The sequence below is a fragment of the Aeromonas sp. DSM 116730 genome (genome assembly GCF_046581335.1).
In the GTDB taxonomy this organism is placed as follows: domain Bacteria; phylum Pseudomonadota; class Gammaproteobacteria; order Enterobacterales; family Aeromonadaceae; genus Aeromonas; species Aeromonas rivipollensis.
In genome coordinates this window covers 70,001-112,500 of sequence record NZ_CP144265.1, presented here as the reverse complement: position 1 = coordinate 112,500, position 42,500 = coordinate 70,001, and the positions used below count along the sequence as shown (strand labels likewise).

Below are 42,500 nucleotides of genomic sequence, written 5' to 3'. Positions count from 1 at the left end.
TGCTGGTCGGCATGGGGGCCATACTGCTGGATGGGGTAGTCGTCGAGGATGACGTGATGATAGGCGCCGGCTCTCTGGTGCCACCGGGCAAGCGGCTCGCATCCGGCTTCCTCTATATGGGGAACCCGGTCAAGCAGGCGCGGCCACTCAAACCGGCAGAGATTGCCTTTCTGAAGACCTCGGCCGACAACTACGTCCTGCTCAAGGATGAGTATCTGCAAGAGGCTTGAGGCAGACAGGAAACGGAAACAAGAAGCCCGGCATGCTGCCGGGCTTCTCTGCTTATATAGCTAGCCAATCACTGTGGTCAGGATCAGTGGGCCTGATCCCAGTTGTCGCCGGTTCCGGCTTCCACCACCAGCGGCACGTGCAGCTCGGCTGCCGCGGACATCTTCTCCTTGATGAGAGCTATGTACTCCTCCAGCTTCTCCTCGCGGATCTCGAACACCAGTTCATCGTGAACCTGCATCAGCATGTGGATGGAGCCATCGGTAATGCCCCGGATCCAGCCATCGACAGCGATCATGGCGCGCTTGATGATGTCGGCGGCCGTGCCCTGCATGGGGGCATTGATCGCCGCCCGCTCGGCGCCCTTGCGCAGACCGGCGTTGCGAGACTTGATGTCCGGCAGGTAGAGGCGACGACCGAACAGGGTCTCGACGTAGCCCTGGGCTTCCGCCTGCTGGCGGGTGCGCTCCATGTACTCCAACACGCCAGGGTAGCGTTCGAAGTAGAGATCCATGTATTTCTGCGCCTCGGCGCGGCCGATCCCCAGCTGCTTGGCCAGACCGAAGGCACTCATGCCATAGATGAGGCCGAAGTTGATCGCCTTGGCGCTGCGGCGCATGTCGGTGGTCACCGCATCGAGCGCCACGCCGAACACCTCGGCGGCGGTCGCCTTGTGGATGTCCTTGCCCTCGGCAAAGGCGGTCAGCAAGCCCTGGTCACCGGAGAGGTGCGCCATGATGCGCAGCTCAATCTGGGAATAGTCCGCCGCCACCAGCTTGTAGCCGGCGCTCGGGATGAAGGCCTGCCGGATCCGGCGCCCCTGCTCGTTGCGCACCGGAATGTTCTGCAGGTTGGGATCGGTCGAGGAGAGCCGGCCGGTCGCCGCCACCGCCTGATGATAGGAGGTGTGCACCCGCCCGGTCTGGGGCTTGATCATCAGCGGCAGCTTGTCGGTATAGGTCGACTTGAGCTTGGCCAGGCCGCGGTGCTCCATCAGCAGGCGCGGCAGATCGTAGGTCTCCGCCAATTCCGCCAGCACCTCTTCTGCGGTGGATGGGGCACCCTTGGGGGTCTTCTTGAGGATCGGCAGCCCCAGCTTGACGAACAGTATCTCGCCGAGCTGCTTGGGTGAGGAGAGGTTGAACTCCTGCCCGGCCAGCTCGTGCGCCTGCCGCTCCAGCTCCGCCAGACGCACTTCGATCTCCTGGCTCTGCTGGTGCAGCAATTTGGGATCTATGGTGGTCCCGAGCAGTTCCATCCGTGCCAGCACCGGCAGCAGGGGCAGTTCGATCTCAGTGAATACCTTGGCAAGCGTAGGCAGTTTGCTCAGTTCGCCCCACAGGGTCTGGTGCAGACGCAGGGTGATGTCGGCATCTTCCGCCGCATAGGGTGCGGCCTGCTCCAGTTCGATCTGGTTGAAGGTGAGCTGCTTGGCCCCCTTGCCGGCGATCTCTTCGAACGAGATGGTCTCAACGCCCAGATACTTCCTGGCCAGGGAGTCCATGTCGTGACGGCTGGCGGTGGAGTTGAGCACATAGGATTCGAGCATGGTGTCGAAGGCGATGCCCTGCAGATCGATGCCGTGGTTCTGCAGTACGTTGCGATCGTACTTGAGGTTCTGCCCGACCTTGAGACGGGCCGGATCTTCCAGCAGGGGTTTGAGCTTGCCCAGCACCTGCTGTTCGGTCAGCTGGGTTGGAGCCCCCAGATAGTCGTGGCCGAAGGGAACATAGGCCGCCTTGCCCGGCTCTATGGCGAACGACACGCCAACCACTCGCGCTTCCATATAGTCGAGACTGGTGGTCTCGGTGTCGAAGGCAAACAGGGGCGCAGCTTTCAACTGTGCCAGCCAGTCGTCGAACTCGGCCTCCTCCAGGATGCAGCTGTAGTCGGTCTCGATGGCAACAGCGGGAGCGGCGGCGTCATCAGCGGCCTCTTCCTGCCCGACGCCCTCTTCGCCACCGGATTCCAGCTCCTTGATCAGGTTGCGCAGCTCGTACTCGCGGTAGACCGCCAGCAGGGACTCCTTGTCGATCGGGCCCAGCAGCAGCTCTTCGAGACTCTGCTCCAGCTCCACGTCGGTCTTGATGGTTGCCAGCTGGTAGGAGAGGCGAACCTGTTCCTCCTGCTCACGGAACTTGTCGGCAAACGCCTTGGAGCCACGAAAGCCCAGGGCGGCGACCTTGTCCAGATTGGCGGCGATCTGATCGATGCTGCCTATCCCCTGCAACAGTGCCTGGGCCGTCTTCTCACCCACCCCTGCCATGCCGGGAATGTTGTCCACCTTGTCTCCCATCAGGGCCAGGTAGTCGATGATGAGCTCGGGGGGCACGCCGAACTTCTCGATCACCCCTTCCCGATCTGTCTTCACATCCTTCATGGTGTCGATCAGGGTGACATGGTCGGAGACCAGCTGCGCCATGTCCTTGTCACCTGTGCTGATGAGCACGGGCAGCTGTTTCTCGGTCGCCTGGCGGGCGAGCGTGCCGATCACGTCGTCGGCCTCGACACCTTCGACCATCAGGAAGGGGAAGCCCATCGCCTTGATCATCTGGTGAATGGGGGCAACCTGGCTGCGCAGATCGTCCGGCATGCTGGCGCGGGTCGCCTTGTACTCGGGATAGATGTCGTCACGGAAGGTCTTGCCCTTGGCGTCGAACACCACGGCCACATGGCTGTCGGGGTATTGCTTGCGCAGGCTGCGCATCATGTTGGCCATCACCCGGACGGCGCCGCTTGGCAAACCGGTCGATGTGCGCAGATCGGCCTGCTGGGAGGCGAAGAAGGCGCGGTAAAGATATGAAGAGCCGTCGACCAAGATAAGGGGATTGCTAGGGGCCATGAAATCGTCCTGCCAGGAATAAACAGTCGCTAGGATGCCACAGGGCCGGCGGCACACCAAGGGGCTGGCCCCCTCCCATTCGTACCATTAAGTGGCCCCTGACCTGTGGATAACTCTGTGCTCAAAAATGGACTCATGGCTGCGCCATGGTGGCAAAGCTGTGGATTAAAAACAAAAAGATCATATAAAACAGCACATTGAGATCGCAAAAACAAACCATGACGCCTTCATCATGATCTCGATCAATGTGGAAAAAAATTCAAGGGGGTCAACGAGGCAGGATCCAAAACGAAACAATCCTAGCACAGCAAGATGACTTGACCAGTGGAGGCCGAACGATAACCATACAAAAGTACAACAATCTACCCTGGCTCACATTTTCAACAACGAGGAGTCTGCCATGAAAAAAGTGGCCGTGATCTTGAGTGGCTGTGGCGTGTTTGATGGCGCCGAGATCCATGAAGCCGTCATCAGCCTGCTGGCACTGGCCCGTCAGGGCGCCACCACCCAGTGCTTCGCGCCCGACGTGCCTCAATTGCACGTCATCAACCACCTGACCGGCGAGGTGAGCGAGGGGGAAAGCCGCAACGTCCTGGTCGAGGCTGCCCGTATCTGCCGCGGGCAGATCAGGAATGTGGCCGAGCTGGATGCGGCCGACTTCGATGCCCTGCTGGTGCCCGGCGGCTTTGGCGCCGCCAAGAATCTGTGCGACTTCGCCGTCCAGGGCGCCAATTGCCAGATCCAGCCCGATGTGCTGAAGGCGTGCCAGGGCTTTGCCAAAGCCCGCAAACCGGCAGCCTATATCTGCATAGCACCGGCCATGATACCTCTCATCTATGGCGCTGGCACCCTGGCCACCATAGGCCATGACGAGGGCGCCGCCAATGCCATCGAGGCCATGGGGGGCAGCCACCTCAACTGCCCGGTCAGCGAGTTCGTGGTGGATCAGGAACGCAAGGTCATCTCGACCCCGGCCTACATGCTGGCACAGAACATCCTCGAGGCGGCCGACGGCATAGAGAAGACGGTCAAGCAGTTGCTGGCCCTGTGATCCCTACCCCTGCCAAAACAAGCGGGCCGCTCAAAGAGCGGCCCGCTTTCATTCCAGTCAGTCAAGACGGGATCAGATGGCATCGCCCATCTGATCCATCTTGCCCAGCAGGGCGCGCAGACGTTCTTGCCAGGCAACATGCTCGTTGCGCAGCTGATGGTTCTCGTCTTGCAGCTTGTTGTTCTGCTCTTTCAGCTCGTCCAGCTCCATTTTCAGCAGGGAGATGTTGTCGACGGCGGATTGTACTTTGGATTCGAGTTGCTCAAGGACTTCTAGTGACATATGCATACCTGTATGTTCAATTGCGATGCCCCACAGGGGGCGATCAAGCGCGTGAAGCCAGCATACCCTGATGCGCTCGGCACAAACAAGCCAGCGCGTTGCAAAATGCGCCCTCCGTGCCGGTATTGCTTAAATATGCGTCGGTTTTTCTCGCAGGGGGCAGGAACCGCGATCCGGGACGCTCGCCGCGGCGTCATGGCACCCTGCGAACCTGCCCCTCTCCCGCCGCCAATGTCAGCCGTGCAGGGCGATGAAGCCCCCCATCAACAGACAGGCCACCACGTACATCAGCAGCCCGTAGAGCAGGTTCCAGCGCAGCAGCAGTCCGGCGCTCAGGTTGTAGCGGGAGGCCAGCGCCAGGTTGGAGCCGGACAGCGGGCTGGTGCCGGTGGCCAGCCCCCACCCCAGCAGGAAACACATGCCGAGCAGGCTGGGATCCGGTGACAGCGGCCACAACAAGGGGGCCACCCCCGAGATGCTGATGAGAGGGTGCACGCCTATGATGGCGACCAGGAAGATAAGCAGCAGGGTGAGGGATGCCTCAAGCCAGCCGAAGTGGTTGAACAGCGGCAGACCGTGGCCGGCGCCGAAGTCGATGACGGAGAGGGCGCTGTTGATGCCGGCAGCCAGCAGACCTGCCCCCAGGAACAGCACCAGCTGGCCGCCGATGGCGGGGAAGCGTTCCACCACCTGTCGCTTGAGGGCCGCCCCGCGTCCCTGACCTGGCATGAAGAGCAGCGCCAGCAAGGGGGCCACCAGCGCGATCACCGCCAGAATGCTGAGCCCGGGCCAGAGCCTGTGGATCAGCAGCACCAGCAGCGCCAGGGTCACCGGCAGCCCCAGGGTCTGCAACCTCAGGGGATAGCCTTCGAAGTCCGCCACCCCGAGCCGCTCCACCTGCCAGGCCGTCAGTCCCATGGCCAGCAGGGCGGCGAGGATGCCAAACGGCAGTATGCTGGCCAGTTGCAGGCCGGGGGCATAAGTGAGCGCCACCGCCATGGCGACGAAGAAGGGTGACCAGAAGGCCGCGGCGCAGAAGATCCGGCTCAGCACCATGACCTGGCGCCGCTCAAGGGTACCATTGCGCTCCAGCCGATCACCGATGATGAAGAGCACAGAGAGGTTGATGACGGCACCGAGCAGATTGAGGCTGGCCATGGTGCTCCACAGCCCCTTGCGACCGGACCAGGAGGCGGCGCCTGTCAGCAGACCCGAGGTGGCGAGGTTGAGGGTACTGACGGCGGCAAACATGGTGAGCATGTTGATGTTGGGCAGCAGCCAGTCCCCGGGACTGAGGCTGGCACCGCGCCACCAGGAGAAGATCAGCAGCAGCAGTGCCGCCCCATAGAGCGCCAGTGCCTGACGACGGGCGGCGCCCACCAGCCAGGGCCAGGTGAGCAGGGAGGCGGCCCAGGCCGCGACGGCGGCCGGCCAGGGGGAGAATCCCAGATAGAGGTGCAGCAGGTTGAGCAGCCACATCCCCAGGATCAGATAGCCTGACCAACGCTTGACCATACAACGGCCTCGGTCAGGGGATCAGAGACACTGATCCATGTCCAGGGAGGGCTTGTCGCACTCGGGTCGGCCCACTATCTTGGCGGGCACGCCGGCGACCGTGGTGTGGGGCGGCACCGGGTTGATCACCACGCTGCCGGCCCCTATCTTGGCGCCGACCCCCACCTCTATGTTGCCGAGCACCTTGGCGCCCGCCCCTATCATCACCCCTTCGCGGATCTTGGGATGACGGTCGCCACTCTCCTTGCCGGTGCCCCCCAGAGTCACGCTCTGCAGGATGGAGACATCGTTCTCGATCACCGCGGTTTCACCGACCACTATGCCGGTGGCGTGGTCAAACATGATGCCCTTGCCGATCCGCGCGGCCGGGTGCACGTCGACCCCGAACACTACGGAGATCTGGTTTTGCAGGTAGAGCGCCAGCGAGCGACGCCCCTGGCGCCACAACCAGTTGGCGACCCGGTAGCCCTGGAGGGCATGGAATCCCTTGAGGTAAAGCAGCGGCGTCGAGAAGAGGTCGACGGCGGGGTCACGATCCTGTACCGCGCAGATGTCGGCGGCCACAGCTGCCAGTAACTCGGGTTCGCTGCGCAGGGCCAGCTCGATCACCTCGCGCAGGGCGATGGCCGGCATTGTGGTGCTGTCGAGCTTGTTGGCGAGCTGGAAGCTCAGCGCCGAGCGCAGATCACTGTGATTGAGAATGGTGGAGTGAAAGAAGCTGGCCAGCATGGGCTCCTGGGCCGCCATGCTCTGCGCTTCCTGCTGAATTTTTTGCCACGTTTGGGCAACCAGATCATCCATGTTGCAGCCTACTGTTGTTCAGGGTGAGTGCCTTGTTGTTCTTTTGTCAGCACCGAGATGGGGTCCATGTGAATGATCACCTCCATCCGCTCAAAGGACTGGCGGACCGCCAGTTCAGCCTCGTCGGCTATCTGATGGGCCTTGACCAGGGGCAGTTGATCATCAAGCTCCAGATGCAACTGCACGAAGCGGGTCGGCCCGGATTGACGGGTACGCAGATCATGTACGCCATGCACCCCCTCTACGGCACAGCAGAGCGCCATTATTCTCGCTTGTTCTTCCTCTGGCAACTGACGATCGAGCAGGGCCTGTACCGATTCGTAGCCGATCTGAACGGCTCCCCACACCAGGAACAGACCTATCAGGATGGCGAACAGGCCATCGGCCCAGTACCACCCCTGACCCGCCAGCACTAGTGCCACCAGCACACCGGCATTGAGCAGCAAGTCAGAGCGGTAGTGCAGCATGTCGGCCTTGATGGCCACGCTGTTGGTCTTGCGAATGACAAGGCTCTGGAAGCTGACCAGCAGCAGGGTCAGCAGGATGGAGCCGGCACTGACCCAGATCCCGGCCTCGAGCCGCACCACGGGAACCTGGTTCAGCATCGACGAGATGCCGTGCATCATCAGCAGCAGGGCAGAGCCAGAGATGAAGGCCGACTGGATCAGACCCGCCAGGGACTCCGCCTTGCCGTGGCCGAAACGGTGCTCCTCATCGGCCGGCGCCAGCGCGTAGCGAATGGCCAGCAGGTTGATGATGGAGGCGCTCACATCCATGAAGGAGTCGGTGAGGGACGCCAGCAGGCTGGAAGAGTCCGTCATCAACCAGGCGATCAGCTTGCCCAGGATCAGCAGGGTGGCGGTGACGACCGCCGCCGTGCTGGCGAGGGTGACCCAGCGGGAATAGTGTTGGTGGCTCAAAACCGGCTTTCCTCTGACGCGTAAAAACTTATTATACCCTGACCCGAACGTCAGTTTGGCGTGCAAAATCAACGGAGTGACCCGAATGAACAAAATACTCCTGGTCGACGACGATCTCGAACTGACCCAGCTGCTCACCGAAATCCTGACCCTGGAAGGGTTTGACGTCACCGTCGCCGAGGATGGGGAGGAGGGGCTGCTGCGGCTGGCAGAGCAGGCATTCGATCTGGTGTTGCTGGACGTCATGATGCCAAGACTCAACGGGTTCGCCATGCTGACCAGGCTACGCAAGACCCACGACACCCCTGTGCTGATGCTGACCGCCCGGGGCGACAGCCAGGACAGGGTCAACGGGCTCGAAGCGGGGGCCGATGACTATCTGGCCAAGCCCTTCGACGACAGAGAGCTGCTGGCGCGGGTGCGCGCCATCTTGCGCCGCACCCAGAATCCCTCCCCCCAGCGCGGCGCATCCGACGAGCTGCGCTTCATGGATCTGGTGCTGCAACCCGGTCTGCAGCAGGCCCGCTGCGACGATCAGCTGCTGGAGCTCACCGCCACCGAGTTCGGCCTGCTGGAGTGCCTGCTGCGCAGCCCGGGCCAGATCGTCAGCAAGAACCTGTTGTCCGAACAGGTGCTTGGCAAGAAGCTCGAACCCTTCGATCGGGCCATCGACATGCACCTGAGCAACCTGCGCAAGAAGCTGCCTGAGCGCAGCGATGGCCAGCCCCGCTTCAAGACGGTGCGTGGGCGAGGCTACCTCTGGCTGGAGCAGGCATGAAAACGGCCCGCACCTTCAATGGCCTCTCCACCCAGATCTTCCTCTGGTTCTGGTTCATGCTGCTGCTCGTGCTGGCCGCCGTGGTGATACTACCCACCCTGGATCCCCGCAACACCATACCCCTGCCCGAGCACGAGATGGCCAGGATGAACAACAACCTGCGGGCGCTGCAGGCCGGTGCCGACCCGAACCAGGATTTCGATCTGCAACAGGCCATCACGGCGGCCGGGCTGTTGCCGGTAGACAACGTCTACCTGCGCGACGCCAAGGGCCAGATGCAATCCACCACCCGGCTGAGCAAGTTCGTCATCCGCTTCATGCTGGATGCCGACAACCCGGCCAAGCCCATGCTGGGCAGCGAACACCAGCGGGCCATCGCCGGCCCCTTCCAGATGCAGCACCACGGCCAGAGCTATCACGTCTACTTCGGGCTCAACGTCGAAAACTCCTATCTGTTCCTGTTTATCCAGATCCTGGATCACCCCATCCAGATCCTGGGCATCGCCATGCTGGTCAGCACCCCCCTCTGTCTGCTGCTGGCCTGGCGGCTGACCCGCCCCATACTGCAGTTGCAGCAGTCGGTCTCCCAGCTGGCGCAGGGCAAGCTGGAGACGCGGATCCCCAACCTGGGGCGGCGGGACGAGATAGGTCAGCTGGCAGATCATGTCAGCCACATGGTGGACACCCTCAAGCGCATGATCCAGAAGCAGAAACAGTTGCTGTCCGACATCTCGCACGAGCTGCGCAGCCCCCTCACCCGCATTCAGCTGGCGCAGGCCTTGATCCGCCGCAAGCAGGGAGACAGCTCGGAGCTGGCGCGGATCGAGAGCGAAATCGCCCGGCTCGACAAGCTGATCGGGGATCTGCTGGATCTGTCCCGGGTCCAGCAGCACGTGGAAGCCCCGGTGGAGCTGCCGCTGGCGGATCTGCTGGAGCCCATACTGGACGACGCCATGTTCGAGGCCAATCAGAATGGCAAGCAGCTCAGGCTGCCGCCGCTGCCGACCGAGTCGCTGCGGATGTGGCCCGAGCTGCTGGCGAGGGCCCTGGAGAACCCGCTGCGCAATGCGCTCAAGTACGCCCGCGAATTCATCAAGGTGGATTGGTATCAGGAGGGACGGGAGTGGGTGATGACCATAAGGGATGACGGCCCAGGCGTGCCGGTGGAGCAGCAGCCCATGCTGTTCCTGCCCTTCTTCCGGGTCGATGATGCCCGCAACGCCAAGACAGGCGGCACCGGCCTCGGTCTCGCCATCGCCGCCGAGGCGATCCAGCGCCATGGCGGCACCATCAAGGCCAGCAGCAATCACCCGACCGGGCTCGTCATCACCATACGCCTGCCCATGGTGTGAGCCACCCCTTTTCATCGGCACGGGTGCTGGGTATGCTGGCGCCCGTTTCGCACCATCCCAGCCCCGCATCAGGATCCCGCCATGCTCGACATAGTGCTCTATCAACCGGAAATCCCGCCCAACACCGGCAACATCATCCGCCTCTGCGCCAACACCGGCTACCGGCTGCACCTGATAGAGCCCCTGGGTTTCGCCTGGGATGACAAGCGGGTGAAGCGGGCCGGGCTCGACTATCACGAGTTTGCCGAGGTGAAGCGCTGGCCGAGCTATGAGGCCTTCCTCGCGGCCGTGGCCCCCAAGCGGGTATTCGCCTGCACCACCAAGGGGCGCACCGCTCATTCGGCGGCGCAGTTTGCCCCCGGGGATACCCTGCTGTTCGGGCCTGAGAGCCGTGGATTGCCGGCGGAGATCATAGAGAGCCTGCCGTTCGAGCAGCGGCTGCGCATTCCCATGCTGCCCCAGAGTCGCAGCATGAATCTGGCCAACGCGGTCGCGGTCTTCGTCTACGAGAGCTGGCGCCAGTTTGGCTATGAGGGATCCCTCTAGCCTAGGTCGGCGCTGTGCCCCTCAGAGGCGGAGCCGACCATGAGACACGTCAGGCGGGCTCCCGACCTTGACCAAGCAGGCGGCCGTCGCGCTCCAGTTGCCAGCATAGCCAGCCCAGGGTCAGTCCCCGCCCTGTCATCAGCGCCGCCATGGCGGCCCACAAGGCCGCCACGCCCCACCCCTGGCACAGCCACCAGACGGGGAAGAAGCCGGCAAACACCGCCACCAGCATGCTGTTGCGCATCTCCCGGGCCCGGGTGGCCCCGATGAAGACCCCATCCAGCAGGAAGCACCAGACCGCCAGCAAGGGCATGACGATGAGCCAGGGCAGTTGGCGGTTTGCCTCGGCGATCACCGCAGGAAGGTCGGTGATATGGGCGATGAGTTGCCGCCCTCCCAGGGCAAACCCCAGGGCGAAGGCAATCGCGATCAGCAAGGCCCAGCCCAGGTTGAGGACTATGGCCTCCCGCAGCCCCTGCCTGTCCCGCCGTCCTATGGCGCGCCCCACCATGGCTTCCACCGCATAGGCGAAGCCATCCAGCCCGTAGGAGATCAGCATCAGGAAGTTGAGCAGCACCGCATTGGCGGCCACCGCCACGTCCCCCAGCCTGGCCCCCTGCAGGGTCATGAAGGCGAAACAGAGCTGCAGGCAGAGGGAGCGGATGAAGATGTCCCTGTTCAGCCCGAGCAGCCGCCGCACCGCGGGCCATTGCCACCAGCGCGACCAGGCACCCTGCCACACCTCGGCCGAGAGCTGGCGCAGGCGGCGGCTCACCAGCCAGAGCCCCACCCCGAGCGAGCTGTAGTCAGCCAGCAGGGAGGCGGCAGCCACCCCCCTGACCTGCCAGCCCAGCCCCAGCACGAACCAGGCATCCAGCACCATGTTGACCAGGTTGCTCAGGATCAGCAGCAGCATGGGGCTGCGCGCATCCTGCATGCCCAGCAGCCAGCCCATGATGACCAGGTTGCACAGGGCCGCCGGGGCGCTCCAGATCCGCACCGAGACATAGTCTCCGGCATAGCCCTGCACCTCGGGGGATCCCCCGCTGAGCCCTATGATGGCAGGCAAGAAAGGCAGCACCAGCAACAGCAGGGCCAGCCCCAGCCCGACGGCGAGGCCGAGCGCCCGCGCCAGGGTGTCCAGCTGCCCCTCGGCGCTGGCGGCGCCCTGAGCCTGGGCGGTCAGGCCAGTGGTGGACATGCGCAGGAAGCCGAGCAACCAGAACAGGAGGTTGATGAGGGTCGCCCCGACCGAGACCCCCCCGAGGAACCAGGCCTGACCGAGATGACCGATCACCCAGGTATCCACCAGGCCGAGCAAGGGGGTGGTGACGTTGGAGAACACCATGGGCAGGGCCAGGGCAAAAACGGCACTGTGGCGGCGAGGATCCCTCAGCCAGGACGGCATCAAGCTCAGCACGAACGACGCCGGCGGCTCACTCGTCGGCCAGCCGCACTATGCGTGCGAAGTCGGAGACCATGGTCTGCATATCCACATGAGCTACTTCACCCGGGGCCACCTTGGGGCGGAACATGGCCACCAGCTTGCCCTCGGGATTGATCAGCACGATCGAGGCCGAGTGGTCTATGAGGTAATCCTTGCGCTCGCTCTCCACGATGGAATAGACGAGGCCAAGATTGCGCACCAGGGGGAAGAGGGCGCGGTGGGGGCCGGTCGCCGCCTTGAACTCCGGATGGAAGAAGGCGGTATAGCTCTTGAGACGGGCGCTGTCATCCCGCTGGGGATCCGCCGAGACGAAGACCACCTGGCTGCTGGGTTCGATCTTCTTCAACTCCGGGTAGATGGAGCGCAGATCCGCCAAGGCGGTCGGGCAGACGTCGGGGCAATAGGTGTAGCCGATGAACAGGAAGGTCCAGTGCCCCGCCAGATTGGCGGCGGTGAAGGGCTTCCCATCCCCATCCGTGAGAGTGAAGGGGTTGATGTCACGCCCTACCGGATAATAATCCGCCTGCGCAGGCAGGGAGGGTTGGCTCCAGTAATAAGCCGCCATTATGCTGCCGACGAAGAGCAACAACAGCAGGGAAAAACGTGGTTTAACCATATAAAACAGAACCTTGCTAGTTCAACCAGCCAGATGGCGGGGCCAATGAAGGGCTATTGTAACCCGCCCGGCCCCGTTTCTGCCTAGTCCTGAGTCCGGATCCTGAGCAGGAAAGGGCCCCGTAGGGAGGAAACGGCCGCTATCTCCGGGCAATGGCGGGGAAAAGAAAAGCCCCACACCGGGTGGGGCTCACACACTGTTCGGGGGACTGGCTCAGGGTCGCAATCTGCGCTGCCCCTGGGGGCGCCGGATAGTGGCGCGCAGCGGAATGACCGGGGCCGTCCAGGGGGCATCTGGCAAGCCGATGTCATGGTGGCGGCGGAACAGACGAACCAGGCGGACAATCTTGTCCTTGGGGCACCCCAGCCAGATGGTCCAGCCGTCGCCCTTGTGATACACCCAGAGCGCATAAAACCAGGTCATCCGACTGCCCTTGATGAATCGGGTGATGGAGGATGCGGGGGTTGCGGTTGCGGCCGGACCCGGATCCCACGGCGAGCTTGAAGCCATACCTGTCCTCCTTGCTCAACAGGCCACGCCGACCAGTGTGACTGCCATCGGGATGGCAGACCAGGCACCGTCGCGTACTGACTGTATTGAGTCGTCCTGCTGCCTGACGACTCTCCCTGTCCCGCACCGCCTCAGTTGTGATGCATCCCTGCGATCCATGCTGACCTGGCGGCACACTCAAGGTCATGGCGGTTATCCGGCCATGACTCTGCGGGCCTTCTCAAAGGATATATCCGAAATGCATGATGCGTGGCGGTACTGTTTGCGGTGGATCTGGGCGGCGGCAATGGCGGGGATCGGGGAGGAAAGAAGAGCGGGGAAAACGGCACAAACGAAGGGGCCTCCCGCAGGAGGCCCCTCGGCATGTTCGATGCTTACATCCAGTCGGCGTTGCGAATAACCCCGACTGCCAGCCCTTCGATGGTCAGGTGCTGGCTGGAGAGATCCACCTCTATGGGGGAGAGATCCTCGTTCTCCGGCAGCAGCCACACCTGGCTGCCCTTGCGCTGGAAGCGCTTGACGGTGACGTCTTCATCGAGACGCGCCACCACCACCTGGCCGTTGCGCACCTCCTGGGTCTTGTGCACCGCCAGCAGATCCCCATCCATGATGCCGATGTTCTTCATGCTCATGCCCTGCACCCGCAACAGGAAGTCGGCCCGCGGGTGGAACAGGGCGGGATCCACCTGATAGTGACTCTCTATGTGCTCCTGGGCCAGGATGGGCTCACCGGCCGCGACCTTGCCGATGAGCGGCAGGCCGTTCTCTTCTGGCGCGGCCTCCTCCTCCTCGAGCAGCAGGCGGATGCCGCGGGAGGTGCCGGGCATGATCTCGATGACCCCTTTCTTGGCCAGGGCCTTCAGATGTTCCTCGGCCGCATTGGCCGACTTGAAGCCAAGCTTCTGGGCGATCTCGGCGCGAGTCGGCGGCATGCCGGTCTCGCTCATGTTCGCCTTGATAAGCTCCAGCACTTCAGCCTGGCGGGGGGTAAGGGGTTTCATAGCATTGGCACCTGTCTTTTTATACAGCACACTGGCAGTATATACAGTGCTGTGGCCAAGGCAAGGCGTTGCTGATATTTGTCCCTGCCTTGTCGCAAAAATCCCGCACCTTCTATCCTGAAAAGGCACTCATCCTACCTCTCGGCGACAAGCTGTCGGTGATTTGCTATGCTCACGCCGCATTTTTTTGGAGAGCAGACGCACATGTCCCTTGGACAGAACATTTCCAGAGCCATCCTGCAATGGCCGGTCAGTGGCTTGGTCAATCACAAGAGCCTGCCGGAAAATCCCATCACGGAGCTCAAGCTGGATCCGGCAAGACCCATAGTCTATGCCCTGAAAACCAGCTCGATCACCGATCTGATGACCCTGCAACAGTGCTGCGAGGATCTCGGCCTGCCCGGCCCGTTCACGCCGCTGGAGCTGGGTGGCCAGCTGCTGCCGCGCTACGTCTGTCTGGATCGTCCGCCTCCCCTGTTTGGCACGCGCAACAAGCCGCTGCCCTTCCTGCAGGAGTTCCACCAGCTGCTGGACTTGCACAAGCAGGATCCCGAGCTGGATATCCAAGTGGTGCCCGTCACCCTGTTCTGGGGCCGTGCCCCCGGCCGGGAAGGTGAGGAAGCCTCCGGCTGGAACATCATCAGCAGCCTAGCCCCGAACCGGCTCAAGAAGGCGCTGATCGTGATCCTCAAGGGGCGCGAAAACCTGGTGCGCTTCTCCCCGCCGCTCTCATTGCGCTACATGGCGGACAAGCACGGGACCGACGAGGCCATAGCCCACAAGCTGGCGCGGGTGGCCCGCACCCACTTCAGCCGCCAGCAGCTGGCGGCCACCGGTCCCAAGCTGCCGAACCGCAACCTGCTGTTCAAGCAGTTGCTGGATTCGAGCGTGATCCAGCAGGCCATCGAAGAAGAGGCCAGACGTGAGGGCATCAGCCTGGAGAAGGCGCAGAAGCGCGCCCATGGCTACATGGACGAGATCGCCTCCAACTTCTCCTTCCGGCTGATCCGCCTCGGGGAGACTTTCCTCGGCTGGCTCTGGAACAAGCTCTACCGCGGCCTCTCGGTCAACGGTGCCGAGCAGGTGCGCCAGCTCGCCCAGGAAGGGCACGAGATAGTCTACGTCCCCTGCCATCGCAGCCACATGGACTACCTGCTGCTCTCCTACGTCATCTATCACCAGGGCATGGTGCCGCCCCACATAGCGGCGGGCATCAACCTCAACTTCTGGCCGGCGGGCCCCATCTTCCGCCACGGTGGCGCCTTCTTCATCCGCCGCACCTTCAAGGGCAACCCGCTCTACAGCACGGTATTTCGTGAATACCTGAACCTGCTGTTTGCCAAGGGCTACTCGGTGGAGTTCTTCACCGAAGGGGGTCGCTCGCGCACCGGTCGCCTGCTGCCGCCCAAGACCGGCATGCTGGCGATGACGCTGCAGGCCATGATGCGCGGGCTGGACAGGCCGGTGACCCTGGTGCCCGTTTATCTCGGCTACGAGCACGTGATGGAGGTCAACACCTACCACAACGAGCTCAAGGGCAGCCGCAAGGAGAAAGAGAGCTTCCTGCAGGTGCTCGGCATACTGCGCAAGCTGCGCAACTATGGCCGTGGCTTCGTCAACTTCGGTGAGCCGCTGACCCTCAACAGCTACCTCGGCGAGCAGGTGCCGCACTGGAAGGAGAGCATAGGCAAGGAGGAGCGCCCGGAGTGGATGGCCTCCACCGTCAATCAGCTGGCCGAGCTGCTGATGACCCGGATCAACGATGCCGCCGCCGTCAACGGCCTGACCCTGAGCGCCCTGGCCTTGCTGGCCGCCGAGCGCCATGCCCTGACCCGGGACGAACTGCAGGCCCAGATCAATACCTATCTGGACCTGCTCAAGCAGGTGCCCTACAGCCCGCAGAGCACCATGCCGGACGAGGATGCCAAGACCCTGCTGGATCAGGCGATGGAGCTCAACAAATTCGAGGTGAGCGAGGACAAGCTGGGGCAGATCATCAGCCTGGACCGCTATCAGGCGATCCTGCTGACCTACTACCGCAACAACATATTGCACCTGTTCGCCCTGCCCTCCCTGGTGGCGGCCTTGATCGAGCGCTGCGAGGGGATCTCCCGCGGCGAGATAGTCGCCCGCTGCGTCGACATCTACCCGCTGCTCAAGACAGAGCTGTTCCTGCGCTACGAAGAGGAGGAGCTGCCGGAGCTGGTGGATGCCCTGCTGGCCGAGCTGCAACGCCAGCAGCTGATAGAGGCGCGCGATGGCGGCTACTGGGTCAATCCGGGCAACCAGATGCGCCTGCTGCTGCTGGCCGAGAGCATTCAGGAGACACTGCAACGCTACGCCATAGTGCTGACCCGCATGCTGGCCCAGCCCCACATAGAGGCGGAGCAGCTGGAGGCGGACGGCCTGATGATGGCGGAGCGCCTCGGCACCCTGCACGGCATCAACGCCCCCGAGTTCTTCGATCCCAAGCTGTTCAGCACCCTGATCCACACCCTGCGCAGCGAAGGCTATCTGGATCCGGGCTGCAAGCCGGATCTCGGCCGCTTCCAGGCCCTGGCCGACAACATAGTGCCGCTCTTGAGCAACAAGATCCGCCGTACCATACAGGCGGGCAACCGGCTCTGATCCTCGTCTTACAGCCAACAAAAAGGCCGCATCATGCGGCCTTTTTCATAGATATACGTTTCTCACAGGTAGTGAGCGATCACCCCGAGCAGCACCAGGGCCCCCACATAGTTGTTGTTGAGGAAGGCCTGGAAGCAGGCCTCCCGCTGGCGCTCCCGGATCAGCCGCTGCTGATAGACGAACAGGGCCGCCGCCCCCAGCAGACCCCAGTAATAGCCGGATCCCAGCGCCATCAGCTGACCCACCAGCAACAGGATGAGCAGGGTTGCCAGTTGCAACACGCCGATGATCCGCTTGTCGTGACGGCCAAACAGGATGGCGCTCGACTTGAGCCCGAGCTTGAGGTCATCGTCCCTGTCCACCATGGCGTACTGGGTGTCGTAGGCTATGGTCCACAGCAGGTTGGCGAGAAACAGCAACCAGGCGACGGGCGGCAGGGCATTGGCCTGAGCCGCATAGGCCATGGGAATGGACCAGGAGAACGCCATCCCGAGCACCAGCTGAGGGATGGGAATGAAGCGCTTCATGAAGGGGTAGCAGACTGCCAGCAGCAGGCCGGCGAACGACAGGCCTATGGTGAGCGGGTTCAGGGTCAGCACCAGGGCGAACGAAATGAGCGCCAGCACGGCGAACAGGATCAGCACCTCCCGCGCATCGACCCGGCCCATGGGCAGCGGTCGCCCGGCGGTGCGTTTCACGTGGCCGTCGAAGTTGCGATCCGCATAGTCATTGATGACACAGCCCGCCGAGCGCATCAGGAAGACCCCCACCACGAACACGGTCAGGATCCAGGGATCCGGCAGGCCGCCGGCCGCGAGACAGAGCGCCCACAGGGTCGGCCACAGCAGCAAGAGGGTGCCGATGGGCTTGTCGATGCGGGCCAACTGCACATAGGCCAGTCCCCGCTCCTTGGTTAACAGCTTCACTCCAGCTCCTTATGCGATGGCAGCGAATGAGACGATAGCGAGGGCAGGAAGAGTTCGTGGACCAGCAAGGGCCACTGCCCCAGATAGAGACGGGAGCGGCGCCCCCAGACGGTGGCCGCCTGGCACCAGGGATTGCTCGCGATCTCGAAGCAGGCCAGTTGCAGGTGATCGCGCCGTGCCGGTGCATCACCGAAGATGCGCTCCCCCAGTGGTTGCTCCCCCAGATCCTGCAGACCGCTCCCTTGCAGCGCCGCCTCGGCAAACAGGGTCCAGCCCAGAATGGCAGGTCCGGCGTCACCGTGCAGTATGACCTCGCGGCAGATCCCCACGGGATCCGCAACGGCCACCAGCGCCTGCTCGTCCACCCCCAGCGACACGCTGCGATTGCCGAGCAGTTGCACCGAGAGGTGACTATTGTGGCGCCGCAGGCGCCGGGTCATGGAGTCGGCCTCCAACAACCAGGGGCGCAGGGCCTCGGGGGGCTCACACTCTGCGGGTGCCCGCCAGGGGACGAGCTGGATGAGGGGAACAGTCAACTCGGACTTCACAGCTTCACCATCCGGAGATTTCCGTTGTCAGGTTAAAATCCCGTTTATTATCCGTAAATCAATGGCGAATTGTAAGAACATCCGTGCTTGACGGCCCCGATGGCAGCATCAAAAATGGGGCATCCGTCGCTGCCGAGCCATCTAGATGAAGATCTTCAGAATTCTGCTGGTGTTATCCCTGGGTTGTACCCTGTTGAATACCCACGCCTTCGCTAACGAGGAAGCGGCCGCCGATCCGGCCTCCGCCGCCGTCCAGCCGGGATTCGCCTATCATGCGCTGGATCCGGACATCATCACCAACTACCTCGGCGATGGCAAAACCCTGGGCTATGTGCGGGTGACGGTGGAGCTGATGGCCGAAAACGCCGCCGATCTCAAGTTGCTGGAACAGCACGACCCCCTGATCCGCGACGCCATCATCCGCTTGATTGGCAGCAAGACGGGCGCCCAGATCAAGTCGCTGGTGAGTCGGGAAGAGCTGCGCAAGGAGTGCGAGGCCAAGGTCAACGAACTGCTGGTCAAAGAGACCGGCAAGAAGGCGGTACGCGAGCTCATCTTCACCAAGTATCTTTATCAGTAATGAACCGCGAGCAGGGGGCCGACCGGCGGCCCGCTCTCCCTACCGCTCCCATTCACTGTCGAGGAAGTCATCGTCATGGGCCACAAGACGCTGTGTGAATGGCGCCGTCACGAGATCCCCGCCGATCTCAAGACACTGCGCAAGATATTGCGCAAACCCAAGTTCGTGTGCGGCAAGTGTGCCCGCAGCGCCAATGACAAAGAGTACCTGTGCCAGCCGCTGCGGCTGAAGGAGAAAGGGGAATGAGTTCCCCCACGGCTCGTCGCTCGAGGCTCTGAAGAAGAAGGGGGCGCCCTATTGATCGGTCCAGCCCTGACGCCCCTGCGCAAACAGTTTGCGGGCCTGGACGTCATTGGGGCAGACGCCACGGTACTCCTCCCCCGATCGCCCGGCCAGATAGAGGTGCTCCGGGCGGCAATACCAGGCCAATCCCTTCTGGCGACCCTGCTCCCACATGGCGACATCCACCTTGGTCCCGCACTGGGTCTGATGGAATTCCACCCGATCGGCGGCGAAACCCAGCTTGCCGTCTCCTTCCCCCACATCGCTCCACACCTTTTCGCAGGGATCGTCCGAGTTGGAGACACAGCCCCCGATCAGGGTGGCACAGAGCATGATGACGAGTGAGCGCATAATCATCCTTGGGCGTTGTTTGAGTGGTTTATGGCGTCTCTGGCCTGACGGGCATCCCTCTTCCCACAGCGCCATTTGAGCAGTTCATTCTAACCAGAGCCTCGCCCGGCCACCAAGGGGCATGCTGCCGAACGCGCAAAAAATCGGGCGGGCCACCAGGCCCGCCCGCACGCGTTACAGGGAATCACTGATCGTCGAGAGGGTCATAGTCCTGCCAGCCCTCGTCGTCCAGCTCCTCCAGCTCGTCTTCCCAGGATTCCGGCTCCCACTCATCGTCGAGCTCGAAATCCGGCGTCTGCGTACCCATGCTCATTCTCCTTGGATAGTGCACCGGCCTTCAAAGTCTATCCAGAAAAATGGGGCTCGCCAGTGGACCCGGTCAGAGCTTGATCAGGGTGCGACCCGCCACCCGACCCTGGGTGATGGCCTCGGCGGCCTCCACCACCTGCTCCAGCCCGATCTCGGTCACCGCCTGGGCGAAGAAGCTGGCGGGCAGATCCCGCGCCAGTCGCTGCCAGGCCAGTTGACGACGCGCCAGCGGGCACATCACAGAGTCGACCCCCTGCAAGCGCACGTTGCGCAGTATGAAAGGCATGACGCTGGTGGGCAGATCGAAGCCGCCCGCCAGCCCGCAGGCCGCCACGGCGCCGCCGTAATTCATCTGGGCCAGCAGCTTGGCCAACACCTGACTACCGACGGTGTCGATGGCACCGGCCCACAGCTGTTTCTCCAGCGCCTTGGCCGGCTCCAGCAGTTCGCTGCGCGGCACTATGCGGCTGGCACCCAATGCGGTCAGCATGGAGCCCTGCTCCTCGGGACGGCCGGTCAGGGCCGCGACCTGATAACCCAGCGCAGCCAGCAGGGCCACGGCGGTGGAGCCCACCCCGCCTGCGGCGCCCGTCACCAGGATCTCGCCGCTCGCAGGAGTAACGCCCGCCTCTTCCAGCGCCAGCACGCAGAGCATGGCGGTGAGGCCGGCAGTGCCGATGCACATGGCCTGCCGCTCATCCAGCCCGGCCGGCAGCGGCACCAGCCAGTCGGCCTTGACCCGCGCCTGCTCGGCCATGCCGCCCCAGTGTCCTTCCCCCACGCCCCAACCAGTCAGCACCACCTTGTCACCGCTCTGGTAGCGACTGTCGGCCGACTCCAGCACTGTGCCGACGAAGTCGATGCCAGGCACCAGCGGCCACTGACGCACTATCTTGCCCTTGCCGGTGATGGCCAGCCCGTCCTTGTAGTTGAGGGAGCTGTAGCTCACCGCCACCCGCACCTCCCCCGCCGGCAGCTGGGTCTCGTCCAGCTGGGTCAGGGTCGCCTTGGTCTTGCCATCTTGGTTATCCAGTAACAGAGCCTTGAACATGCTTTCCTCTCGGGGTTGGGGCGCCGGCATCAGGTGCTCTGGCGCTTGTGCAATTCAAATTCGATGGTCTGGTACCGTCTTGCAGTACCTCGCCAGCCAGTTTACGCAGGATCATCTCCGCGGCCATGTCGCCTATCTTGCGATAGGGGATCTGTACCGACGTCAGGGCAGGATAACAGGCCTGTACCACATCCGAGTCATCGAATCCGGCGATGGCCTGCTGATCACCTTCCTGCTGCCGGTGCTGGGGGATCTCGGCTTTGCCAACACCACCTTTAGCGATGCCGACTTCAGCGTGGTGGGCATACTGCTGGGCCTGACAGTGCGCTGATGCCACTGCGTCCAGGCCAGCCTGCAGGCGCTGTCTATGGGCCGCGCCTGCTGTTAGCGGCAGCCCCAACCCCATCGACGCCGAAAATATGTGCAAACACAGTGCGTTGGATCGGATTTTCAACCCACAGCGGCAGCATCTGACGGGGTAGTGCGATATGCTGATGCGCTGACGTTCCACCCGACCTCACCCGAGGCCTCTTCCATGAAATACCTGGTAGTACAAACCAAACAGATAGGAGACGTGCTGATCTCCACAGCACTGTGCAACAACCTCAAGCAGCACGACCCCGCCGGGGAGGTTCACTATCTGGTCATGGATTACTGCGCGGGGATGGCAGAGGGGAACCCCAACATAGATCGCTTGATCGTCATCGAGAAGGCGCGCCGCAACGAGTGGCGTTACATGAAGGAGTTGCTGCTGGGCATTCGCCGCGAGCGCTACGACGTGGTGATCAACAGCCAGGGCCAGATGATAGGCCTGCTCACCTGCCTCATCTCGGGGGCAAGACTGCGGATCGGCTTCGACTCCTTCCCCTGGCGACTCGGCCACAACCGCATAGTGCGCTTTCGCCATGACACCGAGCATCAGGGCAACAGCACCCTGGTGGATGACAGATTCTCGCTGCTAAAGCCTCTGGGGCTCGCCAGGGAGGATCGCAACTACTATCTCTGGCTGAGTGAAGAAGAGAAGCAACGGGGACGGGAGACACTGCAGGCCGCCGGCATAGATCCGGGCAGGCCGCTGATCGCCATGGGGGTCAATTCCCTTGGGCACTACAAGCGCTGGCCCATCGACTGTTTCGCCGAAGTCGCACGCTGGCTGATAGAGCAGCACCACGCCCAGATCCTGATCTACTGCGGGCCGGGGGAGGAAGAGTACAACCGCAGCCTGAAGCCCTTGCTGCCCGCCGCACTGCAGGCCAGCGTATTTGACCACATACAGACCCGCTCGGTGCGGGAGCTCGCGGGCATCTTCGCCCATTGCCAGCTGTTCGTCGGCAACGACACAGGCCCGCGGCATATGGCACAGGCGCTGGACATACCGCTGCTGACCATAGTCTCTCCCCTGGGGCACTCCGCCATTGCCAATCCCGTCTCTCATCCTCGCTATCGATTCATCGATACCAATCACCAGCACCCAGAGCAGGAAGTCCTGGCCGTTCAACACCAGTTGAGCATGCTCTGGGACCAAGTGACGCTACCCCATGGCAAACCGGAAGAGCCTACCCCCGACCCAATACCAGTCAGGTAACCGACAGCGTCAGATCGTCACTTCCTCAGACGGAAGAACTCTTTCTGCCACTCATAGAGATATCCGGACCACCCCTTGGCCTTGGCCCGCAGGAATACGAGGCCGGATGAGCGCTTCCAGCTGTGCTGGAACCAGTGCGTCATATAACGCTCCGCGGCGGGCTCAAAATGAATGGCTTCCCCCTGATAGTTGTAGAAGTAATGAACGGGGGCGATCAGGGCAGCATCGCCGGACTGAGCCAGCTTGTCTGACACCAGTCTGGTCATGATCTCGGGCCCCATGTACATGGGAGAGGACATGATCTCCTCTTCGTAGAAGCGGACCAGCTCGGACAACATCACCGACTCTTTCCGGGCGTAGATGACAGCGGTGCCGACCAGCCGATCGGACTCGTAGCCTGCGCCAAACGCCACTGACTCGAAGAGCGGGAAGGGATCCTGGTTGATGGTGACATCGGTATCCAGATAGAGACCCCCTTCCTGGGTGAGGATCTTGAGGCGCAGGTAATCGGTCACGAAGGCCAGCAAACCCCGTCGGTAGCACTCCCGGGCAAAGGTGCACTCCTGGATCCAGCGCTTTATCTGTGGGTCCGTATCCAGCCACAGCTTGTAGTCGTAACCCTGCTTTCGCCAGTCGTCGATGCACACATGGGCCAGGGGAGGCAGCCGGTTGCCCAGCCAGATGGCGTGAATGGTTTTATTGGTCGCGCTCATGACTTGCCCCCGCAGTGCTTCATGTTCCACAGCGTCATTCTGATGAACCGGTAGCAGCGGTACAGCTCACGGGTCAATTTGAACCCCAGCGGTACCTTCTTCAGCTCGACCTGATTCTGGATGTCGCTACCCATGTCCCGCGGGCTGTAGATGGCATAGGGGATAAGGCCGGTGCAGATGAGACCGGTACGATAGGACTCGCCGATGAAGTTGTCGACCGAGCAGAGCCATCGCTTGCTGTGCGCCAGCAGGCGGCGGGCCCCCTGGGGCGAGATGCTGTAACCCGTGGTCCAGCAGGAGTTGTTGTGCCAGAACATCAGCTGCATGTTGTTTATGGTGGTCAATGCGCTGGCCGACCCGACCTGGGGTTCCACCTTCACATACTCATACTGCTCGTGGACCTTGGGCAGGGTCCCCAGCACTTCTTCAAAATACTGGGTAGGCAGGAAGTCATCTTCCAGAATGAGGATGGGCTCATTGAGTTCGACGCACTTTTCCCACAACAGGAAGTGGCTGGCATAACAGCCCTTCTCCCCCGGGGTCAACGGCCGGCTCCTGAAACGGATCCTGTGCTGGTCATCCGGCAAGGCCTGCAACCGCTCGGGGAGGCCTTCAAAACCATTCACCGCGTTGAAAAACTCGAAATCGATGCCTCTGGCCGCCAGGACGGACTCGACGCGACTGCGCCGCTCGACGGCCCGCTCCAGACTAATGACGTAAATTTTCATGACCTTCCTTTGCAAACTGCTTCAGTTTTCCATGCAGTGCAACCGAGTAGATGGCGCCCATGAAGACGCTGAATACCCACTGCCCGGAGCGCATGTAGAAAAAGGATTCAAAGTTGTTGATGATGAGCCAATAGATGATGAAAGAGATGGTCAGCATCTTGATGAAACGTGAAGAGAGCGAACAGGACAACACCTGACGAGCCACGGTGAAGAGTGTGCCATAGAGCACCAGGAATCCGGCAAGACCCCAGCACACCAGAGTCTCCATGTTGGAGTTGTGCAGATGACGGAACTCCTGGGTGATGTAATCCGGCAGAGTCTTGGACAGGGTAATGACCAGTGATTGACTGCCATAGCCGGTGCCGAAGAGCGGGTGTGCCAGGAACCACTGGATGGCCTCCAGCCAGGTCCTCAGCCTGACCCCTATGCTGAAATCCTGCACCTCGGTCCAGTTGCCCGTCAAGATGGCATGCACATCCCCTTGATGCCCAAAGCCCGACAGCAGCCTCTCCCTGATGAATGGGACCTGATAGAGGGCCAGCACGGTCACCAGCAAGATGGCGTAGGTCATGACCACCTTGCGTGTTGGCCAATGCTCACCATCCCCGAGCAAGGGAAGGATAGCGAGGGAGACCGAGATGGCCAGCCAGGACTGGCGGGATTGCAGAATAACGGAGAAAACACCGAACAGCACTATGCCGAGCAGTATGCCCCCAGTGGCCAGCGACAGTTTCCTGAATCTTGAGGTGAGCAGCAACAGGACGAAAAACAGAAAGCAGGCGCCCGCGATCAGGGAGCCGTGCTGGGCATTGCGGTAATTGAAATCCACCCTGGCACCGTCGAGCCCCGTCTCGAAGATGGAGAAAAAGGCCGAGTGATAGGCAAAGGTGAAGACGACCCCGACGCAGAAGGTCAGCAAGGTGATGACGATGCGACGCGGTTCCCCTTTCAGCCAGTAGGCGAGGCCGATGAAGAAGAAGAGGTAGGCCATCGACTTCACCGAAGGGTACTTGAGGGCATAGTCATGGACATAATATCGCGATGACACCCAGCTCAGGCACTGCACCACCACGGCCAGACAGAGCAGTTGAAAGACTCTGTTTTTTATGAAAAAAGCCCTGTCCACATAGAATGCCAGCAGAGTCGCGAAGACGATGATGGTCTGGCAGACATCGGCGATCAGCTGTATCGAATCCTTGAACAGGGTGTAAGCCAGAATATTCAGGAAGATAAAGTTGCCGAACGCCTTGCCATGAAAAAAGCCGAGAAAATCGTGATTCGTCGACAGGGTCTGATCTTTCATCCCGAGCAATGTGTATTTTCCCATCAAGATTTTCTGAAGACATAGTTGCCACGGATCTTGCGCCACAACCCGAACATGTCGGTGCGGGGGAAGATGGCGATCCGGCGGATCTGAAGCGGATCCCGATGCATGGCCCTGGGGCCGCTGTTGGTGGCCACAGCATAGCGGTAGCCGGCGGCGCAGGCCTCGGCTTTCGCGCTCTCGTTAAGATCCCCGTAAGGGTAGGCAAACGACAGTAGCGGATGGCCAAGCAGCCGTTCCAGCCTCTCCTTGTTGGCCCGGATCTCGCGCGCCTGCTGCTCGGGTGCCAGCGTGCTGAGGCGCGGGTGCGTCTGGGTATGGCCACCGATCTCCACGTGACCGGAGGCCACCAGGGCGCCTATCTCATCGCCATTCATCAGGGCCACCGGCGTATCGGGGTGGGTCGGGTGCTCCACGTCCCAGCGATTGTGATCCTCGCCTGTCACTATGTACACCACCGCCTTGTAACCATATTTTTCCAGCAGGGGCAGCATGCGGGTGAGGTTGTCACGATAACCGTCGTCGACGGTGATCATCAGGTACTTCTTGCCGTATTGCAGCCGATGGATGAAGCCCTTGTCCGCCAGATCCGCGAAGGTCAACGTCTCGTAGCCGAGCCACTTCATCAGCTTGAGGTGTTTCTCGAACATGGCGACGGGCAGCCAGGTGCCGTGCACTCCCTTCTCGCTCTCATGCTCGATGAAGCGGTGATACATGATGACCGGCATCTCCCGACGCAGAGTCTCGACCACGGCATCCTGATAGATGGACTCGAGCCCGCTCACCACCTGCTGCAAGTCATATTCCTGCCGGATGCGCTGACGCAGGCTGTCCGGCACCTGCTTGGCGGCCAGTGACGGGGCTATCTGTCCCTTCAGCGCGGCAAAATCGATGGCCAGATCCTGGGGCCCTATGTCACCGAAGTTGCTGGCCAGCGCCTCGTCCAGATTCTGCTCGGTCACCAGCCCTATGGCCTTGGCCTCGCCGATGGCGAAGGCGGGGCGGCCGCACAGCAGGGCCTCCATCGCCACCCGGCCAGCGCCGATCACCAGATCGCACTGCGCCAGCAGGGCGGGCACATCGTCCACGTAGCCGACGAAATCGACCTTGTCCTGGAAGCGGGCAAAACGCTCCGGCACCCGGGTGCCGCTGACGACACGGACTTGGCAGGCGTCCAGGTCCAGTACCTCGTCCAGCAGGCGATAGCAGAGCTCCCCCTTGGGGCCGCTCAGTCGGCCTATGATGGCGATCACCGGCCTGGCGTTGTCCGGTGCAGGCACAGGCTGGAACCTGTCGGTCTCGATGCCGTTGCGCAGCACTTGCACTATGGCGGGGTCCACCCCCAGGTTGTCGATGATCTGGCGGGCAATATCTTCGCACACAGCCACGGCCCGATAGCCGAGGGCGTGGAAGGCCTTGCGGGAGGCATGCACCGGCTGACGGCCATGAACTGTGGTGATCATGGGGGTGCCGGTCAGCTTGCAGGCCACATAACTGCTCCAGCCGGAGGCGCGGGAGTGGGCATGAACCAGCTGGATGTGGTGCTTCCTGATGAGATAGATGAGGTAAAACACATGCCAGAAGCGGCGCAGTATGCTGCGCTTGTTGAACCTCAGCTTGAATACGGGCCCTTGCGTGGGCTTGGTCAGGGTATCTGACACGTAAAAGACGTTGTGACCACGCCGGGTCAGCTCGTTGCCGACCGTGGTGGCATAGACCTCAGCTCCCGTGACTTCGAGCTGGGAGAGTGCCATCAATATGTTCATGCAAGCGCATCCGATCGACGGGCGGCCAGGGCCGCCCGCCAGAGGGGGATCAAGCCCGGTTCAACCAGGCCATGTAATCGGCCACGCCTTCGGCGACAGTCTTGAACTCGCCGTCATAACCGACGCCACGCAAGCAGGTCAGATCGGCCTGGGTGAAGCTCTGATAGCGACCCTTGAGGTGATCCGGGAAGGGGATGTACTCGATGGCGCCTTGCTGATGATGCTTGATCACGGCCTCGGCCACGTTCTGGAACGGCTCGGCACGGCCGGTACCACAGTTGAAGATGCCGGAGTGCTGCGGGTTCTGCCAGAACCAGAGGTTCACCTTGCAGACGTCGTCCACATAGATGAAGTCGCGCATCTGGCCACCGTCCGGGAAGCCGTCACAGCCCTCGAACAGCTTGGGATTGTCACCCTGCTTCACCTGGTTGTTGAGGTGGAAGGCGACGGAAGCCATGGAGCCCTTGTGCTGCTCGCGCGGGCCGTAGACGTTGAAGTATTTCAGGCCCACGACCTGGGAGTCGATCTCCGGCAGCCAGCGGCGCACGTATTGATCGAACAGCTGCTTCGAGTAGCCATAGACGTTGAGGGGCTGCTCGAACTTGGGATCTTCGATGAAGTTGTCGTTGCGGCCGCCATAGGTCGCGGCGGAGGAGGCATAGATGAAGGGAATTTCCCGCTCGATGCAGTAGTGGAACAGATCCTTGGAGTACTCGTAGTTGACCTCCATGATGAACTTGCCGTTCCACTCGGTAGTCGCGGAGCAGGCACCTTCGTGGAAGATCACCTCGATGCCGCCATCCCACTCTTCAAACTCGTCACCGGAGACGATCCGCGCCTGGAACTCGTCCTTGTCCATGTAATCGGCGATGGTGAGATCGACCAGGTTGACGAACTTGGTGCCGTCGGTCAGGTCGTCGATGACCACGATATCGGTCCGTCCTTGAGCGTTCAGCTGCTTGACCAGATTGCTGCCGATAAAGCCAGCACCGCCAGTTACTACGATCATGGAGTTTGCCTCGCGTACGTTGATGGCCCCGTGTGACTGCCTGTTAAAGCTGTGTATAGTGGGCCAATTTGAAATTGCCGAAAAGTTTATCACGGGCCGCCAGGGGATTCGACCTCGGCGCACAGGGCCCGGCAGAGGGATCAGTGATGAAGACCAGAGACAGGATCATCCACAGCGCCACCGAGCTGTTCAACGATCAGGGTGAACGCAACATCACCACCAACCACATTGCCGCCCATCTCGGCATCAGCCCGGGCAACCTCTATTACCACTTCCGCAATAAAGAAGACATCATCCACTCCATCTTCGATCAATACGCCCGCCACCTGAGCGAGAGCTTCACGCCGGCCCGCAGCCACGAGATCAAGCTGGAAGATCTGATGGGTTATCTGGATGCCATCTTCTATCTGATGTGGCAGTTCCGCTTCTTCTACGCCAACCTGCCGGACATCCTGAGTCGCGACGAACCCTTGCAGCACAAGTACCTCAAGGCCCAGGAGCAGCTGCGCGCCGCCGTGGAAGCGCTGCTGAGAAGCCTGCGCGAGGGCGGCATCATAGACGTCAGCGACGAAGACCTGCCGGATCTGGGCCAGACCATCAAGATGGTGGTCACCTGCTGGATCCCCTTCCAGATTGCCCAGGCGCCCCATACCCGCATCACCAAGCCCTTGCTTTATCAGGGGGTCTTGCGGGTGCTCTTCCTGCTGCGCCCCTATGTGCAGCCCCAGGTGATCGCCCAGATCCGCCAACTGGAGCAGCACTACCACCAACTGGCCCAACCAGCAGGGTGAGATCTGTTTCACAATTGTTGAATATCAGCATAATAATTTGAATTGGTGCGCAACGATTGCAGTAAAATGTTGCCCATTCCAGGGTCTGTCGACGTTTCGTCACGACCGCGACGACGTCACTCCGTGCACCTCGCACGGCCCAAGATCCTGATAACACAGTCGACACAGTCAATGAGGACCGAGGATGTCTAACGGATTCTATCGTCACCTGGCCGAACAGCTCGAACAGGTCAAGGCGGAAGGGCTATACAAGCAGGAACGCATCATCACCTCGGCTCAGCAGGCCCAGATTGCGGTGGGCGGCGAGCAGGTTCTGAACTTCTGTGCCAACAACTACCTGGGGCTGGCCAACCACCCGGATCTTATCGCCGCCGCCCATCAGGGACTCGACAGCCACGGCTTCGGCATGGCTTCGGTACGCTTCATCTGCGGTACCCAGGACCAACACAAGGCGCTGGAGCAGAAGCTGTCCGCCTTCCTCGGCACCGAGGACAGCATCCTCTACTCCTCCTGCTTCGATGCCAACGGCGGTCTGTTCGAGACCCTGTTCGGCGCCGAAGACGCCATCATCTCAGATGCACTCAACCACGCCTCCATCATCGACGGCGTGCGGCTGTGCAAGGCCAGGCGCTATCGCTACGCCAACAACGACATGGCCGAGCTGGAAGCCCAGCTCAAGCAGGCCAATGCCGACGGCGCCCGCTTCAAGCTGATCGCCACCGACGGTGTCTTCTCCATGGACGGTGTCATCGCCGACCTCAAATCCATCTGCGATCTGGCCGACAAATACGACGCCCTGGTGATGGTGGATGACTCCCACGCGGTGGGCTTCATCGGCGAGAACGGCCGTGGCACCCACGAATACTGCGGTGTGCTGGACAGGGTCGACATCATCACAGGCACTCTGGGCAAGGCGCTCGGCGGCGCCTCCGGCGGCTACACCTCCGGCAAGAAAGAGGTGATCGACTGGCTGCGTCAGCGCTCCCGTCCTTACCTCTTCTCCAACTCCCTGGCCCCCTCCATCGTCTCGGCCACCATCAAGGTGATCGACATGCTGGCCGAGGGTCACGCGCTGCGGGCCAGCCTGAAAGCGAACAGCGAGTATTTCCGCACCCGGATGAGCGCCGCCGGCTTCACCCTGGCCGGTGCCGATCACGCCATCATTCCGGTCATGCTGGGAGATGCCAAGCTGGCCGCCGAGATGGCGAGCCGCATGCTGGCCGCCGGCATCTACGTGGTGGGCTTCTCCTTCCCCGTGGTGCCCAAGGGCCAGGCCCGCATCCGAACCCAGATGTCTGCCGCCCATACCCGCGAGCAACTGGACAAGGCCATCGATGCCTTCATCCGCATCGGCCGCGAGCTCGGTGTGATTTGATCACATGGCTAGCTGATTAAAACGGGGGCCAAGGTTGGGCCCCATTTTATTACCCTCTGTACCCGGCACAGCGCCGTGAGGAATCTGTCATGAAAGCACTCTCCAAACTCAAATCCGAAGCCGGCATCTGGATGACGGACGTCCCGGCTCCCGAGCTCGGCCACAACGATCTGCGGATCAAGATCCGCAAGACCGCCATCTGCGGCACCGACATGCACATCTACAACTGGGATGAGTGGGCCCAGAAGACCATACCCGTGCCCATGGTGGTCGGTCACGAGTACGTGGGAGAGGTGGTCGCCGTCGGCCAGGAAGTGCGCGGCTTCGCCATCGGCGATCGCGTCTCAGGCGAAGGCCACATCACCTGCGGCCACTGCCGCAACTGCCGCGCCGGTCGCACCCACCTGTGCCGCAACACCATAGGGGTCGGCGTCAACCGCCCGGGCTCCTTCGCCGAATACCTGGTGATCCCGGCCTTCAACGCCTTCAAGCTGCCGGACAACATCCCCGATGAGCTGGCCGCCATCTTCGACCCGTTCGGCAACGCCGTGCACACAGCCCTCTCCTTCGATCTGGTGGGCGAAGATGTGCTCATCACCGGCGCCGGCCCCATCGGCATCATGGCTGCCGCCGTCTGCCGCCATGTGGGTGCCCGTCACGTGGTGATCACCGACGTCAACGAATACCGCCTCGAATTGGCCCGCAAGATGGGCGCCACCCGCGCCGTCAACGTGGCCAAGGAGAAACTCTCCGACGTGATGGACGAGCTCGGCATGACCGAAGGCTTCGATGTGGGGCTGGAGATGTCCGGCGTGCCCAGCGCCTTCCAGGACATGATCGACAAGATGAACCACGGCGGCAAGATTGCCATGCTCGGCATTCCCCCCTCCACCATGGCCATCGACTGGAACAAGGTGATCTTCAAGGGACTGTTTATCAAAGGGATCTATGGTCGCGAGATGTTCGAGACCTGGTACAAGATGGCCAGCCTCATCCAGTCAGGCCTGGATCTCAGCCCCATCATCACCCATCACTTCCACATCGATGACTTCCAGCAGGGCTTCGAAGCCATGGGGTCAGGCAAGTCCGGCAAAGTGATCCTGAACTGGGATTGATGAGCCGTGGATGTCATGTGCAAAGGCTCGGTCCGGCACCGGGATCCTGAGTGGAGACAAGTCAGCCTTTTTCACGGCTGATTGCAAAAACCCGGCGAAAGCCGGGTTTCTTTTTGCACTTGCCTTGCCTGCAGCCCCTGCCGCCGCAGAAACTTTGTTCGCAAATTGCTTAACACTTCACACACAAGCGTTTAAATGCCTGTAACTATTCGGTTATAATCCCGTCGTTTTCTAGGGATAATAAGAGCCTGCTGGGAGTACATGAGCGTGTTGAAAAAACTGAGCTATTTGCTGGCTGCCGGGATGGCGGCCGCCACCCTGTCCGGCGCCGTCTTTGCCGCCGATGAGATGTCGACGGAAGCCATTGCCGAGCGCATAGCCCCGGTCGGCCAGGTCTACACCGCCAAGGATCTGGAAGGCATTGCGACGGCCGCGGCCGCCCCTGCCGCCGCCTCCTCCGGTCCCCGTGATGGCGAGACAGTGTTCAAGGGCGCCTGCTTTGCCTGCCACGATACCGGCGCGGCCGGCGCGCCTAAGCGCGGGGACAAGGCTGCCTGGGAACCACGCATCGCCCAGGGGTTCGACACCCTGCGCAAGCATGCCATCGAAGGCTTCACCGGCAAGGCCGGCATGATGCCGGCACGGGGCACTTGCGCGGCCTGTAGTGACGAAGAGATCGAAAACGCCATTCACTACATGATCGACAAGCTCTAAGTGGTTGAAAGGGCTCCTATTGCAGCCCTTTCAATCCAATCACTTCCGACTACGCTTGTAGGTGAGTTTATTCGGGAGTATTGCATGTCAGTCCAGCCCCTCACACCGCCAGATCCCCCCCCCTTGCTGGCGGTCGTTTCTTCCATCATGGATTTTCCCGCGCCCGGCATCGCCTCCCCTGAGGATTACGCCAGACTGGTAGAGCAGCTGGGCAGACTCTGCCCCCTGCAGCACTTTGCCATGCTGGGGCTGGCCGGTGGAGGCCTGCACTGGCTGTTTGCACATCAGCTGCCCGAGGCGTTCAAGCAACAGCTGGGGCGTGAAGAGCCCCGTCTCACCGAACAGCTCACCCGGCTCGATGAACACCAGGGATGGTGCGTGCAGGCGGTGGAGCACTATGAGGTGCAATGGCTGCTGGCCCGCGGCGCCCCCGAACAGGCCCCGACCCTGAGATTGCTGCTGGAATGTCTGGCCAAGCGCCTGCACGAAACCCAGACCGGCACCCAGCTGGCGGGGCAGGCTTCCCCCCTGATGCAGCGGGATCCCCAATGGCAGCAGAAGATTGAAAAAATCAGCCGTATCATGCGGTTGGCCCACAACCTGCCGCAGCATGCCCTGTTTTCCCAGCTGGAGGCCGTGCTGCGCCAGATGCTGGCCGTCAATGACATGCTGCTGGTCCGCCTCGACAACCAGCGGCTGGAGAAACTCTATCCGACGCGGCTCGCCTACGATGACGACGTCATCAGGGCCCTGTGCCACAGCACCAACAGCATAGAGCGCAGCGAGGCAGGGTTGTTCTGGTACAGCCTGCCCCTGCGCCAGCAGCAACAGTATTTCGCCCACCTCATCATCAATACTGCCCAGCCCCTGGAAGCCGATGACAGGCTGTTCCTCGACTTCCTGCGCCACCAGTTGACCCTGCTGCTGGAACTCAAGAGAGTCAGGCAGCAGCTGGATGAACTCAACTCGGAAGAGTCCATCAACCAGCGGCTACAGCAGCTGCGCCAGACCAACCTGCGGCTGCAGAAACGGCTCAGACATCATCAGGAGCTGGAGCGGCGACTCCAGTTCAATGCGCTGCATGACCCGCTGACCCAGCTGCCGAACCGGGCCCTGCTGATGAACCACCTTCACCATGCCATGACCCGTTACCGCCGTTACCAGACGGCCGGCTTCACCCTGATCTTCGCCGACGTGGATCATTTCAAGCAGGTCAATGACGCCCTGGGCCACAGTGCCGGCGACCAGCTGCTGCAGGAGCTGGCCAAGCGTCTGCAGAGCTGCATCCGGCAAAATGACATGGTGGCCAGGCTGGGGGGCGACGAGTTTGTCATCTATCTGGACAACAGCCAGCAGGAGGAGGACGTCAGCCCCGTACTCAACCGCATTCTAGGCCGCATTGCCCACCCGTTCCGGCTTCAGGGCAATGAGCTGACCGTTACCATCAGCCTGGGGGTGGCCAGCGTGTCGGAGCAGACCGCGGACATCAGCGAGCTGCTGCACCAGGCCGATCTCGCCATGTACCAGGCCAAGCGCAATGGCCGCAGTCGCATCGTCATGTACTCAGATGCCTGTATGGAGCACTCGGGCTCGCCCGAAGAGCGGCTGTTCAGGGCCTTGCGGGAAGGCAGGATAGTGCCCTACTTCCAGCCGGTGATCAGACTGAAGGAGAGTCGCCTGGTGGGGCTGGAGGTGATGGCGCGCTGGATCACCGAGGAGGGAGAACTGAAGGATGCCTTCGACTTCATTCCACTGGCCGAGCAGTGCGGCCTCATTCAGGATCTGGATCGCCAGATCCTCAGGCGCACCTGCCAGCAGCTGAAGGGCTGGCTGCAGATTTCGGACGGCGGTCGCTTCAAGATATCGCTCAACCTGTCCGGCAAGCACCTGGCCAGCCGCGAGCAGATCATGGCACTGGTCCACATCATGGAGGAGGAGGGGGTGATACCCGGCTACTTCATCTTCGAATTCAACGAGCGGGAGCTCTCCAGGCAGAGTGCCGACTCACTCACCTCACTCCATGAGCTCAGGGCCAAGGGGATTCAGATCAGCCTGGACGACTTCGGGACCGGCTTCTCCTCCCTCAATGCCCTGTTCCACTTCCCGGTGGACTACATCAAGGTGGATGACAGCTTCACCCATCGCATGCTGAACTCCCCCAAGGACCTGGCGCTGATCCGTGCCATGCGGGACATCTGTCAGGATCTCGACTTCACCCTGGTGGTCGAGGGCATAGAGAACCAGCAGCAGTTGCAGAAGCTGATCGAGCTGGGCTGCGCCCTGGGACAGGGGCGCCACATCTCCCCGCCTCTGCCAGGATCCGACATCATACCGCTGCTCACCCAGGCAGAGCCCCCGGCCGAGCCTTCACTCAATCCTTCTTGAACAGGGCCCTCAGGTTGGCGACGCCGACCTGCCCCTTCTGCTGGCGCTCCTCGGCCGTCACCTTCTTCTGGTTTTCCCACTCCAGATCGTCCTGGGGCAGCTCCAGCAGGAAGCGGCTCGGCTCGGGTCGCACCGACTCGCCATACTGACGCCGCTCCTTGCAGAGGGTGAAAGTCAGTTCGGTCTGGGCCCGGGTGATGCCCACGTAGGCGAGACGACGCTCCTCCTCTACGTTGTCCTCGTCGATGCTGGTCTGGTGGGGCAACAAGCCCTCCTCCATGCCCACCATGTAGACATAGGGAAACTCCAGCCCCTTGGAGGCGTGCAGTGTCATCAGCTGCACCTGATCCGCATCGTCCTCTCCCTCGTTGCGCTCCATCATGTCCCGCAGGGTGAGGCGAGTGACCACCTGGGCGAGCGTCATGGCCTCTTCCAGCTCGTCCCCCTCCAGCATCTCGGTGATCCAGCGATAGAGGGTGGAGACGTTCTGCATCCGCATCTCGGCCGCCTTCGGGCTGGGGGAGGTCTCATAGAGCCACTCCTCGTAGTGGATCTCCTTGATCATGTCCCGCACCGCCTCCACCGGGTTGCCCCGCTGCGCCTGATCACCGAGCCGCACCAGCCAGTTGGTGAAGGCCTGCAAAGCCACCAGACCACGGCCAGAGAGGTGCTGCTCCAGCCCCAGCTCGAAGCTGGCGGCAAACAGACTCTTGCCGCGCTGGTTGGCGTACTGCCCCAGCTTCTCAAGCGTGGTGGGGCCGATTTCCCGGCGCGGCAGGTTGACCACCCGCAGGAAGGCGGTGTCCTCGTCCGGATTCACCAGCAGCTTGAGATAGGCCATGATGTCCTTGATCTCGGTGCGGGAGAAAAACGAGGTGCCACCGGAGATGCGATAGGGGATGCGGTTGGTCATCAGCGCCTTCTCGAAGATGCGCGACTGATGGTTGCCCCGGTAGAGGATGGCGTAATCCTTGAACCGGGTGCGATTCATGAACTTGTGGCCCATCATCTCGGCAGCGATCCGTTCCGCCTCGTGCTCCTCGTTCTTGGCGAACAGCACCTTGACCGGCACACCGTAGTCGAGCTCGGAGAAGAGCGCCTTGTCGAACACATGGGGGTTGTTGGCGATCAGTATGTTGGCGCATTTCAGAATGCGCCCCTTGGAGCGGTAGTTCTGCTCCAGCTTGATCAGCTTAAGGCTAGGGAAATCCTCGTTCAGCAGCACCAGGTTCTGGGGCTTGGCACCGCGCCAGGAGTAGATGGACTGATCGTCATCCCCTACTACTGTGAAGCGGGCCCGCTCGCCGACGATCTGCTTCACCAGCTCGTACTGGCTGGTGTTGGTGTCCTGATACTCGTCGACCAGCAGGTAGCGGATCTTGTTCTGCCAGCGGCTGCGCACCTCCTCGTTGTTCTTCAACAGCAGGGTCGGCATCACGATGAGGTCATCGAAATCCAGCGCGTTGTAGGCCACCATCTGGCGGTGATAGCGCTCGTAGAGCTGGGCCATCAGCACCTCTTCCGGCCCCTGGGCGATGCGCATGGCCCGCGCCGGCAGTATGAGGTCATTCTTCCAGTTGGAGATCTGGGTGATGAGGGCCGAGAGCTTGTCCTTGTCGTTGTCGAGCTCCGACTCGGTCAATTCTTTGAGCAGCGCCAGCTGGTCGGTGTCATCGAACAGGGAGAAGTTCGCCTTGAGATTCAGACTCTTGTGCTCGCGACGTATGATGTCGAGCCCCAGGGTATGGAAGGTGGAGACCATGAGCCCCCGCGCCTCCTTGCGACCCAGGGTCTGGCCGACCCGCTCCTTCATCTCCCGCGCCGCCTTGTTGGTAAAGGTCACAGCGGCGATGTTGCGGGCGTTATAGCCGCACTGCTGCACCAGATAGGCGATCTTGTTGGTGATGACGCGGGTCTTGCCCGATCCGGCACCCGCCAGCACCAGGCAAGGGCCGGAGACAAACTTGACCGCTTCGTTCTGATTGGGGTTGAGCTTCATGGGCCGGATCTCTTGGCTTATGATGAGGGGCGGCATTGTAACAGAGATCCCGCGGGCAGCCGAAACCGGACACAGGATCCCGCCACTTCACCTTGTGTTTGCCCGTCATTTTCCGGATCATGGCCGACTTTTCCAGAGGAGATGAGGGGAACATGAATCAGCAAGAGCACGCCCAATTGCGTAGCCAGTTTCCGGCCCTGGCGCAGGAGGTGAACGGCCACCCTCTGATCTATCTGGACAACGCCGCCACCACCCAGAAACCCCAGGCCGTGCTGGACGCCATAGCTCACTACTATCGGGCCGACAATGCCAATGTGCACCGCGCCGCCCATGCCCTGAGCGGCCGCGCCACCCGCGCCTTCGAGGCAGCCCGCGAGACGGTCGCCCGCTTTATCAATGCGCCCCGCAGCCATGAGGTGATCTGGACCCGTGGCACCACCGAGGCGATCAATCTGGTGGCTCATAGCTGGGGCGTGAGCGAGCTCAAGGCGGGGGACGAAATCGTCCTCAGCACCCTGGAGCACCACGCCAATATCGTCCCCTGGCAGTTGATTGCCGAACGCACCGGCGCCCTTATTCGGGTCATTCCGCTGGATAAGCGCGGGGATCTGGATATGGAGGCTTACCTGGCCATGCTGGGGCCGCGCACCCGACTGGTGAGCGTGGCCCATGTCTCCAATGCCCTCGGCACCGTCAATCCGGTATCGCAGATAGTAACTGCCGCCAAAGCTGTCGGCGCCCTGACCCTGATCGACGGCGCTCAGGCGGTTGCCCATCTCGAGGTGGATGTACAGGCCATAGGCTGCGACTTCTATGCCTTCTCAGGTCACAAGCTCTATGGCCCGACCGGCATAGGCGTGCTCTGGGGCAGAACCGAACTGCTGGAGCGCATGCCGCCTTGGCAAGCGGGCGGCGAGATGATCGACAGAGTCAGCTTCAGCGGCACCACCTTCAATACCCTGCCCTTCAAGTTCGAGGCGGGCACCCCCCATATTGCCGGTGCCATCGGCCTCGCAGCCGCCATCGACTTTGTGACGGAGCAAGACAGGGGGTCATTGACCCGCCACGAAGAAACGCTAACCAACTATCTGGTTGCAGGCCTGCATCAGGTGCCGGGCCTGCGCCTCATAGGTGAACCGGCGCAACGGGCAGGGGCTGTCTCCTTCCTGCTGGATGAGATCCATCCCCAGGATGCTGCCACCCTGCTCGACATGCAGGGCATAGCGCTACGGGTCGGCCATCACTGCGCCATGCCGCTGATGGAGAGCTTAGGGATAGGCGGCACCATGAGGGCCTCGCTGGCCTGCTACAACGATCGGAACGATATCGATGCCCTGCTGGCAGCCCTGCACAAACTCAGTGACTTCTTCTAAGGCAGACAAACTCATGAGCAGCCTAGCAACCTATACCCAGATCGGCCTTGAGCCCAACGCTGACACCATCTGCCAGCAGTTTGCCGCCGCCCACGGCTGGGAGAACCAGTACCGACTCATCATCCAGCTCGGCAAGCAGCTGCCCGCCCTGCCTGCCGAGTGGCAAACCGAAGAGCACCGCTTGAAAGGCTGCGAGAGCCAGGCCTGGCTAAAGAGCGAAAAGGGGGAGGATGGCTGCTGGCACTTTGCCTGTGATTCCGATGCCCGCATAGTGCGCGGCCTTATCGTCATCGTACTGGCGGCGCTCAATCATCAGACCGCCGACGCTATCCAGACATTTGACGTGGATGGCTATTTCAGCGAACTGGGGCTCGAGAAACACCTGAGCCCGTCACGAGGTAACGGGCTCAGGGCGATCGTGCTGGCGATTCGGGCTCAGGCCTCCGCCTGATCCCCGGCCACCGGCGGCTGCGATATATCCTCGCGACTGTCCATGAGGGCGGCACGCTCCACCCTCGCGCCCCGCTCGGCAATCTTCTTCAATACCCGGGAGGCGGCCACCAGACCGAAGGTCGCCGTCACCGGCGTCACGGCGCCAAAGCCGGAGGCGCAATCCATCTTCATGTTGCCGTCGCTGGCCGCCTTGGCCTGACAGGTGCCGCCCCGGCCATCCGGGTAACTCAGCTGCTCGGTTGAGAAGACACACTCCACCCCGAATTTGCGCGCCGGATTCTTGCTGAAGTTGTGCAGCCGGCGCAAGTCGGAGCGCACCTTGGCGGCCAGCGGATCCTGAATGGTCTTGGCCAGATCCGCCACTGTGATTTGGGTCGGATCCATCTGCCCGCCAGCACCGCCCGCTACTATCACCGGGATCTTGTTGCGCTTGCAGAAGGCAATCAGCGCCACCTTGGCCTTGACCGAATCGATGGCATCCACCACATAGTCAAACTCCCGCTTGATATGCTCGGCCAGGTTATCGGCGGTGACGAAATCGTCCACCTCGATCACCTCGCAATCCGGATTGATGGTACGAATGCGCTCGGCCATGACTTCTGTCTTGAGGCGGCCGACCGTGCCCTGCATGGCGTGGATCTGGCGATTGGTGTTGGTGATGCAGATGTCGTCCATGTCGATCAGGGTGATCTGGTTAATACCGGCCCGCGCAAGCGCCTCGGCCGCCCAGGAACCCACGCCGCCAATGCCCACCACGCAGACCCTGGCCTGGCTGAAGGAGTCGAGTGCGCTCTGACCATAAAGACGGGCAATGCCCCCGAATCGCTGTAGATATTCTGCTTTCATACCATCACCTTGCTTGAGGGCGGCCATTATAGCGGCAACCACGGTCAGCGGCGATTATCGGGTGATAATAGTGTTGAAGCGAGGGGGAAATGAGTGCTGTATCGGCATGCTTGAAACGAAAAAAGCCCAGTCTTTCGACTGGGCTTCTTAATCATTGGCGGAGCGGACGGGGAGGCGGACACAGTCCGGCTCAAGCACAAGGAACCACAGGCAGGGACCGAGTTGCCAGTGGCAAGTCGCAGCCCTGTCTGTGGTCCCTGGTTTCCTTAATCCCGTTCGCGAATATCCAAAAGCAAAAAGGCCTTCCCGTTAGGGAAGGCCTTTCAAATTAGTGGCGGAGCGGACGGGACTCGAACCCGCGACCCCCGGCGTGACAGGCCGGTATTCTAACCAACTGAACTACCGCTCCGCATTCGGTTAGCTTTCGCTAAATCTTCTGCCGCTTACTGAGGTGCCATCCTCGCAGCCAGTGATGTGATTTTTCACATCGCTGTTTAATTGGGTGCCTGGCAGTGTCCTACTCTCGCATGGCGAATGCCACACTACCATCGGCGCTACCGCGTTTCACTTCTGAGTTCGGCATGGGATCAGGTGGTTCCACGGCGCTATGGCCGCCAGGCAAAAAACTTCATCCGGAAAGCTGACGTGAATAACGACTTAGCTAGTTTGCTTTGTCATTATCACTGAATTAGGTAGTAGTTCGTTCACTTGCTACAAGGCCAGAAACACTTCTTGGGTGTTGTATGGTTAAGCCTCACGGGTAATTAGTATGGGTTAGCTCAACACGTCGCCGCGCTTACACACCCCACCTATCAACGTTGTGGTCTCCAACGGCCCTTTAGGACCCTCAAGGGGTCAGGGATGACTCATCTCAGGGCTCGCTTCCCGCTTAGATGCTTTCAGCGGTTATCGATTCCGAACTTAGCTACCGGGCAGTGCCACTGGCGTGACAACCCGAACACCAGAGGTTCGTTCACTCCGGTCCTCTCGTACTAGGAGCAACTCCCTTCAATCATCCAACGCCCACGGCAGATAGGGACCGAACTGTCTCACGACGTTCTGAACCCAGCTCGCGTACCACTTTAAATGGCGAACAGCCATACCCTTGGGACCGACTTCAGCCCCAGGATGTGATGAGCCGACATCGAGGTGCCAAACACCGCCGTCGATATGAACTCTTGGGCGGTATCAGCCTGTTATCCCCGGAGTACCTTTTATCCGTTGAGCGATGGCCCTTCCATTCAGAACCACCGGATCACTATGACCTACTTTCGTACCTGCTCGACCTGTCCGTCTCGCAGTTAAGCTGGCTTATGCCATTGCACTAACCTCCTGATGTCCGACCAGGATTAGCCAACCTTCGTGCTCCTCCGTTACTCTTTGGGAGGAGACCGCCCCAGTCAAACTACCCACCAGGCACTGTCCGCGAGCCCGATTCAGGGCCCTGCGTTAGAACATCAAACATACAAGGGTGGTATTTCAAGGACGGCTCCAGCGCAACTGGCGTCACGCCTTCAAAGCCTCCCACCTATCCTACACATGTAGGTTCAATGTTCAGTGCCAAGCTGTAGTAAAGGTTCACGGGGTCTTTCCGTCTAGCCGCGGGTACACCGCATCTTCACGGCGAATTCGATTTCACTGAGTCTCGGGTGGAGACAGCATGGCCATGGTTACACCATTCGTGCAGGTCGGAACTTACCCGACAAGGAATTTCGCTACCTTAGGACCGTTATAGTTACGGCCGCCGTTTACCGGGGCTTCGATCAAGAGCTTCGCTTGCGCTAACCCCATCAATTAACCTTCCGGCACCGGGCAGGTGTCACACCCTATACGTCCACTTTCGTGTTTGCAGAGTGCTGTGTTTTTGATAAACAGTCCCAGCCATCTGGTCACTGCGACTCCCAACTGCTCCATCCGCAAGGGACTTCACTGTCAAGAGCGAACCTTCTCCCGAAGTTACGGTTCTATTTTGCCTAGTTCCTTCACCCGAGTTCTCTCAAGCGCCTTGGTATTCTCTACCCGACCACCTGTGTCGGTTTGGGGTACGATGACTTGTAATCTGAAGCTTAGAGGCTTTTCCTGGAAGCAGGGCATCAATGGCTTCACCACCGTAGTGGCTTCGTCTCGTGTCTCAGTGTTGTGTCTCCGGATTTGCCTAGAAACACCACCTACGCACTTTCACCAGGACAACCGTCGCCTGGCCCACCTAGCCTTCTCCGTCCCCCCATCGCAATTACAAGTCGTGCAGGAATATTAACCTGCTTCCCATCGATTACGCCTTTCGGCCTCACCTTAGGGGTCGACTCACCCTGCCCCGATTAACGTTGGACAGGAACCCTTGGTCTTCCGGCGAGGAGGCTTTTCACCCCCTTTATCGTTACTTACGTCAGCATTCGCACTTCTGATATCTCCAGCATGCCTCTCGACACACCTTCGCAGACTTACAGAACGCTCCCCTACCACTCACACATAAGTGTGAATCCGCGGCTTCGGTGCCTGGTTTGAGCCCCGTTACATCTTCCGCGCAGGCCGACTCGACTAGTGAGCTATTACGCTTTCTTTAAATGATGGCTGCTTCTAAGCCAACATCCTAGCTGTCTGAGCCTTCCCACATCGTTTCCCACTTAACCAGAACTTTGGGACCTTAGCCGGCGGTCTGGGTTGTTTCCCTCTTCACGACGGACGTTAGCACCCGCCGTGTGTCTCCCGGATATTACTTACTGGTATTCGGAGTTTGCATGGAGTTGGTAAGTCGGGATGACCCCCTAGTCCAAACAGTGCTCTACCCCCAGTAGTATTCGTCCGAGGCGCTACCTAAATAGCTTTCGGGGAGAACCAGCTATCTCCGAGTTTGATTGGCCTTTCACCCCCAGCCACAGGTCATCCCCTAACTTTGCAACGTTAGTGGGTTCGGTCCTCCAGTTGATGTTACTCAACCTTCAACCTGCCCATGGCTAGATCACCCGGTTTCGGGTCTACACCTTGCAACTAGACGCCCAGTTAAGACTCGGTTTCCCTACGGCTCCCCTATACGGTTAACCTCGCTACAAAATGTAAGTCGCTGACCCATTATACAAAAGGTACGCAGTCACCCCGAAGGGCTCCCACTGCTTGTACGTACACGGTTTCAGGTTCTATTTCACTCCCCTCACAGGGGTTCTTTTCGCCTTTCCCTCACGGTACTGGTTCACTATCGGTCAGTCAGGAGTATTTAGCCTTGGAGGATGGTCCCCCCATATTCAGACAGGATGTCACGTGTCCCGCCCTACTCGATTTCACTTCAAGGTCGTTTTCATGTACGGGGCTATCACCCTGTATCGCTGGCCTTTCCAGGACCATTCCACTAACTTCCAAGAAACTTAAGGGCTAATCCCCGTTCGCTCGCCGCTACTGAGGGAATCTCGGTTGATTTCTTTTCCTCGGGGTACTTAGATGTTTCAGTTCTCCCGGTTCGCCTCTATTACCTATGTATTCAGTAATAGATACCCAGCTTATGCTGGGTGGGTTTCCCCATTCGGAAATCTGTGAGTAATAGCGTCTCTTACCGACTTCTCACAGCTTATCGCAGGTTAGTACGTCCTTCATCGCCTCTGACTGCCAAGGCATCCACCATGTACGCTTAGTCACTTAACCATACAACCCCAAGAAGTGTCGTCGAAACGACGCGACTTGTTGTCGTACAACAAGGACCAAAATAAATTTTGGTTTTCGCCAAGAAGTTTCCAAAGCACTTGTAACAAATGTTTGAGAACTACTTTTT

The 42,500-nt window shown here is 61.0% G+C and carries 38 protein-coding genes, 1 tRNA gene and 2 rRNA genes (1 of these 41 cut by a window edge); 16 read left to right on the top strand and 25 right to left on the bottom strand.

What is annotated here, in order from left to right:
• Window positions 1-230, top strand: the 3' portion of a protein-coding gene (locus Aeroheme_RS00525; protein ID WP_106885312.1) for a gamma carbonic anhydrase family protein. 310 nt of this gene lie to the left of the window's left edge; only the last 230 of its 540 coding nucleotides appear in the window; its start codon lies off the left edge, out of view; its stop codon occupies window positions 228-230.
• A gap of 83 nt (window positions 231-313) precedes the next feature.
• Here the strand turns inward: Aeroheme_RS00525 and polA are convergent, their stop codons facing one another.
• Window positions 314-3,070, bottom strand: coding sequence for a DNA polymerase I (gene polA, locus Aeroheme_RS00520; RefSeq protein WP_411166512.1), 2,757 nt, complete (start codon window positions 3,068-3,070; stop codon window positions 314-316).
• Window positions 3,071-3,470: 400 nt separating this feature from the next.
• Between polA and elbB the strand changes: the two genes are divergently transcribed.
• On the top strand, window positions 3,471-4,121 hold the full coding sequence (gene elbB, locus Aeroheme_RS00515) for an isoprenoid biosynthesis glyoxalase ElbB (RefSeq protein ID WP_139745865.1): 651 nt from the start codon (window positions 3,471-3,473) through the stop codon (window positions 4,119-4,121).
• A gap of 72 nt (window positions 4,122-4,193) precedes the next feature.
• Here elbB and Aeroheme_RS00510 read toward each other — a convergent pair whose 3' ends face one another.
• From Aeroheme_RS00510 to Aeroheme_RS00495, 4 genes are all read right to left on the bottom strand, one after another.
• A complete protein-coding gene (locus tag Aeroheme_RS00510; protein ID WP_025325277.1) occupies window positions 4,194-4,403 on the bottom strand; it encodes a cell division protein ZapB in 210 nt (69 codons plus the stop codon).
• A 234-nt stretch (window positions 4,404-4,637) separates the two neighbouring features.
• On the bottom strand, window positions 4,638-5,918 hold the full coding sequence (locus Aeroheme_RS00505) for a hypothetical protein (RefSeq protein WP_411166511.1): 1,281 nt from the start codon (window positions 5,916-5,918) through the stop codon (window positions 4,638-4,640).
• Between the two features lie 21 nt (window positions 5,919-5,939).
• On the bottom strand, window positions 5,940-6,719 hold the full coding sequence (cysE, locus tag Aeroheme_RS00500; protein ID WP_025325275.1) for a serine O-acetyltransferase: 780 nt from the start codon (window positions 6,717-6,719) through the stop codon (window positions 5,940-5,942).
• Window positions 6,720-6,727: 8 nt separating this feature from the next.
• Entirely contained in the window at window positions 6,728-7,639 is a 912-nt protein-coding gene (locus tag Aeroheme_RS00495) for a cation diffusion facilitator family transporter (protein ID WP_111913694.1), read from the bottom strand.
• An 85-nt stretch (window positions 7,640-7,724) separates the two neighbouring features.
• On the opposite strand from Aeroheme_RS00495, the gene Aeroheme_RS00490 reads away from it, so the two are divergent.
• The 3 genes from Aeroheme_RS00490 (at window position 7,725) to trmL (ending at window position 10,315) form a co-directional block, all read left to right on the top strand.
• Complete coding sequence (locus Aeroheme_RS00490) at window positions 7,725-8,417, top strand: response regulator (RefSeq protein WP_139745863.1); 693 nt, start codon at window positions 7,725-7,727, stop codon at window positions 8,415-8,417.
• On the top strand, window positions 8,414-9,769 hold the full coding sequence (locus Aeroheme_RS00485) for an ATP-binding protein (RefSeq protein WP_111913692.1): 1,356 nt from the start codon (window positions 8,414-8,416) through the stop codon (window positions 9,767-9,769). Before Aeroheme_RS00490 ends, Aeroheme_RS00485 begins: the two co-directional genes overlap by 4 nt.
• 81 nt (window positions 9,770-9,850) lie before the next feature.
• Window positions 9,851-10,315 (top strand): tRNA (uridine(34)/cytosine(34)/5-carboxymethylaminomethyluridine(34)-2'-O)-methyltransferase TrmL, encoded by a 465-nt coding sequence (gene trmL, locus Aeroheme_RS00480; RefSeq protein WP_005331110.1) that lies wholly within the window; start codon window positions 9,851-9,853, stop codon window positions 10,313-10,315.
• A 49-nt stretch (window positions 10,316-10,364) separates the two neighbouring features.
• Here trmL and dinF read toward each other — a convergent pair whose 3' ends face one another.
• From dinF to lexA, 4 genes are all read right to left on the bottom strand, one after another.
• Entirely contained in the window at window positions 10,365-11,723 is a 1,359-nt protein-coding gene (gene dinF / locus Aeroheme_RS00475; protein ID WP_411167207.1) for an MATE family efflux transporter DinF, read from the bottom strand.
• Window positions 11,724-11,751: 28 nt separating this feature from the next.
• Window positions 11,752-12,378, bottom strand: a complete 627-nt coding sequence (locus tag Aeroheme_RS00470; protein ID WP_139745887.1) for an SCO family protein — start codon at window positions 12,376-12,378, stop codon at window positions 11,752-11,754.
• A gap of 213 nt (window positions 12,379-12,591) precedes the next feature.
• The gene (locus Aeroheme_RS00465) at window positions 12,592-12,801 is read right to left on the bottom strand and encodes a hypothetical protein (RefSeq protein ID WP_234567867.1); all 210 of its coding nucleotides are present in this window, start codon (window positions 12,799-12,801) and stop codon (window positions 12,592-12,594) included.
• Window positions 12,802-13,262: 461 nt separating this feature from the next.
• Window positions 13,263-13,889 carry a transcriptional repressor LexA gene (gene lexA / locus Aeroheme_RS00460; protein WP_025325267.1) on the bottom strand — a complete coding sequence of 209 codons (627 nt, stop codon included), beginning with the start codon at window positions 13,887-13,889 and terminating at the stop codon, window positions 13,263-13,265.
• A gap of 204 nt (window positions 13,890-14,093) precedes the next feature.
• Here lexA and plsB point away from each other — a divergent pair, with 204 nt between their 5' ends.
• Window positions 14,094-16,517 (top strand): glycerol-3-phosphate 1-O-acyltransferase PlsB, encoded by a 2,424-nt coding sequence (gene plsB, locus Aeroheme_RS00455; protein WP_213345244.1) that lies wholly within the window; start codon window positions 14,094-14,096, stop codon window positions 16,515-16,517.
• 62 nt (window positions 16,518-16,579) lie between these two features.
• Here the strand turns inward: plsB and ubiA are convergent, their stop codons facing one another.
• Together ubiA and Aeroheme_RS00445 are read right to left on the bottom strand one after the other, a co-directional pair.
• On the bottom strand, window positions 16,580-17,443 hold the full coding sequence (gene ubiA, locus Aeroheme_RS00450) for a 4-hydroxybenzoate octaprenyltransferase (protein WP_111913513.1): 864 nt from the start codon (window positions 17,441-17,443) through the stop codon (window positions 16,580-16,582).
• Window positions 17,440-17,991 (bottom strand): chorismate--pyruvate lyase family protein, encoded by a 552-nt coding sequence (locus Aeroheme_RS00445; RefSeq protein ID WP_168236070.1) that lies wholly within the window; start codon window positions 17,989-17,991, stop codon window positions 17,440-17,442. Before Aeroheme_RS00445 ends, ubiA begins: the two co-directional genes overlap by 4 nt.
• 145 nt (window positions 17,992-18,136) lie before the next feature.
• On the opposite strand from Aeroheme_RS00445, the gene Aeroheme_RS00440 reads away from it, so the two are divergent.
• Window positions 18,137-18,571 carry a flagellar basal body-associated protein FliL gene (locus Aeroheme_RS00440; RefSeq protein ID WP_139745890.1) on the top strand — a complete coding sequence of 145 codons (435 nt, stop codon included), beginning with the start codon at window positions 18,137-18,139 and terminating at the stop codon, window positions 18,569-18,571.
• A 75-nt stretch (window positions 18,572-18,646) separates the two neighbouring features.
• Complete coding sequence (locus tag Aeroheme_RS00435) at window positions 18,647-18,817, top strand: hypothetical protein (RefSeq protein ID WP_005331100.1); 171 nt, start codon at window positions 18,647-18,649, stop codon at window positions 18,815-18,817.
• Between the two features lie 48 nt (window positions 18,818-18,865).
• Here Aeroheme_RS00435 and Aeroheme_RS00430 read toward each other — a convergent pair whose 3' ends face one another.
• The 4 genes from Aeroheme_RS00430 to Aeroheme_RS00415 form a co-directional block, all read right to left on the bottom strand.
• Complete coding sequence (locus Aeroheme_RS00430) at window positions 18,866-19,210, bottom strand: DUF2799 domain-containing protein (protein ID WP_408837775.1); 345 nt, start codon at window positions 19,208-19,210, stop codon at window positions 18,866-18,868.
• 178 nt (window positions 19,211-19,388) lie between these two features.
• Window positions 19,389-19,511 carry a hypothetical protein gene (locus Aeroheme_RS00425; RefSeq protein ID WP_080675028.1) on the bottom strand — a complete coding sequence of 41 codons (123 nt, stop codon included), beginning with the start codon at window positions 19,509-19,511 and terminating at the stop codon, window positions 19,389-19,391.
• A 72-nt stretch (window positions 19,512-19,583) separates the two neighbouring features.
• Window positions 19,584-20,564 (bottom strand): MDR family oxidoreductase, encoded by a 981-nt coding sequence (locus Aeroheme_RS00420; protein ID WP_411166510.1) that lies wholly within the window; start codon window positions 20,562-20,564, stop codon window positions 19,584-19,586.
• Window positions 20,539-20,754 (bottom strand): hypothetical protein, encoded by a 216-nt coding sequence (locus tag Aeroheme_RS00415; RefSeq protein ID WP_411166509.1) that lies wholly within the window; start codon window positions 20,752-20,754, stop codon window positions 20,539-20,541. Before Aeroheme_RS00415 ends, Aeroheme_RS00420 begins: the two co-directional genes overlap by 26 nt.
• Before the next feature lie 345 nt (window positions 20,755-21,099).
• On the opposite strand from Aeroheme_RS00415, the gene Aeroheme_RS00410 reads away from it, so the two are divergent.
• Window positions 21,100-22,149, top strand: coding sequence for a glycosyltransferase family 9 protein (locus Aeroheme_RS00410; protein WP_326490108.1), 1,050 nt, complete (start codon window positions 21,100-21,102; stop codon window positions 22,147-22,149).
• Window positions 22,150-22,166: 17 nt separating this feature from the next.
• Here the strand turns inward: Aeroheme_RS00410 and Aeroheme_RS00405 are convergent, their stop codons facing one another.
• Genes Aeroheme_RS00405 through rfaD form a run of 5 tightly spaced genes read right to left on the bottom strand, consistent with a single transcriptional unit; the run spans window position 22,167 to window position 27,689 of the window.
• Window positions 22,167-22,862, bottom strand: a complete 696-nt coding sequence (locus Aeroheme_RS00405; protein ID WP_163138122.1) for a glycosyltransferase family 32 protein — start codon at window positions 22,860-22,862, stop codon at window positions 22,167-22,169.
• Entirely contained in the window at window positions 22,859-23,590 is a 732-nt protein-coding gene (locus Aeroheme_RS00400; protein WP_395949255.1) for a glycosyltransferase family 25 protein, read from the bottom strand. The genes Aeroheme_RS00405 and Aeroheme_RS00400 overlap by 4 nt, the downstream gene beginning before the upstream one ends.
• Window positions 23,571-24,917, bottom strand: a complete 1,347-nt coding sequence (locus tag Aeroheme_RS00395) for an O-antigen ligase family protein (RefSeq protein WP_411166508.1) — start codon at window positions 24,915-24,917, stop codon at window positions 23,571-23,573. Before Aeroheme_RS00395 ends, Aeroheme_RS00400 begins: the two co-directional genes overlap by 20 nt.
• Window positions 24,917-26,680 (bottom strand): polysaccharide deacetylase family protein, encoded by a 1,764-nt coding sequence (locus Aeroheme_RS00390; protein WP_411166507.1) that lies wholly within the window; start codon window positions 26,678-26,680, stop codon window positions 24,917-24,919. The genes Aeroheme_RS00395 and Aeroheme_RS00390 overlap by 1 nt, the downstream gene beginning before the upstream one ends.
• Before the next feature lie 49 nt (window positions 26,681-26,729).
• Window positions 26,730-27,689, bottom strand: a complete 960-nt coding sequence (rfaD, locus tag Aeroheme_RS00385) for an ADP-glyceromanno-heptose 6-epimerase (RefSeq protein WP_411166506.1) — start codon at window positions 27,687-27,689, stop codon at window positions 26,730-26,732.
• Between the two features lie 146 nt (window positions 27,690-27,835).
• On the opposite strand from rfaD, the gene Aeroheme_RS00380 reads away from it, so the two are divergent.
• The 5 genes from Aeroheme_RS00380 (at window position 27,836) to Aeroheme_RS00360 (ending at window position 34,069) form a co-directional block, all read left to right on the top strand.
• Entirely contained in the window at window positions 27,836-28,480 is a 645-nt protein-coding gene (locus Aeroheme_RS00380; protein ID WP_025325250.1) for a TetR/AcrR family transcriptional regulator, read from the top strand.
• Window positions 28,481-28,664: 184 nt separating this feature from the next.
• Window positions 28,665-29,855 (top strand): glycine C-acetyltransferase, encoded by a 1,191-nt coding sequence (locus tag Aeroheme_RS00375; protein ID WP_163150214.1) that lies wholly within the window; start codon window positions 28,665-28,667, stop codon window positions 29,853-29,855.
• A gap of 89 nt (window positions 29,856-29,944) precedes the next feature.
• Window positions 29,945-30,970 (top strand): L-threonine 3-dehydrogenase, encoded by a 1,026-nt coding sequence (gene tdh, locus Aeroheme_RS00370; protein WP_411166505.1) that lies wholly within the window; start codon window positions 29,945-29,947, stop codon window positions 30,968-30,970.
• Between the two features lie 261 nt (window positions 30,971-31,231).
• Complete coding sequence (locus Aeroheme_RS00365) at window positions 31,232-31,684, top strand: c-type cytochrome (RefSeq protein ID WP_005327368.1); 453 nt, start codon at window positions 31,232-31,234, stop codon at window positions 31,682-31,684.
• 84 nt (window positions 31,685-31,768) lie between these two features.
• A complete protein-coding gene (locus tag Aeroheme_RS00360; protein ID WP_411166504.1) occupies window positions 31,769-34,069 on the top strand; it encodes a putative bifunctional diguanylate cyclase/phosphodiesterase in 2,301 nt (766 codons plus the stop codon).
• Here the strand turns inward: Aeroheme_RS00360 and rep are convergent.
• Window positions 34,056-36,068, bottom strand: coding sequence for a DNA helicase Rep (gene rep, locus Aeroheme_RS00355; RefSeq protein ID WP_289987597.1), 2,013 nt, complete (start codon window positions 36,066-36,068; stop codon window positions 34,056-34,058). The two genes, Aeroheme_RS00360 and rep, sit on opposite strands and share 14 nt — an antisense overlap.
• Before the next feature lie 152 nt (window positions 36,069-36,220).
• Here rep and Aeroheme_RS00350 point away from each other — a divergent pair, with 152 nt between their 5' ends.
• The gene (locus tag Aeroheme_RS00350; RefSeq protein WP_411166503.1) at window positions 36,221-37,441 is read left to right on the top strand and encodes a SufS family cysteine desulfurase; all 1,221 of its coding nucleotides are present in this window, start codon (window positions 36,221-36,223) and stop codon (window positions 37,439-37,441) included.
• A gap of 13 nt (window positions 37,442-37,454) precedes the next feature.
• The gene (locus tag Aeroheme_RS00345; RefSeq protein ID WP_411166502.1) at window positions 37,455-37,892 is read left to right on the top strand and encodes a SufE family protein; all 438 of its coding nucleotides are present in this window, start codon (window positions 37,455-37,457) and stop codon (window positions 37,890-37,892) included.
• Here Aeroheme_RS00345 and tcdA read toward each other — a convergent pair.
• The 4 genes from tcdA to Aeroheme_RS00325 form a co-directional block, all read right to left on the bottom strand.
• Window positions 37,877-38,740, bottom strand: a complete 864-nt coding sequence (tcdA, locus tag Aeroheme_RS00340; RefSeq protein WP_411166501.1) for a tRNA cyclic N6-threonylcarbamoyladenosine(37) synthase TcdA — start codon at window positions 38,738-38,740, stop codon at window positions 37,877-37,879. The genes Aeroheme_RS00345 and tcdA overlap by 16 nt on opposite strands.
• Window positions 38,741-39,072: 332 nt before the next feature.
• Window positions 39,073-39,149 (bottom strand) — tRNA-Asp (locus Aeroheme_RS00335).
• A 95-nt stretch (window positions 39,150-39,244) separates the two neighbouring features.
• Window positions 39,245-39,359: ribosomal RNA gene (gene rrf, locus Aeroheme_RS00330) — 5S ribosomal RNA — on the bottom strand.
• A 124-nt stretch (window positions 39,360-39,483) separates the two neighbouring features.
• Window positions 39,484-42,373: ribosomal RNA gene (locus Aeroheme_RS00325) — 23S ribosomal RNA — on the bottom strand.
• Window positions 42,374-42,500: the final 127 nt, after the last annotated feature.

Excerpts from the sequence above, each read along its gene's own strand:
- polA (WP_411166512.1), bottom strand. The coding sequence starts at position 3,070 with ATGGCCCCTAGCAATCCCCTTATCTTGGTCGACGGCTCTTCATATCTT.
- elbB (WP_139745865.1), top strand. The coding sequence starts at position 3,471 with ATGAAAAAAGTGGCCGTGATCTTGAGTGGCTGTGGCGTGTTTGATGGC.
- Aeroheme_RS00510 (WP_025325277.1), bottom strand. The coding sequence starts at position 4,403 with ATGTCACTAGAAGTCCTTGAGCAACTCGAATCCAAAGTACAATCCGCC.
- Aeroheme_RS00505 (WP_411166511.1), bottom strand. The coding sequence starts at position 5,918 with ATGGTCAAGCGTTGGTCAGGCTATCTGATCCTGGGGATGTGGCTGCTC.
- cysE (WP_025325275.1), bottom strand. The coding sequence starts at position 6,719 with ATGGATGATCTGGTTGCCCAAACGTGGCAAAAAATTCAGCAGGAAGCG.
- Aeroheme_RS00490 (WP_139745863.1), top strand. The coding sequence starts at position 7,725 with ATGAACAAAATACTCCTGGTCGACGACGATCTCGAACTGACCCAGCTG.
- Aeroheme_RS00485 (WP_111913692.1), top strand. The coding sequence starts at position 8,414 with ATGAAAACGGCCCGCACCTTCAATGGCCTCTCCACCCAGATCTTCCTC.
- trmL (WP_005331110.1), top strand. The coding sequence starts at position 9,851 with ATGCTCGACATAGTGCTCTATCAACCGGAAATCCCGCCCAACACCGGC.
- dinF (WP_411167207.1), bottom strand. The coding sequence starts at position 11,723 with ATGCCGTCCTGGCTGAGGGATCCTCGCCGCCACAGTGCCGTTTTTGCC.
- Aeroheme_RS00470 (WP_139745887.1), bottom strand. The coding sequence starts at position 12,378 with ATGGTTAAACCACGTTTTTCCCTGCTGTTGTTGCTCTTCGTCGGCAGC.
- Aeroheme_RS00465 (WP_234567867.1), bottom strand. The coding sequence starts at position 12,801 with ATGACCTGGTTTTATGCGCTCTGGGTGTATCACAAGGGCGACGGCTGG.
- lexA (WP_025325267.1), bottom strand. The coding sequence starts at position 13,889 with ATGAAACCCCTTACCCCCCGCCAGGCTGAAGTGCTGGAGCTTATCAAG.
- plsB (WP_213345244.1), top strand. The coding sequence starts at position 14,094 with ATGTCCCTTGGACAGAACATTTCCAGAGCCATCCTGCAATGGCCGGTC.
- Aeroheme_RS00440 (WP_139745890.1), top strand. The coding sequence starts at position 18,137 with ATGAAGATCTTCAGAATTCTGCTGGTGTTATCCCTGGGTTGTACCCTG.
- Aeroheme_RS00435 (WP_005331100.1), top strand. The coding sequence starts at position 18,647 with ATGGGCCACAAGACGCTGTGTGAATGGCGCCGTCACGAGATCCCCGCC.
- Aeroheme_RS00430 (WP_408837775.1), bottom strand. The coding sequence starts at position 19,210 with ATGATTATGCGCTCACTCGTCATCATGCTCTGTGCCACCCTGATCGGG.
- Aeroheme_RS00425 (WP_080675028.1), bottom strand. The coding sequence starts at position 19,511 with ATGGGTACGCAGACGCCGGATTTCGAGCTCGACGATGAGTGGGAGCCG.
- Aeroheme_RS00420 (WP_411166510.1), bottom strand. The coding sequence starts at position 20,564 with ATGTTCAAGGCTCTGTTACTGGATAACCAAGATGGCAAGACCAAGGCG.
- Aeroheme_RS00410 (WP_326490108.1), top strand. The coding sequence starts at position 21,100 with ATGAAATACCTGGTAGTACAAACCAAACAGATAGGAGACGTGCTGATC.
- Aeroheme_RS00405 (WP_163138122.1), bottom strand. The coding sequence starts at position 22,862 with ATGAGCGCGACCAATAAAACCATTCACGCCATCTGGCTGGGCAACCGG.
- Aeroheme_RS00400 (WP_395949255.1), bottom strand. The coding sequence starts at position 23,590 with ATGAAAATTTACGTCATTAGTCTGGAGCGGGCCGTCGAGCGGCGCAGT.
- Aeroheme_RS00395 (WP_411166508.1), bottom strand. The coding sequence starts at position 24,917 with ATGGGAAAATACACATTGCTCGGGATGAAAGATCAGACCCTGTCGACG.
- Aeroheme_RS00390 (WP_411166507.1), bottom strand. The coding sequence starts at position 26,680 with ATGAACATATTGATGGCACTCTCCCAGCTCGAAGTCACGGGAGCTGAG.
- rfaD (WP_411166506.1), bottom strand. The coding sequence starts at position 27,689 with ATGATCGTAGTAACTGGCGGTGCTGGCTTTATCGGCAGCAATCTGGTC.
- Aeroheme_RS00380 (WP_025325250.1), top strand. The coding sequence starts at position 27,836 with ATGAAGACCAGAGACAGGATCATCCACAGCGCCACCGAGCTGTTCAAC.
- Aeroheme_RS00375 (WP_163150214.1), top strand. The coding sequence starts at position 28,665 with ATGTCTAACGGATTCTATCGTCACCTGGCCGAACAGCTCGAACAGGTC.
- tdh (WP_411166505.1), top strand. The coding sequence starts at position 29,945 with ATGAAAGCACTCTCCAAACTCAAATCCGAAGCCGGCATCTGGATGACG.
- Aeroheme_RS00365 (WP_005327368.1), top strand. The coding sequence starts at position 31,232 with ATGAGCGTGTTGAAAAAACTGAGCTATTTGCTGGCTGCCGGGATGGCG.
- Aeroheme_RS00360 (WP_411166504.1), top strand. The coding sequence starts at position 31,769 with ATGTCAGTCCAGCCCCTCACACCGCCAGATCCCCCCCCCTTGCTGGCG.
- rep (WP_289987597.1), bottom strand. The coding sequence starts at position 36,068 with ATGAAGCTCAACCCCAATCAGAACGAAGCGGTCAAGTTTGTCTCCGGC.
- Aeroheme_RS00350 (WP_411166503.1), top strand. The coding sequence starts at position 36,221 with ATGAATCAGCAAGAGCACGCCCAATTGCGTAGCCAGTTTCCGGCCCTG.
- Aeroheme_RS00345 (WP_411166502.1), top strand. The coding sequence starts at position 37,455 with ATGAGCAGCCTAGCAACCTATACCCAGATCGGCCTTGAGCCCAACGCT.
- tcdA (WP_411166501.1), bottom strand. The coding sequence starts at position 38,740 with ATGAAAGCAGAATATCTACAGCGATTCGGGGGCATTGCCCGTCTTTAT.